The following is a 56,523-nucleotide window of genomic DNA, read 5'->3' as shown; positions in this document are numbered from 1 at the left end:
GGCGCTGGCGCGCGCCTACGAGGCCGGCGGCGCGGCCTGTCTCTCGGTGCTGACCGACGGTCCCTCGTTCCAGGGCGCGCCGGAGTTCCTCACCGCCGCGCGCGCCGCCGTGGCGCTGCCGTGCATCCGCAAGGACTTCCTGTTCGAGCCCTATCAGGTGCTGGAAGCCCGCGCCTGGGGCGCCGACTGCATCCTGATCATCATGGCCTCGCTCACCGACGACGAGGCGAAGGCGCTCGAGGAGGCGGCCTTCGCGCTCGGCATGGACGTGCTCGTCGAGATCCACGACGAGGTGGAGTGCGAGCGGGCGCTGCGTCTCGCCTCGCCGATGATCGGCATCAACAATCGCAATCTGAAGACCTTCGAGGTCACGCTCGCGACCTCCGAGCGGCTCGCCCCGATGATCCCGGCCGACCGTCTCCTGGTCGGCGAGAGTGGGGTCTTCACCTCGGCCGACTGCGCCCGTCTCGAGGCGGTCGGCATTTCGACCTTCCTGGTCGGCGAAAGCCTGATGCGTCAGGCCGACGTCACCGCCGCCACGCGTACCCTTCTGACCCGAGACTGACATGAGCGAAGCGCCCCGCCTCACCCACATCGACGCGACCGGCGCCGCCCACATGGTGGACGTCGGCGACAAGGCCGTGACGACCCGAACCGCGATCGCGGAGGGCTTCGTCACCATGTTGCCGGAGACGCTGGCGCTGATCCTCTCCGGTCAGGCGAAGAAGGGCGACGTGCTCGCCACCGCGCGCATCGCCGGCATCATGGCGGCCAAGAAGACGCACGAGCTGATCCCGCTCTGCCATCCCCTGCTCCTCACCAAGGTCACGGTCGACATCGTCGCCGACGAGGCGCTGCCCGGCCTGCGCGTCACCGCGCTCGCCCGCGTCTCCGGCCAGACCGGCGTCGAGATGGAGGCGTTGACGGCGGCCTCGGTCGCGTGCCTCACCATCTACGACATGGCCAAGGCGGTCGATCGCGGCATGGTGATCGGCGGGGTGCGGCTCCTCGAGAAGTCCGGCGGCAAGTCCGGCACCTGGAAGGCGGAGTGAGATCATGGCCCTGACCCCGGTTGAAACCGCGCTCGCGAGCGTGCTCGACGGGGTCGTTCCCGTCGCGATCGAACGGGTGCCGCTCGCCCGCGCCAACGGCCGGGTGCTCGCCGAGGACATTCGCGCGCGCCGCACCCAGCCGCCCTTCGCCGCCGCCGCCATGGACGGCTGGGCGCTCGCCGCGCGCGACGCCGAGAGCCCCGGCGCGCGCCTGCGCATCGTCGGCGAGGCGGCCGCCGGCCGCGGCTACGGCGCGGCGCTCGGTCCGGGCGAGGCGATCCGCATCTTCACCGGGGCGCCGCTGCCGGAGGGCGCCGACACGGTCGTCATGCAGGAACACGCAGCCCGCGACGGCGACGCGCTCACCCTCGAGGAAGCCGCCGTCGTCGGCCGACACGTGCGCGCCGCCGGCGCCGACTTCAGCGAGGGCGACATCGGCCTGACCGCCGGCACCCGGCTCGGCTACACCAATCTCGGCCTCGTCGCCTCGATGAACCACGCGGAGGTCGCCGTCCGCCGTCGTCCGCGCATCGCCTTCCTCGCCACCGGCGACGAGCTGGTGCCGCCGGGCGCGACGCCGGGGCCCGATCAGATCGTCGCCTCCAACGGCGTCGCCGTCGCCGCCCTGATCGAACAGGCCGGCGGCGAGCCGATCGATCTCGGCATCGCCCCCGACGACCTCGACGCCACCCGCGCGGCGATCCGCGCGGGCTTTGCGAGCGGGATCGACGCGCTGGTGACGCTCGCCGGCGCCTCGGTCGGCGATCACGACTTCGTCCATCGCGCGCTCGAGGCCGAGGGCGTCGCCTTCACCTTCTGGAAGCTCGCGATGCGTCCGGGCAAACCGCTGATGTTCGGCCGGAAAGACGACATCCGCGTACTCGGCCTGCCGGGCAACCCGGCCGCCTCGCTCGTCTGCGGCATCCTCTATGTGGCGCCGCTCGTCCGCGCGCTCTCCGGCCTCGCCGACCCGCGTCCCGTCGCCGCCACCGTCCGCCTCGGCGCGCCGCTGCCGGCCAACGACCTGCGCCAGGACTATCTGCGCGGCACGCTCACCAATGCCGCCGACGGCCACCTCGTGGCAATGCCGGTCGACAGTCAGGATTCCTCGCTGCTGAGCCGCTTTTCCGCCGCGCGCGTGTTGATCGTTCGGCCGCCGCACGCGCCCCCCGCCCGGATCGACGATCCCGTCACGGTGGTGCGCCTCGACTGAGCGCAAGCGCGGGGACGCGTTTCGTTCACGCCGGCTCTTGCGGAACATCCTGGGAACGCGTAGCTTGAGTTCGTGATTTGTACACGGTTCGAGTCGCGCCACGGGCCGAGACGATCGCTTCTCGCGATCTCTCGTCGGTTGCTTGCGCGGCAGTCATGGGATTTCGCCATGGGATCTCGCGTCGGCGACGGCGCGGGTCGGCGACGGGACGATCGAGGCGATGCCCTTCGGCGGCGTCTCGCGGGGTGAGGGTCGGGCGATGTTGACGCGCAAGCAGTTCGAGCTTCTGATGTTCATCCACGAACGTCTGAAGGAAGACGGCGTTCCGCCCTCCTTCGACGAGATGAAGGACGCGCTCGACCTGCGTTCCAAGTCGGGTATCCACCGGCTGATCACGGCGCTCGAGGAGCGCGGGTTCATCCGTCGCCTGCCCAATCGCGCCCGCGCGCTCGAGGTCATCCGCCTGCCCGATTCGGTCACGCCGGGGCTCGCCAGTCCGGCGCGCGCCGTCACGCCCGGCGGCAAGGGCTTCACGCCCTCGGTGATCCAGGGCACGCTCGGCAAGCCGCGTCCGGTCGCGGCCCCCGGCCCCGCCGACGCCGAGGCGATGGCCGAGGTGGTGTCGATCCCGGTGATGGGGCGGATCGCGGCGGGCACGCCGATCTCGGCGATCCAGACCTATACACACGCCATTCCCGTTCCCTTCGACCTTCTCGGCGGCGGCGAGCATTTCGCGCTCGAGGTCAGGGGCGATTCGATGATCGAGGCCGGTATCCTCGACGGCGACACGGTGCTGATCAAACGCGCCGACGGGGCCGAATCCGGCGACATCGTCGTCGCGCTCGTCGACGAGGAGGAGGCGACCTTGAAGCGGCTGAGAAAGCGCGGCGCCTCGATCGCGCTCGAGGCGGCCAATCCGGCCTATGAGACCCGCATCTTCGGCCCCGACCGGGTCAAGGTTCAGGGTCGTCTGGTCGGGCTGATCCGGCGCTACTGAGGTCGCGCCGACGGGGTGGGGCGAGCGGGTCGTGAGTCGCGGGTCGCGAGGCGATCAAGGCTCGAGGTCGGGCGAGGTCGCCGGGTCCGATGCCGATGGAATGCCGTCGTCGGCCGGGTGGTCGTCCTCGGCGGTGAGATCTGCGGCCGCCTCCGGACGGACTTCGGCGGCCATGCGTTCGGCGAGCGGGTCGCGCGGTGTCCACGGACGGGGTGGAGACGGCAGGCTGACAATCGTCTCGAAGCGACGGCGCGGGTGGACCGGGCCGATGTCGGTGACGTTCGAGGGTGCGGCAGCGGAGGCGGTGTCCGGCTCCGGTGGTGCCTCGGTCGTGGGATCCGGGGCGGCGAGAGGTGTCGCGGCCGAACGGGCCGGCGGGTCCGACGGGGGCTCGCGTCCGGAGCGCAGCACCAGGGCGAGAGCGCCGGTTTCCGCCTGACGGGGGCGATCGATCACCAGGGCGGTGGCGGCGCAGCCCGGTGGGGCGGCGAGATGGGAGACGACGACGTCGGCGCGGTCGCAATCCTCGACGAAACCGCGCGGATCGCGCACCACGGCGACCACGAGGCCGTCGTCGGCGCCCGGCGTCGGGGTGCGCTCGAAGGTGCAGCCGACGCCGTCGCAACGCCATCCCTCGCGTAAGGTGGGGTCCTGGAGCGTTCGGGCGTCGTCGTCGGCGGCGAGCCAGATCGAGACGTCGAAGCGGTCGGTCTTCTCCATCAGGACATGCAGGCGCCCGTCGCCGCCGCGCACCGCGATCGGCGAGCCGTGGCGCCCGACGAGAACGTCGGGATGCGAGCCCGCCCAGAGCAACGCCAGTGAGAGAAGGCCCGGAACGATCCCGAAGAGACGGATCCGCGAGCGCCACAGCGACAGCCACAGGACCGCCGCGACGCCGAGCGGCATCGCCCAGGGGTGCGGCGCGCCGATCAGGCCGGAGCCGCCGGGGAGGCTCGACGCCCAGCGCCCGATCGTCACCATGTAGTCGATGCCGAGCCCCATCACCGCGAGCGGCCAGGCCTCGAGGCCGAAGGGCATGGCGAGGGCGGTGAGGACCGCCGCCGGCATGACCAGCATCCCGACCACCGGCAGCACCACCATGTTGGCGAGGATCGAATAGGGCGCGCCACGATAGAAGACGCCGGCGATCACCGGGGCGGTGGCGAGCCCGGCGATGAGCGAGGAAAAGGCGAGGCCCTCGACGTGACGCCATGCCGTGATCAGCCCTTGCGCGATCGGGCCGGCGTCGTCGGCCGGCGGCGGCCGCGCCTCGACGCGCAGCCGCCACAGATCCCACGAGGCGACCAGCGCGATCACCGCCAGGAACGACATCTGGAAACTCGGCTCGAGCGCCGAGGCCGGGTCGACGATCAGGATCGCCATCGCCGCCACGGCGACCGTATGCATGGTGATCGCCGGTCGATCGACGACGACGGCGAGGAGCGCGACGCTCACCATCAGATGCGAGCGCAGCGCCGCGACCTGCATGCCCGACATCATGAGATAGACGCTCGCGGCCACGAAGGCGGCGACGGCGGCCCATTTCTTTGCGGCATGATGGAGCGAGAAGCCGGGCACCGCGACGAACAGGAGGCGCAGCGCCGCCATGACGCCGCCGGCGACGAGGCTCATGTGGAGCCCGGAAATCGAGACGATGTGAGTGAGACCGGAGGCGCGCAAGGGCTCGGCGACGCTCTCGGGGATCGCCCGTTGCTCGCCGACCATCAGCGCCGCGCCGATCGCGCCGGTGCCGCCGGGAAGTCCGGCCCTCACCCGCTCGGCGACGGTGTGGCGCAGCGTGCCGATCGGCGCCAGCACGCGATCGCTCAGAGTCGGGGGGGCGCGTTCGACGGGGCGCGTCCGGCCGAGGACATAGCCGCTCGCGCCACGCCCCTCGAACCAGGCCCGTCGCGCGAAATCGTATCCGCCGGGGAGAACCGGCCCCTCGGGCGGCTTCAGCCGTGCCTTGAAGGCGACGCCGTCGCCGATCGCCGGGACCGGACCGCGCGCGCTCAGCGTCGCGGTGATGGTCGTCGGGACGAAGGCGGGGTCGAGACCGGGTGCCTCCATCCGCTCGACGGCGATGCCGAGCCGAGTGCCGCCCCTGGCGGTGCCGTCGAGGTCGACGACGCGGCCCTCGACCGCCACGGTGCGTTCGCGATCGAGCCGGGGGGCGGCGACGCGCCGGGTCGAGATCGCCGCGGCGAGGGCGCCGGCGGTCGCGACCGCGAGGACGACCGCGCCGAGGGCCCGCGCGCCGCGATGCCGCCGGACGAACGCCAGCGCGGCGAGGCCGAACGCGGCGAGCGCGAGCGCCGGTAGCCAGGGCTCGTGCGGCAGGGCGAAATAGACCGCGATCCCCGCCGCGAAGACCGCCGCCAGCAGGGGCGGACCGCTGCCCGAGGCGAGATCGTCGGAGGCGCCGTCGAGGAGGCGGCGGGCGGCTTCGGCGACGCGCAGGCGCAGGTCGCCCCGGGGAATCACCGGCAAGGCACGACGCAGGTCGGGCGAGGCCGGCGCCACGCTCCGCGTCCGCTCCGCCGTCGGCTCCTTCGCCATCCCCGAGGTTCCCGTTCGCTTTCCCGCGCCGACAATGCTACACGAACGCCCGTGCCCGCCGCCATCGTCGTCGAACGACGGATGGCGCCGGCCCTCCCCTCCTCGCCAGACCGGACCCGACCATGGCCGATACCGTCGTCACCCGTTTCGCTCCCTCCCCCACCGGCTATCTGCACATCGGCGGCGCCCGCACCGCGCTGTTCAATTGGCTGTGGGCCCGCCATACCGGCGGCAAGATGCTGCTGCGCATCGAGGACACCGACCGGGAACGCTCCACCGACGCCGCCATCGACGCCATTCTCGACGGGCTGCGCTGGCTCGGGCTCGAGGGCGAGGGCGAGCCGCTGTTTCAGTTCGCGCGCGCGCAGCGCCATGCCGAGGTCGCCCACGAGATGGTGGCACGCGGCCTCGCCTATCGCTGCTTCGCCACCCAGGCCGAGCTCGAGGCGATGCGCGAGCTCGCCGCCAAGGAGGGCCGCCCGCCCCGTTACGACGGCCGTTGGCGCGATCGCGATCCGTCCGAGGCGCCGGAGGGAGCGCCCTTCGTGGTGCGTCTCCGGATGCCGCAGGAGGGCGAGACGGTGGTCGACGACCTCGTCCAGGGCAAGGTCACCTTCCGCAACGACGTGCTCGACGACTTCATCCTGCTGCGCTCGGACGGCACGCCGACCTACATGCTCGCCGTCGTCGTCGACGACCACGACATGGGCGTGACCCATGTCATTCGCGGCGACGATCACCTCACCAATGCCGCCCGCCAGTCGCAGATCTACCGTGCCATGGGTTGGGACGTGCCGGCGTGGGCGCATATTCCGCTGATCCACGGCGCCGACGGGGCCAAGCTCTCCAAGCGTCACGGGGCGCTCGGCGTCGACGCCTATCGCGCCATGGGCTATCTGCCGGACGCGTTGAAGAACTATCTCGCGCGCCTCGGCTGGAGCCACGGCGACGACGAGATCTTCTCGATGGATCAGGCGATCGGCTGGTTCGAGGTCCGCGACATCAACAAGAGCGCGGCGCGCTTCGATTTCGCCAAGCTCGAGAACATCAACGGCCTCTATATGCGCGCGACGCCCGACGACGCGCTGTTCGATGCGTTCCTCGCCTTCCTGCCGCACACCGACGAGGGCCGCGCGCTTCTCGCCATCCTCGACGAGCCCTTGAAGGCGAAGATCCGCATGGCGCTTCCCGGGCTCAAGGAGCGCGCCAAGACGCTGGTGGAACTGCTCGACGGATGCCGCTTCATCCATGCGGTGCGGCCGCTGGCGATGGAGGAGAAGGCGGCGGCGCTGCTCGACGCGGCCGGCGTCGGCGTGCTCGCGGCGCTGCTCCCCCGGCTCGAGGCGGTCGAGGACTGGTCGGCGGCCTCGACCGAGGCGGTCGTGCGCGCCTATGCCGAGGAGGCCGGCCTCAAGCTCGGCAAGGCGGCTCAGCCGCTGCGCGCGGCGCTGACCGGGCGGACCACTTCGCCGGGCATCTTCGACGTCCTCGCCGTGCTCGGCCGCGAGGAGACGCTCGCGCGTCTCGGCGATCGCGTCACGGGCTGAGGGCTCACGCCCGAATTCCGCCGGAATCGGACGCCGCGCCCGCCGAGGGCCCGGCGCTCGCGGCTTCGTGAGGTCGGTTCGTCAATCTCGCCAACATGTTGGAGTGACTTTTCTTTAGGCGGCGGGAGCGCTGCATCATCCCTAGGAAGTGCTTGTCGCCCCGTCGGGAATGGGTTAGGCCTCTGACCCGGATGCACGAGACCCGAGACAAATCGTCTCGCCTTCGTTTCCGCTTCGATCAAAACGGTTCGATGAGGTCTCGTGCCGATTGGGTCGATCTTCCGCGTTCGGGGGTACCTGCATGAGCGATAAATCCGCCACTCTCAACCTCGGCGAAAAGTCCATTACGTTGCCGGTACGTTCCGGCACGATCGGACCCGACGTCGTCGACATCGGCAAGCTCTACGGCCAGACCGGGGCTTTCACCTACGATCCCGGATTCACCTCGACCGCGTCTTGTGAATCGAAGATCACCTACATCGACGGCGATGCCGGCGTGCTGCTCCATCGCGGCTACCCGATCGACCAGCTCGCCGAGCAGGGCACGTTCCTCGAGACCTGCTATCTGCTGCTCTACGGCGAACTGCCGACGCTGGCGCAGTTCTCCGACTTCCAGAGCCGTGTCTACCGTCACACGATGGTGCACGAGCAGATGCTGAAGTTCTTCACCGGCTACCGTCGTGACGCCCATCCGATGGCCGTCATGGTCGGCACCGTCGGCGCGCTCGCGGCCTTCTATCACGACAGCTTGGACATCGCCGATCCGCACCAGCGCATGGTCGCGTCGATCCGCATGATCTCCAAGATGCCGACCATCGCCGCGATGGCCTACAAGTACTCGATCGGCCAGCCGTTCGTGTATCCGGACAACAGCCTCAACTACACCTCGAACTTCCTGAAGATGTGCTTCTCGATTCCGTGCGAGGAGTACAAGGTCAACCCGGTCCTGTCGAAGGCCCTCGACCACATCTTCATCCTGCACGCCGACCACGAGCAGAACGCCTCGACCTCGACCGTGCGTCTGGCCGGTTCGTCGGGCGCCAATCCCTTCGCCTGCATCGCGGCCGGCATCGCCTGCCTGTGGGGCCCGGCGCACGGCGGCGCCAACGAGGCGGCGCTGCAGATGCTCCAGGAGATCGGCACCGTCGATCGCATCCCGGAATACATCGCCCGCGCCAAGGACAAGAACGATCCGTTCCGTCTGATGGGCTTCGGTCACCGCGTCTACAAGAACTACGATCCGCGCGCCAAGATCATGCAGAAGACCTGCCACGAGGTCCTCGGCACGCTCGGCATCAAGGACGATCCGCTGCTCGACGTCGCCGTCGAACTGGAGCGCATCGCCCTGCACGACGACTACTTCATCGAGAAGAAGCTCTACCCGAACATCGACTTCTATTCGGGCATCACCCTGAAGGCGATGGGCTTCCCGACTTCGATGTTCACCGTGCTGTTCGCGCTCGCCCGCACCGTCGGCTGGATCGCCCAGTGGAAGGAAATGATCGAGGATCCGCATCAGAAGATCGGCCGTCCGCGTCAGCTCTACACCGGCGCCCCGATGCGCGACTACGTGCCGCTCGACAAGCGCGGCTGATCCGGCCCCGACGCCGATCGAGGAATGCGAGGGCGCCCTTCGTGGGCGCCCTTTTTCGTCGGAGGATCCCTCGGCGGCTTCGCAGGCCGGACCCCGCGGAGGGCCTCATCCGGCGATCGGATCGGTCCAGCGGCGATCCCGGCCTTCGATCAGGAGGTCGGCCAGCGTCGCGATCAGCGGCAGGCCGGTGACGCTCTCGATCCAGCCGAACTGACCGCTCGGATTGATCTCGAGGAAGACGTGATCGCCGTCCGGCGTCACCACCATGTCGATCGCCGAATAATGGAGGCCGAGGGCGCGATTGAGCGCGAGGCACGCGGTCTCGATCGGCTTCGGCAGGGTCACCGCGACGTGATCCATGCGCGGCACCTCGCCGCGACGCCAGTCGACGCGCGCGTCGGGATCGGTCTGCGAGCGGATCTCGACCGGGAACAGGCGGTCGCCGATCACGGTGATGCGCAGATCGGCGGCCTTCGCCACCTCCTCCTGAAAGAGGCCGGGGGCGTTGCGCAGGAGGTCGGCGCGGGCGAGGTGATCGGCGCCGACGCGGTTGGTGTAGACCGACTGCTGCAGGCTCTGGCCGAGGACGCCCTGGGTCATGGACTTGTAGACGATGCGCCCGTCGCAGGCCTCCCACAGCGCCGCGAGCGCCTCGGGATCGTTGGTGAAGAGCGTGCGCGGGATGGCGAAGCCGAGGCGACGGGCGAGCGTCAGTTGCAGCGGCTTCGATTCGGCGATGCGGATGCGGTCGGGGTGGTTGACCCAGAAGGCATCGAAGCTGCGCCATAGGCCCTGCATCACCGACGTGCACTCGTGATAGGCGAATTCGCGCTCCTCCGCCGTCAGTCCGGGCGACAGCGAATAGGGCTCGGGGCGGCGATACCAGACGGCCGCGATCCGGTCCCAATCGATGGTGTCGCCGAAGGCGCCGGCGTGGGCGGCGGGCGGATGGTCCGGGCCGAAGCGGAGCGAGACGCGGGCGTCGCGCGGCACGTCCTGGGGATGGAAGCGGCGGAACGGGACGCCGCGCTCGCGCAGCTCGAGGACCATGAGATCGGCGGTCGAATCGTGTTCGCCGGTGACGATGAGGATTTCGGCCGTCATGACGGAAACCTCGCGCGGGGCCGGCGACGCGACGACGCCGGAGATTCGGGGGGCCGAAGATCGAGGGGCCGGGCGGACGGTCGCTCCGCTCCGCCCGGCCGGGGGGGCTCATTCGCCCGGCTTGAAGCCGTCGGGATGGGAATCCTGATCGCTGTCGTAGGCGGCGCAGGTCGGCGCGCCGTTGTTGGGATAGAACATGTTGGTGCAGCGCGTGGTGTCGCTGTAGGTCCACGAGCCCGTCATCTGCTGCGATTGGGCGACCATCGGCCGGCCGGTCGCCTCCTCGACGAACAGCATCTGCTCGCGGTCGTAGTGACCGGCGGGAATGTTCACGACGTGGCCGTCCTCGAGGAACTGGCCGGCGAAGAGCCCCTTCGGATCGGAGGCCGCGGCCGCCCGGCGCGCGCCGGCGACGGCGAAGACCCCGAGGGCGGCGAGCCCGGCCTGACGAAGAAACCGTCTGCGTGTCTTCATGTCTTCGGTCATGGTGCTTCTCCTCGTCTCGGGCGGCGCGACGGCGGCGACGGCTCCCCGGCGCGCGGCGCGTCCCCGATCCTTCAGCCGGTGATCGTCACAGCTTCAGCGTCTTGACGATCTCCTGAGCGTCCTTGCGCTTCGCAGCGATGGTGTCGGCCGCCGTCTGATCGGACCGGCCGAGTTCGGCGAGGCGATTCTCCTGGGTCTTCAGCATGTCGAGATAGCGCCGGCCGAGATCGCTCGACGGGCCGACCGACTGGAGGTTGGCGCGGATGCGCTCCTGGTCGGAGACGATCTTCTCGCGCTCCTGCTCGTTGGCGTCGCGCTGCGCCTGGGCGCGGCCGATTTCGGCGACCACGACGGCGAGGCGATCGATCGCCGCGCGGAAGGCCGGCCCCTCGTTCTCGAGGCCGCGAATGCGCGCGAGCAGGTCCTCCGGCGGCATGGTGCCGAGGCTCACGGTCTGGACGTCGACCCGTTCGAGGGTCAGATCGGTCTCGACCATGGCGCCCTTGGCGACCTCGACGCGCAGGCGGTGATGGGTCGGGGTGGTCTCGATCCCCTCCTTGGCGGTCGGGGTCCAACCGTCGATGCGGCCCTCCTCGAGGATCACGGTGCGATCCTGGTCGGGAGGCGCCGTCACCTCGAAGGCGAAGACCCGGCGCGAGCGCACCGTCGTCGTCAGGATGCCGTCGGCGATCGTGCCGAGGCTGGTGCGGCGGACGCCCCGATCCTCGCGGCGCACGGTCGTGCCGGCGTCGAGGGCGAAGGAGAGGAACTTCGCCTCGCCACGGGTGATGAGCGGGAGGACCGCGTCGCCGACGTGCTCGAGCGCGCCGTCCTTGGAGGTCTCGAAGGTGGTGACGATTCCGCCGGGCAGCGCCGTCTCGCCGTCGTTGACGAGGCGCAGGGCGGCGAGCGGATGGCGGGGATCGGTGCTCGGCCGGTAGACCCACACGCGTTCGGCCTCGATCGTGCGGTCGACGAAGGGCAGCATCAGGGTGTGGCCGGTGGCGAGGGTGACCGGGCTCGGGAAGCGATAGACCAGTTGGGTCGCCGCGTCGCGGGCCTCGGCGGCGGCGGCGACCGGGGCCATCGGCGGCGGCGCCACGGCGAGACGCATCGCCGGCGCGGGAGCGCGGACGATGCCGCCCTTGGCCCAGGGTTCGGCTTCGGCCTCCTCGAGGCGGGCGGCGGCGTCACGGCCGGCGCGGGCGCGCATGTCGGCGGCGGTGCGGCCGGAATCGGAGGGCGGCGCGATGCGCGCGCCCGTCGAGACGGGCACGGTGGTGCGTTCGCCGTAGATGGAGGTGTAGAGCGGCTGGGTGAGCGCGACCGGGTTGCCGGAGGTCAGCGTCAGGTCGACGCCCTTCCAATCGCCGCCGGTCAGGTTCTCGAGCACCGCCCAGCCCTGGAGCCGGGCCTTGCCCTTCTCCTGCGGGATGACGAGGCGCCAGCTGGTCTTCCAGATCGGGGCGGCCACCACATAGGCGACGGCGACGGCGCGCGAGCCGGTGCCCAGGACGCCGATCGAGAGGCTGCGCCGTTCCTTGGCGCGGTTCTCGGCGAGGCCGGCGAGGGCGCGGTCGATCTGGCCGCGCGCCTGCGGATCGGTGAAGGCGAGCGCGGTGATCTCCTCGAAGATCGCCTGGACCAGCCCCTTGTCGGTGAGGAGCGACAGGCGATGACGGGTGGTGACATCATGGCCGTCGGGGGTCGCGACCCGCTCCGTCTCGACGCGGAAGATGCGGCCGCGGGCGGCGACCGGACCGGCGATCTCGACCTCGCTGCCGACCAGCGCGTTGACGAGATCGGTCGGGCTCGCCAGTGCCTCGCGGTCGAAGGGCAGATCGCGGAAGAGTTCGTCGAGCGGCTCGCGCCCCGGCAGGCTGATCGGCCCGACGGCGCCGGCGGCGTCGAAGACGGTGAGGCTCTTCAACACGTCGTCGACCTGATCGAGCCGGACCGGCAGGTCGATGGTGGTGCCGGCGGCGGCCGAGCCCTGATGGGTGAACTGGGCGAGGCCGGCGCTCGACAGGACGACGCGCGTCAGCGGCAGCTCGGCCGCGCCGGCGAGCGTCACCGGCAGGGCGGCGGCCATCGCGAGCACCGAGACGCGCAGCGCGGAGCGGCTCGCGAGCCGGCGCGGGCGGAGGGAATGGCGCGGAGATGCGGGCATGTTCGGGTCGTCCTTTCACGGGCGTCGAGGGAAGTCTCCGGGCAGTCCGGCGGTGAACCCTCCTCAGCGCGAACGACAGGTCCGTTCGCAGTCCTCGAGGGTTCGGAACGGCGGCGGCTCGCCGCAGCCGCCCCACAGGAACGGCTTGCAGGCGCCGCCGGCGGCATCGAACCAATAGGCCTCGAAAGCGGCCTTGCAAGGGCCGCGCTCCGGCTTCGCCGTGCAGGCGGCGGGCGGAGCGAGCGCGGAGAGGCCGGGGATCGACGGTCCCTGCGGCGCCTCCGGTTCGAGCGCCTTCGCCTCCCCCACCAGGGGCGCGTGGACGTCGGTCTCGAAGCGATAGGGGCCGACGCGGCGGATCGCCTGGAGATGGATCGCCTCCTCGCCGAAGAAGACGCGCCAATCCGGGACGATCGGATCGAGATCCCCCTCCTCCGGCACCAGACGGGCGGAGGTGCTCGCCTTGGCGTCGAGGCCGAGGCATGTCGCCTGCGAACCCGGCGCGGCGGAGCGATCGACGTCCTCGCCCTTGAACACCGCGACCATGTCGTTCGACCCCGGCCGGCACAGGGTGAGCGGGGCGACGACGAAGAGTTCGACCGCCCCCTCCCCGCCGAAACTGTTCGAGGTCACCAGCGGGTAATAGAGGTCCGGGCTCTCGAAGCGGAAGGCGATCGGCTCGACGAAGCGCGGGCGATCGGCGAGATCGACCCGGTCGAGCACGAAATAGGTGTGGCCGCGCCGGACGTAGTCGGCGACGACCGCCTCCTCGCGGTCGAGGGCGGCGGCGCGCGGCAGGCCGTGGGCCTCGAGATGGGCGTCGATCCAGGCGCGGAAGCCGGCGACGTCGCGGATGTGGACCGTGGTCAGGTCATGCGCGCCGATCCGTTCGGCGGAGAGGACCTCGATCGGCTCGCTCTTTTCCGAGGCGCCGGCCTTGGTCATCCAGCGGGTGGCGAAGCGCAGCCGGTATTTGGCGACGATCGCGCCGAGGCGGTCGAAGGTGTCGGCCGGGGCCGGCGCAGCCTTCGGCTCCGTCGGGAACGGGATGAAGCGCAGGATCGACGTGGCGGCGCTCGATCCGATCTCGGTGCCGAGGATCAGGATCTCCTCGCGGCGATTGTGGAGGATGAGGGCCTTCTGGGCGCTCTCACTCACGCGGACGTCGGAACCGCCGACGATCACCCGGCCCATGTCGGCGTGGGCCGTGGCGAGGGAGGACAGGAGGGCGACGGCGACGATCGACGAGCGCAGCATCGGCATGACATCACCCTCTGCATCCGTGCGAGCGGATGGAGGGCCGCGACCGTCGCCGATCCGTCCCGCGCTCCACCCGACACGTTCCCTGCTCCGGCTTCTTCCGTCCGGAGACCTTCGCGCGAGGCCCCGCGACGGGCGCCTCTTCACGTCGCGTGACAGTACGACGGTCTTCATGAAACGCCATATGGAGCAATTCGCATGAGACAGAATGACCTCGTCATTTCTCGCGGGGGTCGCCGGAGGCATGGCGAATTCTCGGGCCGGGCGCGGCGATCTCGGGCGTGCGGATTGCCATTCGCGCCCGCGCCCCCTAAAGACCCGGCGGGTCCTCGCGCGGGCGCCCGCCCAGGCGACGACCCTCCCCACCGACACGGGCCACCGGCATCATGATTCGTCTCGAGAACATCTCCAAGCAGAACAGCCACCAGATCCTCTTCATCGAGGCCTCGGCGGCGCTCCTCCGGGGCGAGAAGGTCGGGCTGGTCGGCCCCAACGGCGCGGGCAAGTCGACGCTCTTTCGCATGATCACCGGCCGCGACGAGCCGGACGAGGGTCAGGTCTCGATCGATCGCGGCATCACCATCGGCTATTTCGATCAGAACGTCGGCGAAATGTCCGGCCACAGCGCCGTCGCCGAGGTGATGAACGGGGCCGGGCCGGTCAGCGAGGTGGCGGCCGAACTCCATGCGCTCGAGACCGCCATGGCCGATCCCGACTGCCCCGACATGGAGGCGGTGATCGAGCGCTACGGCGAGGTGCAGCACCGTTTCGAGGAACTCGACGGCTATGCGCTCGAGGGGCGGGCGCGCGAGGTGCTCGACGGCCTCTCCTTTTCTCAGGAGATGATGGACGGCGACGTCGGCAAGCTCTCGGGCGGGTGGAAGATGCGCGTGGCGCTCGCCCGGATTCTGCTCATGAACCCCGACGCGATGCTGCTCGACGAACCGTCGAACCATCTCGATCTCGAGAGCCTGATCTGGCTCGAGGGCTTCCTGAAGGGTTACGAGGGGGCGTTGCTCATGACCTCGCACGATCGCGAGTTCATGAACCGGATCGTCGGCAAGATCATCGAGATCGATTGCGGCCAGCTCACCAGCTATTCCGGCGACTACGAATTCTACGTCGCCCAGCGCGCCCAGGCCGACAAGCAGCAGCAGGCGCAGTTCGAGCGTCAGCAGGCGATGCTCGCCAAGGAGATCAAGTTCATCGAGCGCTTCAAGGCGCGCGCCAGCCACGCCTCGCAGGTGCAGAGCCGGGTCAAGAAGCTCGAGAAGATCGACCGGGTCGAGCCGCCGCGCCGGCGCCAGACCATCGCCTTCGACTTCCCCCCGGCACCGCGCTCCGGCGAGGACGTGGCGACGCTGAAGGGCGTCTCCAAGCGCTACGGCGCCCGCACGATCTACGACGGGTTCGACTTCCAGATCCGGCGGCGCGAGCGTTGGGCGGTGATGGGGGTCAACGGCGCCGGCAAGTCGACGCTCCTGAAGCTCGTCACCGGCTCGACCGAGCCGGACGCGGGCACGGTCTCGATCGGCGCCAGCGTCAAGATGGGCTATTTCGCTCAGCACGCGATGGAGATGCTCGACGGCGACCGCAGCGTCTTCCAGAACCTCGAGGACACGTTCCCGCAGGCGGGACAGGGGCAGTTGCGCGCGCTCGCCGGCTGTTTCGGCTTCTCCGGCGACGACCAGGAGAAGAAGGGCCGGGTTCTCTCCGGCGGCGAGAAGGCGCGGCTGGTGATGGCCAAGATGCTGTTCGATCCGCCGAACTTCCTGGTGCTCGACGAACCGACCAACCATCTCGATCTCGCCACCAAGGAGATGTTGATCGGGGCGCTCTCGGCCTATGAGGGCACCATGATCTTCGTCTCGCACGATCGCCACTTCCTGGCCGAGCTCTCCAACCGGGTGTTGGAGCTGACGCCGGAGGGCGTCCACCAGTACGGCGGCGGCTACACCGAATATGTCGCCCGCAGCGGCCACGAGGCGCCCGGCCTCCACGCGTGATGTCAATCACGGGAAATTCCGGTTCGTCGGAATTTCCCGTGGTTACGGCCTGACCGGCCGACGCCCGTTCGGGCTCGGTATGAGGCGAGAGGGCTCGCGCGGTCCGCGGGCGGGGTGGCGCGGAGGCGGGCGCGGCGGTTCACCCCGCAGGCGCCTCGGACGACCGTCTCGGCGGAGGCCGGGGCGACGACGAGAAGCGCCGGCACGAGCGCGAGGGCGTGGAGGGCGCGGATCGACGGCATGGGGATCTCTCCTCGGGGTGACGCCTCGGGAGGCGGCCGGACGTTTCGTCATCATGCATTCGAGGCGCGAGGCGTCGAACGCGCCCTTCCCTTCTCTCCTGGCGGGAGACGGTGCCCGAAGGGCGGATGAGGGGGTGCGCGGCGTCGCGGCTCGGTTCCGGACCTCACGGTCGCACGACGGCGACCGGAGGCGCTTCGCGGCCTCCTTTCAGGTGGCGGCGACGGCGCGGGCGAGCCAGGCGCCCAGGCGCGCCAGGAGCGGATCGCCGGCGCGATCCTCGGCGACGACGAACCAATAATCGCCGAGATGGACCTCCTCCGCCGGCAGTTCGACGAGACGCCCGGCCTCGAGGTCGTCGGCGGCCTGGAGCCGGGTGGCGAGCGCCACGCCCTGCCCCGCCACCGCCGCGTCGACCGCCGAGGAGGCGTACCAGAGGCGCGGCCCGTCGAGGCCCGGGCGGGCGACGCCGACGGCGGCGAACCAGCGCCGCCACTGCTCGCGGCTCTCCTCGTGCAGGAGGCCGAGGCGGGGGATGTCGGCGAGGTCGACCGGCGGCCCGAGTTTCGCCAGGAGCGAGGGCGCGGCGACGGGGAAGAGCCGGGTGGGCTCGAGCCGCTCCGCCCTGCCCTTCGCCGGACGTGTCTCGCCGAAGACGATCACCGCGTCGGCGTCGTTGCGGGCGAAATCGGCCGGCTCGGTGGTGGCGCGCAGGACGATCTCGACGTCGGGCAGCGCCGCCTGCAGGTCGGCGAGACGGGGCGTCAGCCAGCGCGAGGCGAGACCGGGGACGCACCACAGCCTGAGCAGGCGCCGGCCCCGGGTCGGGCCGAGATCGGCGACGGTGGCGGCGATGCGGTCGAAGGCGTCGGTCAGCGTCGCGGCGAGGCGGGCGCCGTCCTCGGTCGGGGAGACGCCGCGCGGGCCGGTCTCGAGCAGGCGCTGGCCGAACCACTCCTCGAGCCGGCGGACCTGGCGCGACAAGACGGCGTGGCCGACCCGGAGCTCGAGCGCGGCCCGACGCATCGAGCCGGCCCTGACGACCGCCTCGAAGGCCCTGAGCGCCGCGAGCGGCGGCAGGGCGTCGCGACCGCCGCGCTCGTCGGCCTCGCCCGCCTCCCGTTTCGATGCGCCCTTCGCCTTCGTCGGTCTCGCCACGGCGGTCTTTCTCCTCGCCTCTCGTGGTGACTGGATATCACCACTGCGGTGAAAAGAAAGCCACTCGTGCGGCGTGAAAAAGCGGTGCAGCATCAGGCTTCTTCGTCATCGTCTTCGAGACAGGGCACCGTTCCATGACCAGCAATGCCGATCTCCTCGCCCGCCGTTCAGCCGCCGTGCCGCGCGGCGTCGCCACCGCGACCCCGGTCTTCGCCGACCGCGCCGAGAACGCCGAGATCTGGGACGTCGAGGGCAAGCGCTACGTCGACTTCGCCGGCGGCATCGCGGTGCTCAACACCGGCCATCGTCACCCCAAGGTGATGGCGGCGGTCGAGGCGCAGCTGAAGCGGTTCACCCACACCGCCTTCCAGGTCAACGCCTACGAGAGCTACGTGGAGCTCGCCGAGAAGATCAACGCGCGCGCGCCCTTCTCCGGCCCGGCCAAGACGATCTTCTTCACGACCGGCGGCGAGGCGCTCGAGAACGCGGTGAAGATCGCCCGCGCGCATACCGGACGCACCGGCGTCATCACCTTCACCGGCGCCTTCCACGGCCGCACCATGCTGACCATGGCGATGACCGGCAAGGTGGCGCCCTACAAGAAGAAGTTCGGTCCGATGCCGGCCGAGGTGTGGCACCTGCCCTTCCCCAACCCGCTGCACGGCGTCAGCGTCGAGCAGTCGCTGCAGGCGCTCCAGTTCCTCTTCCGCGCCGACGTCGAGCCGGAGCGGGTGGCGGCGATCGTGGTCGAGCCGGTCCAGGGCGAAGGCGGCTTCTACGAGACGCCGAAGGAGCTGTTCCAGGCGCTGCGCGCGATCTGCGACGAACACGGCATCGTGCTGGTCGCCGACGAGGTGCAGACCGGGTTCGGACGCACCGGCAAGCTCTTCGCGATGGAACACACCGGCGTCGAGCCGGATCTCGTGACCATGGCGAAGTCGCTCGGCGGCGGTTTCCCGATCTCGGGCGTGCTCGGCCGCGCCCACATCATGGACGCGCCGGAGGCCGGCGGCCTCGGCGGCACCTACGGCGGCAGCCCGATCGCCTGCGCGGCCGCGCTCGCCGTCCTCGACGTGATCGAGGAGGAGAAGCTCCTCGCGCGCGCCGACACGATCGGCGCCGCGATCAAGGGGCGGCTCGAGAGCTTCACGACCCGCAACGACATGGTTCCGATCACGGCGATCCGTGGCAACGGGGCGATGATCGGCTTCGACATCGTCAAGTCGCACGGCGCCTACGAGCCCGACGCGGAGGCCACCAAGCGGGTGACGACGGCGGCGCTCGAGGCCGGGCTGGTGCTGCTCTCCTGCGGCGTCTACGGCAACGTGATCCGCATTCTCGTGCCGCTGACCGTATCGGACGCGGTTCTCGAAGACGGCCTGAAGGCGCTGGAGGCCGCGCTCGTCGCGGCGCGGGGGTGAACGATGACCATCATGACGATCGAAAAGACGCTCGCCGCGAGCCTTCGTGACCCGAGCCTGCTCGAGGGCCGCAACTACATCGACGGCGCCTTCCTCGGCGAGGGTGTCGACGCGGTCGAGGATCCCGCCACCGGCGCGCTCCTCGCCAAGGTGCCGCGTTTCGGCGCGGCGGAGGCGACGCGGGCGGTCGAGGCCGCCGCCGCCGCCTTCCCGGCGTGGTCGACGATGCTCGCCAAGGCGCGCTCGAAGATCCTGCGCAAGTGGTTCGACCTCATCACCGAGAACCGCGACGATCTCGCGCGGATCCTCACCGCCGAACAGGGCAAGCCGCTCGGCGAGGCCCTCGGCGAGGTCGACTACGGCGCCTCCTACGTCGAGTTCTACGCCGAGGAGGCCAAGCGCGTCCGTGGCGAGACGCTGCCGAGCCATCGGCTCGACGCCCGTGTCCTGGTGCTGCGCCAGCCGATCGGCGTGGTGGCGGCGATCACGCCGTGGAACTTCCCCTCGGCGATGATCACCCGCAAGGTCGCCCCGGCGCTCGCCGCCGGCTGCACCGTGGTGATCAAGCCGGCGCCGGAGACGCCGTTGTCGGCGACGGCGCTTGCGGTGCTCGCCGAACGGGCCGGGATCCCCAAGGGCGTCTTCAACGTGATCACCGGCGATGCTCCGGCGATCGGCGGCGTTCTCACCTCGCATCCGGCGGTGCGCGTCGTCGGCTTCACCGGGTCGACCGAGGTCGGCAAGCTCCTGATGCGCCAGTCGGCCGGGACGGTGAAGAAGGTCGCGCTCGAACTCGGCGGCAACGCGCCCTTCCTCGTCTTCGACGACGCCGACGTCGACGCGGCGGTGGACGGGGCGATGATCGCCAAGTTCCGCAACGCCGGGCAGACCTGCGTCTGCGCCAACCGGATCTACGCCCAGGCCGGCGTCTACGACGCCTTCGTCGCCAAGCTGTCGCAGGCGGTCGCCGCGCTCCGGGTCGGCGTCGGCACCGAGCCGGGCGTCGTCCAGGGGCCGCTCATCAACGAGGAGGCGGTCGCCAAGGTCGAACGCCATCTCGCCGACGCCACGGCCAAGGGCGCCTCGGTGACCACCGGCGGCAAGCGCCACGCGCTCGGGCGGACGTTCTTCGAGCCGACGGTCGTCTCCGGTGTCACCGCCGACATGGCGGTGGCGCGCGAGGAGACTTTCGGCCCGCTCGCGCCGGTCTTCCGCTTCGAGACCGAAGATCAGGCGATCGCCGCCGCCAACGCCACCGAGTTCGGTCTGGCGGCCTACGTCTACACGCGCGACGTCGGCCGGGTGTTCCGGGTCGGCGAAGCGCTCGAATACGGCATGGTCGGCATCAACTCCGGCATTCTCTCCTCGGAACTGGCGCCCTTCGGCGGCATCAAGGAGAGCGGCAACACGCGCGAGGGTTCGCACCACGGCATCGAGGAGTTCCTCGAGAAGAAATACATGCTGGTGGCCGGTCTCGCGAGCTGACGCGATTCGGCCCCTTCCCCGTCGCCTCTCGACCTCTCTCCGGCCGCCTTCGGGCGGCCGGATTCGTGTCTCCCCTGCTCTGGGGCATGTCGATCGGGCGAATACGACGAACGTCCTCTTACCTTCGTCTCGGGCCGACGGGAATCCGCGGGGGCGGTCTGGAAAATTCGAACGAATTCGTGAAGACTGCGACCCGTCACGACCTCTCGCGCGCCGATGCGAGAGGGGCCCCGCGACCTCGCGGGAAGTGTCGTCGGCGGGAAGTGTCTAGGGGGAGGCCGTTATGGTCCGTCGGTCCTTTGGAATTGGTTCCGTGTTCTTCGCGGCCGCCGTGCTTCTCGGCGTCGCCTCCGCCAACGCTCAGGCCGACGTGATGAAGGCGTGCGGCGCCGAGTGGCAGCAGCTCAAGACCGACAAGAAGGTCAAGCCGGGGCAGGACTGGAAGAGCTTCCTCGCCGAGTGCCGCAAGGCCAAGAAGGCCGAGGCCGACGACGAGGCGACCCCGCCGGAGCCGGCGAAGCCGGCCGCGACGACCGCCGCCAAGCCGGCGACGCCCGCGACCCCCGCCGCCACCGCCGGCGAGAAGCCGCTGACCCCGGGCCAGCAGGCCGCGCGCGAGCGCATCAAGAAGTGCGGCGCCGAATGGACCGCCGCCAAGGAAGCCGGCAAGATCAAGGCCGGGCAGAAGTGGCCGCAGTATTGGAGCGACTGCAACAAGCGCCTCAAGGCCGCCGGCCAATGAGCGACGGGTGACGCCGCCGCGCGTCGCGTTCGATCGCAACGGCGGCTCTTCGTCCTCACCGAAAGCGCGGCGGCCTCCCGGCGACGGGAGGCCGTCTTTCCTCGCGGAGAGTCGATCGGCCGCATGGCGGTTCCGCCCCCCGGCACGGTAACCTCTTGCCGCGCGCGCGAGTCGCCGGCTCGACGAGGGCGGTTTCTCGCGCGTGTGGCGAACGAACGAGAAAGACCGATCGGATGGCTACGGACTACTATATCGAGGTGGCGGGCAAACGGACGCTCGCCAAGGCTCCCGAATACATGCCCCGCGTCGGCGAGAGCATCCTGCTGACCAACTACGGACGGGTGCGCGCGTCGCGCTACGTCGTGGCGCGGATCGAATGGGCGATCGCGCAGGAGGAGAGCCCCGCCTACTTCAATCGCCCCAAACACGCGGTGCTCTATCTCGAGCCCCAAGAGGGACCGGCGACGGAGGAGTGAGCCACCGCCGCGCGATCTCGCGCCGCCGGCGTGGGGCCGGTCAGCGCGCGCGAGACCAGGTGTCGCTCTTGCAGATCAATCCGCCGAGCACGCAGCCCTGGAGCTTCAACTGGTCGGGCGCGGTGAGCGTGATGTAGCCGGTGTAGGTCTTGCCGTCCTCGGCGTTGTAGACTTCGCCCTTCCACTTGTCCTCACCCGACGGCTTCATGCCGAGCAGAATGCGACGGCCGGTGATCGGCTCGTCGCGCTTGGCGGCGTCGGGATTGTAGATGTCCTTGCGCGGCGACTTCTCCCAGACGACCGTGCCGCACAGGGCCGCGCCGCACTTGTCGATGCGAATCTTCGAGGTGCCGCTCGAGCGCATCCAGACGCCGGTCGCCTCACCGGCGGACGCGCTGCCCGCCGCCAGAAGAAGCACACCCATCGCCGCGGCCCAAACCTTGTACGTCATCGTTTCGTCCCTCCCTGGGGTTGTCGTTGACGTAATCGTATGGGCTTTTCCCTAAAAGTAAATATCCTCACTCGTCTCGAATGGGCGCGGGACGCGGTCGGCCGGGGCGCGGAGACGAAGAAGGCGCCGGTCGCCCGACGCCTTCCGGACCTCGCCATATGCGTGGAGGTCACATCTTGTAGGCGGTGCGGAAGCCGCCCCAGTGGCGGCCGGAGATCATCAGGGGGATGTCGACCTCCTTCATGGCGACGATGTTGCCGGCGCCGAGGTCGCGCATGTAGCTCTGGACCAGGAAGGGACGCGTGTTGCGCGCCGCCAGAAGGCCGGTTCGATCGTCGTAGATGCGGCGATTGCGGCTGTTGGCGGTGTTCCAGGCGAGTTCGCCCCGGCGCTGCGGCTGCGAATAGATCTTGTTGTGGACCGGCAGCCAGCCGTTGATGTCGACGACGGCGCAGAAGGACATGCGGGTGTCCTCGATCAGGATCTCCTCCTGGACCGGCGGCAGGATGCGTTCGAGGGCGGTGAGCGCGCGGGTCTCGAACTGGATCGGGGCGCTGCCCTCGATCGGGCGGTAGTCGGTGTCGAAGAGCGCGCTCGTCGAGAGTTCGCCGGAGGTGACGGCCTTTTCGATCACGCCGACGATGCGTTCGGCGGCGCGCTGGGCGCGTTGGATCATCGGCCGGTAGTCGGCGTCGAGCTCGGCGATCTTGGCGCGGATCTTGGCTTCCGCCGCCTGATCGCCCTCGGCGAAGCGGACGTGGAGACCATGGGCGCTGTGGCCGACCACGGTCGCGGCGACGCGGCAGAGACCGACGATGTCCAGCTCGATGCGGGCGCCGTCGGGGATGCCGGCCTCGCGATCGGGCGCCACCAGGGCGCCGCCGAGCGAGAGATCGATGGTGTGGACGGGAATCTGAGTGGAGCCGATCCGCAGGTCGCCGCGCAGGCCCACCGGCCAGCGGTCGTGGCGGCGGCGGTCGGCTTCCGGGGTCTGGCGCAGAACGGTGACCAACTGGCGGGTCATGTCGGCGACGGAGCCGTTCATGGTCCGCGTCGCGGCTTCGACCTCGCGGCCGAGGTCGGCGGCGCGGTCCATGCCACGGCTCATGGCGTTGGCCCGCTCGGCCACCTCTTCGGCGAAGCGGGCGGTGTCGCCGGCGGTCCTGCCGATCTCGGCGGTCGTTCCAATCTGCATCTGGACCGATTGGGTCACCTCGCCGAAGACGGGACCGATCTCGCCGACCAGCCCGACGATGCGGTCGACGGCGGCGATGTTGGCTTCGGCCGTGGAGCGCAGGCGGCCGATGGTGGCGCCGATCTCGGTGGTCGCCTTCTGCGTCTCCACCGAGAGCGCCTTGACCTCGTTGGCGACGACGGCGAAGCCGCGCCCGGCGGCGCCGGCGCGGGCGGCCTCGATGGTGGCGTTGAGCGCGAGGAGATTGGTCTGGCCGGCGACGTCGGCGATCAGGGAGACGACCGCCTGGATCTGTTCGATGGCCATCTTCAGCTCGGCGACCGAATCGGAGGCGACCTTGGCGACGCCGACGGCGTCGTCGACCAGACGCTGAGAGGTCTCGGCGCGGCGGCCGATCTCCTCGGCGGTCTGGTGCAACTCGTGGAAGCCCTCGGCGAGGGCCTCGATGTTGCGCTTGGCGGTGCCGGTCTGTTCGGCGAGATGTTCGGTGTCGCGGCGCAGATCGTCGATGATGGCGACCGCCTCGGCGGCGCGGTCGCGGGTCTGGCTGCCGGTCACGGCCATCCGCTTCTCGGCGCGCTTCAGATCGGCCTCGAGGAGTTCGACGACTTCGCGGGTGGAAACATGCGGGGTCTCCGCCGCCTTCTCTTCCACGATCGGCTCACCCACGACCTCGGGTTCGGTCTCGGGTTGACGTCGGGCCGACCGGCGGGCGGATCTGGATCCGAAATGGAACATGCGACTCCCCACGACGTGCTTGGTTTTTCATTGATTTCAGTGTTGTCTCAATCTCCGTTACCGGGCGATTAATGGCAGGTATTCCTCTTCGAACTTCGTCGCGAATTACAGGGTGGGATTCGACGGAAGTCCCATTCGGTCTTCGCCCGTCGTCGTGTCCGCGCCGACGTTGTGCGGTGGACCGGGCGGAGACACGCGATATTTCATGGACGTTGTTCGCCGACTCGATCCGCCCTGAGAGGTTTCGCATGTCCACTGCTCCCGTTCTCGTCTGGCTGCGCGACGACCTCAGGCTCGCCGACAATCCCGCCCTCGACGCGGCGGCGCGGTCGGGGCGCCCGATCGTCCTCCTCCATGTCCTCGACGAGGTCTCGCCGGGCCTGCGCCCGCTCGGAGCGGCGGCGCGCTGGTGGCTGCACCACTCCCTCGCCGCGCTCGCCGAGAACATCGCGGCGCGCGGGGGCCGGCTGGTGCTGCGGCGCGGACCGGCGGAGATCGTCGTGCCGGCGGTCATGGCGGAGAGCGGCGCCGACACGATCTTCTGGAACCGGCGCGTCGGCGGGCCGGAACGGGCGATCGACGCGGCGCTCAAGACCGAGATCCGGGCGCGGGGCGAGACGGTGACGAGCTTTCACGCGAACCTGCTCCACGAACCGCATCGTCTCCTCACCAAGAGCGGCGGCCCGTTCCGCGTCTTCACGCCGTTCTGGCGGGCGTTTCTCGCCGGGCCGGCGCCGCGCGCGCCCCTCCCCGCCCCCGCGCGTCTGCCGGCGCCGACGGTGGTGATCGACGGCGACGATCTCGCCGACTGGCGGCTCAGGCCGACGGCGCCCGACTGGTCGGGCGGGCTCGCGCGGAGCTGGACGCCGGGCGAGATCGGCGCCGGAGAGCGCCTCGCGGCGTTTCTGGGACGAGGAATATATTCCTATGATCGGGATCGCGATCGTCCCGACCTCGAGGTCACCTCGCGTCTCTCGGCGCATCTGCGCTTCGGCGAGATCTCGCCCTTTCAGGTCTGGGCGGCGGTCGCGGAAGCCGGCGCGCGCGAGGGCGGGCCGGAGACGGCGGCGCTCGACAAGTTTCGCGCGGAACTCGGATGGCGCGAGTTCTCACATCACCTGCTTTTTCATCTCCCCGAGCTTCATCGGCGCAACGTTCAGCCCCGGTTCGATGCCTTTCCCTGGCGGGCGGATCCCGCCTTCGTCGCGGCGTGGCGGGCGGGACGGACCGGCTATCCGCTGGTCGACGCCGGCATGCGCGAACTCTGGGAGACCGGCACCATGCACAATCGCGTGCGGATGGTCGCCGCCTCCTTCCTGGTCAAGCATGGGCTGATCGATTGGCGCGAGGGCGAGGCGTGGTTCTGGGACACGCTGGTCGACGCCTGTCCCGCCAACAATCCGGCCTCCTGGCAGTGGGTGGCGGGGTCGGGGGCCGATGCCGCGCCCTATTTCCGGATCTTCAATCCGGTGACCCAGGCCGAGACCTTCGATCCCGAGGGGAGCTACGTGCGGCGCTTCGTGCCGGAGCTCGCCCGCCTCTCGGGTCCGGCGATCCATCGGCCGTGGGCGGCCCCGCCGGCGGTCCTCGCCGCGGCCGGGGTGCGGCTCGGCGAGACCTGGCCGCGGCCGATCGTCGACCACGCGGCCGCGCGGGAACGCGCCCTCGCCGCCTTCGCCGCGACCGCCTCGGGGTGAGCCGGGCGGCGGGCCTCGTGCGTTCGCGAGCGCCGAGAAGGGCGCGGATCGATTGACATCGGCGGTCCCCATGGGGCAAGTCTGACGGCAGTAAGAACCGTCCGGCGCAATGACGTGCCCGAGCCGCGGCTCGGGGGCGTCGTCCCCGCGCGTCGGCGATCGGAAAGCGAGCGAGAGCCCCCCTGACCATGTCCGAAACCCCTGCGCGCACGACGGCCGAAGCCGGTCCGTCGGAACTTGGACCGAGTCGTCTCCTCGCCTTCGCCCTTCCCGCCCTCCCGGTCGCCGCGTTTCAGCTGCCCTTCGTCATTCTGGTTCCGAAGTTCTACGCCGAGAACATCGGCCTCTCCTTCATCGCGGTCGGCGCGATCATCACGGTCGTCCGTCTGATCGACGCCTTCCTCGATCCGTTCATCGGCTATTACGCCGACCACACCAGCCCGCGCTGGGGCCGCCGCCGGACCTGGTTCGCCCTCGCCGCGATCCCCACCACGGTCGGCGCGCTCTTCGTCTTCAACCCGTTCCCGGCGGTCTCGACCGACGCGACGTGGTTCTGGGCGGGGTGGTTCTTCGTCTGGTCGATGATGCTGTCGGTCGGCTACACCGCGCTGTCGCTGTCGCATCTCTCTTGGGGCGCCGAGGTCTCGACCAGCTATTTCGGCCGCAACCGCATCTTCGCGGCGCGCGAGGTGCTGGCGGTGATCGGCACGCTGGTGGCGACCGGCCTGCCCTTCGTGCTGTCGATGCTCGGCTATCACGGCGACACGCCGGTGCTGATCGCGCTGTCGGTCCTGGTGGCGGTCAGTCTGCCGATCTTCGTCGTGCTGACCGTGGTCATGGTGCCGGAGCCCAAGCACGTCGCGCGGACCCATCTCAACTTCCTCCAGGGCCTCAAGGGGCTTTTGAAGAACGAGCATTTCGTCCGCCTGCTCGGCGCCTACGCCCTCGCCAACATGGGCAACGGCGTTCCGGCCACGCTGCTCCTCTATTTCGTGCGCGACTACGTCCACGGCAACGAGGAGACGCAGCGGCTCTTCCTGCTGCTCTATTTCCTCTTCGGGGTGATCTCGACACCGCTGTGGCTGTGGCTCTCGAAGCGCACGTCCAAGCATCGGGCCTGGAGCTGGGCGATGCTGGTCGCCTGCACCGGCTTCATGTGGTCGCCCTTCGTCGGCCACGAATGGCTCGGCGACTATTCGGTCTATGCCTTCGGCGTGATCATGATGCTCGCCGGCATGTCGGTCGGCGCCGATCTCATGCTGCCGGTGTCGATGCAGGCCGACGTGATCGACGTCGACACCGCCCGCACCGGCGAGCAGCACACCGGCTTCTATTTCGCCTCCTGGGCGCTCGCCAACAAGATCGCGCTGTCGATCGCGCTCGGCATCGGCTTCGTGCTGCTCGGCGCCGTCGGCTACGACAAGGGCGGACACGGGGTCGACGGCCTGTCGAAGGCCGAGATCCACGTGGTGACCCACGCGCCCGCCGAGGGCGCGACCGTGACGCCTCCGGGCATCGATCGGCCGCACGCGACCGCCGGCAAGCGCAAGGGGCACGGGCCGAACCCGGACAAGCCGGTCCCTCAGACCCCGCGCGCCACTTGGACGCTGGTGTTCCTCTATTGCGTGGTGCCGATCCTCCTGAAGCTCGCCGCCGTGCGGCTGGTCTGGAACTTCCCGATCGGACCGAGCGAACAGGCGCGGCTGCGCGCCGAGATCGAGGCACGCCAGCGCGAGGCGGAGACCGACGCCGCGCGGGCGAAGGGCGCCTGAGGCGCCCCCGGTGGAACGGCTTTCTCGCCGAAGCGAATATTAGAAAATCGGTTGCCTTCGCGCCGTCGCGGCGAACCGTCATGATCCCTGCCTCGAGGGGCGCGGCGGCGCGCCCGAGCGATCACGCGAGGGAGTACGAGACGGGATGACGGCTGCGACCTGGAACCGATCCGGAGTGGTCCGCGACGTGATCGGAGCGATCGGCGACACGCCGTTGATCCGGCTGAACCGCGCGTCGGCGGCGACCGGCTGCGAGATCCTCGGCAAGGCCGAGTTCATGAACCCCGGACAGTCGGTCAAGGACCGGGCGGCGCTGTGGATCGTCCGCGACGCGGTGGCGCGCGGCGCGCTCCGACCGGGTGGCACGATCGTCGAGGGCACCGCCGGCAACACCGGCATCGGGCTGGCGCTCGTCGCCTCGGCGCTCGGCTACCGGACGGTCATCGTCATTCCCGAGACCCAGTCGCAGGAGAAGAAGGACGCGCTGCGGCTCGCAGGCGCCCATCTCGTCGAGGTGCCGGCCGCGCCCTACAAGAATCCGAACAACTACGTCCGTCTCTCCGGCCGCCTCGCCGAGGAGCTGGCGAGGACCGAGCCGAACGGCGCGGTCTGGGCCAATCAGTTCGACAATGTCGCCAATCGGCAGGCCCATATCGACGGCACCGCCAGGGAGATCTGGGCGCAGACCGGCGGCCGCGTCGACGGGTTCGTCGCCGCGGTCGGCTCGGGCGGCACGCTCGCCGGGGTCGGGATCGGCCTCAAGGCGGAGAACCCGGCCGTCACCATCGCCCTCGCCGACCCGCACGGGGCCGCGCTCTACGACTACTACACCAGCGGGGTTCTGAAGGCGGAGGGCTCGTCGATCACCGAGGGCATCGGCCAGGGCCGTATCACCGCGAACCTCGAGGGGGCGCCGATCGATCGCGCCTATCGGATCTCCGACGCGGAGGCGCTCGGGCAGCTCTTCGACCTCGCCGAGCACGAGGGGCTGGTGCTGGGGGGATCCTCGGGCGTCAACGTCGCCGGGGCGATCCGTCTGGCGCGGGATCTCGGGCCCGGACACACGATCGTGACGGTGCTCTGCGACCATGGGGCGCGCTATCAATCGAAGCTGTGGAACCCGGTCTTTCTCGCCGAGAAGGGCCTGCCGGTGCCGGCATGGCTCACCCGCGCGACCGAAATCGCGGTTCCCTTCGCCCCCGTGTCGTGATCGGATGGACGCTTCGAAACCGACAATCGAGGCGTCATGTTTCCCGCGACCGAACTCGTCTTCCGCGACGACCCCTACGCCCGCACCCTGACCGCGACGGTGGTCGGGCACGGCGAGAAGGGCGGCATCGTGCTCGACCGCACGCTCTTCTATCCGACCGGCGGCGGGCAGCCGGGCGATCGCGGCACGATGATCTGGGCCGACGGCACCGAGACCGGCATCGCCACGACCGTCTGGGAGGACGGCGGCAAGACGGTGATCGCCCATGTGGCGAGCGAGGAGATGCCGATCCCCGAGCCCGGTACGACCGTGACGCTCCATCTCGACTGGGATCGCCGCCACAAGCTGATGCGGATGCACACGGCGCTCCATCTCCTTTCGGTGGTGCTGCCCTTCGCCGTCACCGGCGGCTCGGTCGGCGAGGACGAGGGCCGGCTCGACTTCGACATTCCCGAGGCCGATCTCGACCGCGACGCGCTCAACGCGCGCCTCGCCGAGCTGGTCGCGGCCGACGCGCCGGTCTCCTTCGAGTGGATCACCGACGCCGAACTCGACGCGCAGCCGGAGCTCGTGAAGACCATGTCGGTGGCGCCGCCGCGCGGCTCGGGCCGGGTGCGGCTGGTGCGGATCGGCGGGGCCGGCGCCTCGATCGATCTCCAGCCCTGCGGCGGCACCCATGTGCGCTCGACCGGGGAGATCGGCCGCTTCGAGATCGCCAAGGTCGAGAAGAAGGGCAAGATCAACCGCCGCGTCCGTGTCCGATTCGTCGAGGAGGCTCAGGCCTGATGTCCGACCGTTCGAAATTCTTCGTCTCCACCGAAGCCCTCGCCGCGCGTCTCGGCGAGCCCGACCTCAAGATCGTCGACGCCTCGTGGTTCCTGCCGACGATGGGACGCGACGCGGCCGCGGAATATGCCGAACGGCGGATCCCCGGGGCGGTGCGCTTCGACGTCGACGCGGTCGCCGACACGGCCTCGCCGCTGCCGCACATGCTGCCGACGGCCGAGGTCTTCGCGGCGACGATCGGCGCCATGGGCATCCGCGAGAGCGACGCCATCGTCGTCTACGACGGCGCCGGCCTCCTCTCGGCGCCGCGCGTCTGGTGGACCTTCCGCCTCTTCGGCGCGGGCGACGTGAAGATCCTCGACGGCGGCATGCCCAAGTGGCTCGCCGAGGGGCGTCCGGTCGAGACCGGGGCGCCGGTCGCGCCGGTGCCGGCGCGGTTCCACGCCAAGCTCGATGCGGCGCGCGTCGTGGGCCTGCACGACGTGGTCGGGGTGCTCGCGGAGGGGACGGCGACGGTGGTCGATGCCCGCCCGGCCGACCGCTTCCTCGGCGTCGGCCCGGAGCCGCGCCCCGGCGTTCCCTCCGGCCACATGCCGGGCGCCAAGAACGTGCCGGCCGTGAACATCATCGAGAACGGCACGCTGACCGACGACGACGGGCTGATGGAGGCCTTCGAGGACGTCGATCTCGACCGGCCGATCGTCACCTCCTGCGGCTCGGGCGTCACCGCCGCGATCCTGTGGCTGGGGCTCGAGGTTCTCGGCACCCCGCGCGAGCGCCTCGCTCTCTACGACGGATCGTGGAGCGAATGGGCGACGACGCCGGGGGCGGCGATCGAAACGGTGGCGTGAAGGGTCGTTGGGGGCCGAGGGCGTCCCGGGCGTTCGAAAGGCTTCACCCTGAGGTGCCCGGCGCAGCCGGGCCTCGAAGGGCGAAGCCACGACGGGCGGTGCCAGGCGGTCCGACGGGTGGTCTCCCGTCCTTCGCCCTTCGAAGCTCGCTCGCGCTCGCACCGCAGGGTGAAGGACCTCCACGAGAGTCGCGGAGGAACGGCGACGGTGGGAGACTTCGGTAGGGCGGAAGGCCTCGTCACGCCCGGTCGAGCAGGTCCAGCACGATCCGCGTCGCGGTGGCGCCGGGGGTCTCGTCGAGGCCCTGGCGCATGATCGTCTCGATCCGGGCGAAGGCGTCGATCTGGCGGGCGCGGGCGGGGCTCTCGACCAGGAGGGCGGCGAGCGTCTCGGCGATCGTCGCGGGCACGCAGGTCTCGTCGATGAATTCCGGCACCACCATCTCGCCGAGCACCAGATTGGGCAGCAGCGCCGAGCGGACCTTGGTGATCGGCCGGACCGGCTCCGGCACCTCGAGGAAATGCTTGACGATGCGGCCGATCCAATCGAGCCGATAGGTCGAGACCAGCGGCACGCCGGCGAGCGCCAGCTCGAGCGTCACCGTGCCGGAGGCGGCGAGCGCCGCGTCGGCCTCGCGGAAGGCACGGTATTTCGCCGCCGTTCCCGAGAGCAGGGTCGGCTTCACCGGCCAGTCGGCGCTCCGCGCCTCGATCTCGGCGCGGACGTGATCGACCGCCGGCAAGAGGATCTCGAACGGGCCGATCTCGTCGCGGAGCAGGGTCAGGACCTCGCCGAAGAGGCCCATCAACCGCGTCACCTCGGAGCGGCGGCTGCCGGGGAGCACCAGGAGGCGCAGCGACCGCTCGCCCGGCGCCGGCAGGCGGCGGCCTCCGGGCATCCGCACCTCGTCGACCTTCTCGATGAAGGGGTGGCCGACATAGGCGGTCGGCGGGCCGCCGAGGACGCGGTGGGCGGCGGGCTCGAACGGCAGCAGCGCCAACAGGCGATCGGTGAAGCGGGCGATCTTCCGCGCCCGGCCCGGCCGCCAGATCCACACGGTCGGCGAGACGTAGAGGACGATCTTCTGGCCGGGGCGGGCCTTGCGCACGCGCGCGGCGACGCGGTGGCAGAAGTCGGGGCTGTCGATCAGCACCAGCACGTCCGGCCGGGCGGCGATCGCGGCTTCGGCGGTCTCGCGGATGCGGCGCAAGATCAGCGGCAGACGGCGCAGCACCGGGCCGATGCCCATCACCGCGATGTCGGTGATGGGAAAGAGGCTCGCGAGCCCTTCCGCCGCCATCGCCGTGCCGCCGACGCCGGCGAAGCGGACCCGCGCGCCGAGGGCGCCGCGCAGGCCCTCCATCAGATGCGCGCCGAGGATGTCGCCGGAGGGTTCGCCGGCGACCAGGAAGACGTCGACGGGCGCGTCGGTGGTGGGCGCGGGTGGGGTCATGCCCCCTCCCCGCGCGCGATCGGCGCGGCTTCGTCGGTGAAGCCCCAGACGAAGAGGCCGGCGGCATCGGCGAGGCGGATCAGCGCCTCACGATCGGCGACCAACGTCGCGCCGGCCTCCACCGCCACGCCCTCGAGTCCGGCCTCGGCCGCGGCCCGGACGGTCTCGGCGCCGATCACCGGCTGATCGAGGCGCGGATCCTGGATCGGCTTCGGGCACTTCACCAGGATGCCCCGCTTCTCGCGGGCGCAGGGCATCTTCGAAAAGGCGTCGATCATCGCGTCGGTGCCGGCGAACCCTTCCTTCAGCACGACGGTGCGTCCGGTGACGATGACCCCCTGGCCGACGTCGCCGAGGCCGTGGCCACGCGCGGCGCCGGCGCCGAAGGCGATGGTCTGGAGGTGGGCCTCGCTCGGCCGCGCGACCCCGAGCGGCCCGGCCGGCATCAAGAGATCCGGCACGACCTCGCCGGCGCCGACGACGCGCAGGCCGCGCGCCTCGAACAGGCGCGCGAGGCGGCGCAGGATGCCGTCCTCGCCATGGGTGAGGAGGCGCCAGTTGCGGATCAGCTCGAAGAGATCGGCGAGATCGAATTCGGAGAGACGGGGCATCCGCCGCTCCTTCATGCCCCCGATGATCACCAGATCGCGGGCGCCGCGCGCGCGGGCGAGACGGATGAGGCGGGAGAGATGGCCGCGCCCGATCCAGACGTGGTCATGGGCCTCGATCGCCGGATCGGCCTCGCCGAGAATGCCGGCGATGGTGACCCGGCGTCCGCGCGCCGCCGCGCCCTCGGCGACCAGGAGCGGCAGGCGTCCGCCGCCGGCCAGGATGACCAGCGGTCCTTCCGCGTCGCTCCTCGAGCCGGTGGCGGCGGGCATGGTCACCTCACGCCTCGCGGCCGCCGCGCGGCATGCAGATGCGGCGGTCGCCACCCTCGCGGATGAAGCCGACCACCTCGGCCACCAGAGGTTCGTCGGCGAACATCGCGGCGACGTCCTCGACGCGCTCGAGCAGCGTCCCCTCCTCGGAGAAGAGCATGCGATAGGCTGCGCGCAGCTTGTGGATCCGGTCGCGCTCGAAGCCGCGCCGCTTCAGGCCGACGATGTTGAGGCCGCCGAGGCGGGCGCGATCGCCGATCGCCGAGCCGTAGGGGATGAGGTCGTTCTCGAGGCCGGAGAGGCCGCCGAGGAAGGCGTGCGGGCCGATGCGCACGAACTGATGCACCGCCGACAGGCCGCCGAGGATGGCGTGATCGCCGATCACCACATGGCCGGCGACGGTGGCGTTGTTGACCAGGATGACGTGATTGCCGATGCGGCAGTCGTGGGCGACGTGGGCGCCGACCATCAGCAGGCAATGGTCGCCGACGGTGGTCAGCATGCCGCCGCCCTCGGTGCCGGGATTGATCGTCACCTGCTCGCGGATGGTGGTGTGCGCGCCGATCACCAGCCGGCTCAGTTCGCCGTGGTACTTCAGATCCTGTGGCGGATGACCGACCGAGGCGAAGGGATAGATCTTGCAGCCTTCGCCGAGCTCGGTCTTGCCGGCGACGGTGACGTGGCTCACCAGCTCGACTCCGTCGCCGAGCACCACCTCGGGGCCGACCACGCAGAAGGGGCCGACGACCACGTCGGCGCCGAGCACCGCGCCGTCCTCGACGATCGCGGAAGGGTGAATCTTCGCCATGGGAACCGATTCCTCACAATTCGATTTTGCGCCAGAGGTCTAGCCGACCCCGGCCTCGAAACCGAAATCAATTTCCATGTCGGAATGTGACGGAGCCGAGCGCGGCTCAGCTCACCAACATGGCGCTGACTTCGCCCTCGGCGACGATCTTGCCGGCGACCTTGGCCTCGCCGCGGAACCACCACATGTTGGCGCGCTGCTTGAGCTTGGCGACGTGGAACTCGACGGTGTCGCCGGGGACGACGGGCTTGCGGAACTTCACCTTGTCGACGGTCATGAAATAGACCACCGAGGGCTTGCCGGCGCCGCCCGCCTTCTTGGTCTTCAACACGCACATCGCGCCGGCGGTCTGGGCCATCGCCTCGATCAGGAGCACGCCGGGGAAGACCGGCTTGTCGGGGAAATGCCCCTGGAACTGCGGCTCGTTGAACGTGACGTTCTTGATGCCGATGCCGCTGTCGTCACCGTCGATCTCGACGATCTTGTCGATCATCAGGAACGGATAGCGATGCGGCAGGAGTTCCAGCAGCCCCTGAATGTCGACGGAGTCGAGCGTGGTGGTCGGTTGATCGGTCATCGCGCCCTCGGTCCTTCCTGCGATCTCGACGCGGGCGACGGACCTCGTCGCCCTTCCTTTCCGGCCCTGGAGCCGGACACTCTCATTCCTCGGGGACGCCGCCCGGTCGCGCGGCGAGCCGCGCCAGCGCCGCGACCTCGCGCGCCGCCTCGCGGAACGGCTTGGCCGGAGCTCCGACCCAGCGCGCGCCGGCCGGCACGTCGTTCATGACGCCGGCGCGCGCGCCGATCTGTGCGCCGGAGCCGATCGTCAGATGGCCGGCGACGCCGACCTGACCGGCGAGCACGACGAAGTCGCCGAGCTTGGTCGAGCCGCTGATGCCGACATAGGAGACGATCACGCAGTGGCGTCCGATTTCCACGTTGTGTCCGATCTGGACCAGATTGTCGATCTTGGTGCCTTCCCCGATCACGGTGTCGCGGTTGGCGCCGCGATCGATCGTGGTGTTGGCGCCGATCTCGACGTCGTCCTGGATCACGACACGGCCGATCTGCGGCACCTTCTTGTGGCCGCTCGGGCCCATCGCGAAACCGAAGCCGTCCTGGCCGACGCGGACGCCGGAATGGATGACGACGCGGTTGCCGATCAGGCAGTGGATCAGCGTCGCCGACGGGCCGACGTAGCCGTTGCGGCCGATGCGGACGTCGTGACCGATCACGGCGTTGGCGCCGATCACCGTGCCCGACCCGATCTCGGCGCGAGCGCCGATCACGGCGCCGGGCTCGACGGTGACGCCGGGCTCGAGGCGGGCGGTCGGGTGGACATGGGCGCCGGGGGCGATGCCGGCCTCGCCGCCGTGGCTGCCCTCGAGGCGCAGCGCCGCCGGATAGAAGCGGCCGACCACCGTGGCGAAGGCGGCATAGGGGTCGCGGGTGATCAGGGCGACGACGCCCTCCGGCAGATCCTTGGCGAAACGCTCGGCGATCAGGCAGGCGCTGGCGTGGGTGGTCGCCAGCTGCGGCACGTATTTCTTGTTGTCGAGGAAGGTCACCTCGCCGCGCCCGGCGGTATCGAGGGGGCCGACGCCGCGAACGACGGTGGCGAGCGCGCTCTCGTCCGCGCAGGTCGCGCCGGTCCAGCCGCAGATCTCGGCGATGGTCGCGGGCTTGGGTGCGGGGAAGAAGGTGGGATCGCTCATCGGGGACGGCCTTCGTGGGTCGACGGGTTGCCCCATCAAAGAAAAAGGCCGCCGCAGGTGAAGCGGCGGCCCCGGAATCGCGGTCTCGAGACCTCAGAAGGTGGTGCCGCCGGAGAAGCGGAACACCTGGGTCTGGTCGTACTTCGACTTCGAGGTCGGCACCGCGAAGTCGGCGCGCAGCGGGCCGAAGGGCGAGCGCCACATGATGCCGACACCGACCGACGAGCGCAGCTTGTTGTCGTCGACCAGGTTGAAGGTGGTGCCGTCGGAGACCGGCAGCGCGCGCTTGTCGACGCTCCAGAGCTGGCCGGCGTCGGCGAAGGCCGACACGTAGAGGCCGAACTCGTCGGGCGTGCCCGGCATCGGCATCGAGGCCTCGAGGCTCGCCGCCCAGTAGTTGCGACCGCCGAGCGACTCGTTGCTGATCGTGTCGCGCGGGCCGTAGCCCTGCGAGGCGAAGCCACGGATGGTCTCGCCGCCCTGGTAGAAGTTGTCGAAGATCTCCAGCTTCTTGCCCCAGCCGGCGATGTTGCCGGCGCGGACGCGGGCCATGGCAATCACGCCCCAATCGGCCCAGACCTCGCGATAATAGCGCGCGTCGAAGGTCGAGCGCACGAACTTGGCGTCGCCGCCGGCACCCGCGAACTCTTCCGTCCACTTGGCGTAGATGCCGTCGCGGGGGAACTGCACGTTGTCGAGCGTGTTGTAGACGAGGCTGAAGCCCGGGATCGAGGCGATGCGGGTACGCGAGAGCACGCCGACGGCGTTGCAGCTGCCGGGAGCCGTGGCGGTCGCGCCGCAGATGAAGGTCTTGTAGGCGAGCGAGGCCTCGCCGTCGGTCAGGATGCCGTTGGCCTGCGTGCCGATCAGACGGATCTCCTGCTGGTTCAGCGTGTAGTTCACGCCGAAGGTCAGGTTCTCGGTGATCGGAAGGCCGAAGCGGATCGTGCCGCCGGTGTTGTTCTCTTCGTAGTTCCGGTAGGACGACGTCTTGTTCTCCTTGCGGTAGACGTCGAAGCCGGCGGAAATGCGATAGCCGAGGAAGTAGGGCTCGGTGAACGAGAACTGACCCCCGCGGGTGTTCTGGCCGTACTGGAGCGAAGCCTTGATGTACTGGCCGCGACCGAGGAAGTTCTTCTCGGAGAACGACACGTCGCCGATCACGCCGTCGGCGGTCGAATAACCGGCGCCGAAGCCGATCTCGCCGGTGGCCTGCTCTTCGACATCGACGTTCACGATGACCTTGTCGGGCGCCGAACCCGGATCGGCGTTGACCTTGACGGTCTTGAACAGGCCGAGACGGTTGAGGCGGCGTTCGGCCTTGGAGACCAGCGCCTTGTTGTAGGCGTCGCCCTCGGCCATGTCGAACTCGCGACGCACCACGTAGTCGCGGGTGCGATCGTTGCCACGGATGTTGAGGCGCTCGACGTAGACCCGTTGGCCTTCCTCGACATAGTAGGTGATCGAGATCGTGTGCTTGGCGTAGTCGCGCGTGGCGCGGGGACGGACCTGGGCGAAGGGATAGCCGGCGCGGGTCGCGGCCATCGTCAGCTCTTCCATGGTCTTCTCGACCGCCTCGGACGAGTAGACGTCGCCCGAACGGGTGCCGACCGAGGAGAACAGCGCCTTGGAATCGATGCCGGAGAGCGAGCTCTGCACGTCGACGTCGCCGAAGCTGTACTGATCGCCTTCGTCGACCGTGAAGGCGACGAAGAAGACGTTGCGCTCGCGATCGAGATCGGCGGTGGCGGAGACCACGCGGAAGTCGGCGTAGCCGTTCTTCATGTAGAACTTGCGCAGGCCTTCCTGGTCGGTCTGCAGACGATCCGGATCATAGGTGTCGGTCGTGCGCAGCCAGCCGAGCAGGCCGGTCTCGCGGGTCTTGATCACGTCGCGCAGACGGCCCGACGAATAGGCATGGTTGCCGGAGAAGCTGATGCGGGTGACCGCGGTCTTGTCGCCCTCGTCGATCTCGTAGATGAGATTGACGCGATTGTCCGGCAGGGAGATGACCTTGGCCTCGACCTGCGCGCGATAGCGGCCGTTGCGGCGGTAGGTCTCGAGCAGACGCTGCACGTCGGACTGCACGTCGTTCTTCGACATGAAGGCGCGCGGCTTGATCTGAATGACCGACTTCAGCTGCTCGTCGCTGAGGCGCTTGTTGCCTTCGAAGGCGATCTTGTTGACCTGCGGGCTCTCGGTCACGACGACGACGGTGTTGCCACCCTCGCGGGACACCTGCACGTCGGAGAACAGATCGGTCGCGTAGAGCGCCTTCAGAACGGCGTCGGTGTCGCCACCCTTGGCGTTCTGCAGGACGTAGGAGCGAATGGTCTCGGTCTCGATGCGCTTGTTGCCGCGCACGATCACGTCCGCCTTGGCGACGGAGAGACCGAACACGTCGGCCCCACCACCCACGACCGGCGCCACCGTCAGGAGGACTGCGGCCAGTGCCGTCTTCTTCATCGTGGTCGTGAAGGAACTCATCGTATTTCGGCCCCGTCTCGTTTCCGTCGTCACCATGGGTCGATCTGGCCCTTCGCAGGCGCGCATACCCGTCCTGGCGAGGACCTGAATCTCTTCGTCCGTCCCGTGCTTTGTACAGGCTTTTGGCGTCGGTGCAAGCCGAGCCCCACCCCCGGACATCGGGTTTGTGGACGACCGTTGCCCGATCGCCACGTGTTCGACGTTTCGCGTCTCGACCATACTCGTCACCTCGAAGGGGAAGAAAAACGCACTCCCCTCGCCTCGCGTTCCGCCTATCCGCCGCGCCGCAGCGACGCCAGATGGGCGATGTCGTTCCAGGATGAGACCAGCATCAGCATCAGGATCAGCGCCATGCCGATCCGGAAGCCGATGTCCTGCGCGCGATCCGAGAGCGGCCGTCCCCGCACGGCCTCGGCCGCGTAGAAGACGAGGTGGCCGCCGTCGAGCATCGGCACCGGAAAGAGATTGAGAAGACCGATCGACACCGACAGGACCGCCGCCAGATTGATCAGCGCCGCGATGCCCATGCCCGCGACCTCACCGGAGATCTGCGCGACCCGGAGCGGTCCGCCGAGCTGATCGATCGATTCGCGTCCGGTGAAGATGCCGCCGAGATAGGAGGCGGTGCGCGCCACCACGAACCACGTCTCCTTGGCGCCCTCGACGACCGCCTCGGGCGGAGAGAAGCGGCGCAGGCGGCGATCGGCCGGGTCGTTGGAGGCGCGGATGCCGACGAGGCCGCGGCGCTGCACGCCGAAACGGCTCTTCTCCTCGACCAGACGCGGGGTCAGCGAGGTCTCGATGCGGGCGCCGTCGCGCTCGACGACGAAGTCGGTCTTCTCGCCGGCGCGCTCGGAGACGAGGCGCATCACGTCCATGAAGGTCTCGATCGGGTGACCGTCGATGGCGACGATCAGATCGCCCGCGCGGATGCCGGCCTCGGCGGCGACACCGTCGGCGGTCACGTCGCCGACCTTGGCGACGAGATCGACCCGACCCGACACCATGAAGAGGCCGGAGAAGATCACCACGGCGAGAATGAAGTTGGCGATGGGGCCGGCGGCGACGATCGCGGCGCGGCGGCCGACCGACTTGGTCTGGAAGGCGCGGTCGCGGTCCGCCGGGGAGAGAGCGGCCAATCCGTCGCGGTCGGGGGTGCTGGCGGCACCCTCGTCGCCGACGAACTTGACGTAGCCGCCGAGCGGGATCAGCGAGACGCGCCATCGGGTGCCGTGGCGATCGTTCCAGCCGAAGAGTTCGGGGCCGAAGCCGATCGAGAAGGTGACGACGCCGACGCCGCAGGCGCGACCGACCAGAAAATGGCCCAGTTCGTGGAAGAACACCACGATGGTCAGCACGAACAGGAACGGCGGCACGTACCCGACGAGCGAGACCGCCTCATTCAGAATTTCCATCACCACCCTCGGCTCCCGAGACGTCCTCTCGGCTCGTTTTCTACTTTGCCATGCGATTGGTTACCGAACCATCTCACGGCTTCGTGGCGCTTTTCGGCCGGTGGCCGCCTCACCAGTCGAGAAGGCCGGCGCCCGGCGCGGCGAGCCCGCCGTTCAGCGCCGCCACCAGCGCGGCGGCGAGCGCGGCGGCGACGAGGCCGTCGACCCGATCGAGAAGGCCGCCGTGTCCGGGAATGATCCAGCCGGAGTCCTTGACGCCGAAGTGGCGCTTGAGGCTCGATTCGAAGAGATCGCCGGCCTGCGAGGCGATCGACAGCACGGCGCCGACCAGGAACACCGGCCAGAGGCGCCCGGACCCGGCGAAATGGGCGACGATCACGCCGGCGAGCGCGGCGGCGAAGAGGCCGCCGAGGGCGCCCGACCACGTCTTCTTGGGCGAGACCGCCGGCCACAGCTTCGGGCCGCCGAGAGCGCGCCCGGTGAAGAAGGCGGCGATGTCGGTCGACCAGACGACGGCGAAGAGGAAGATCACCAGGGCGAGGCCGTTCGGCGCGCCGCGGATCGCGTCGAGCGCCATGCTCGGCAGGGCCGCGTACACCGGCCCCCATGGGGCCCAGCGCAGCGGCGCCGGCTCGGCGCGGCCGCGCGCCTCGACACCGGCGGCGACGACGGCCGCGACGACGAGGCCGAAGGCGGCGATCGCCGAGAGGCTCCAGGCGAAGGTGGCGACGGCGAGCCCGACCAGCGCCAATTGCGCGAGCCGCAGCGGCGTCCAGGCGCGGCCGAGGACGATGGTCGCCCACTCGCTCGCCATGACCATGCCGCAGAGGACGACGAGGGCGGCGAAGGGGGTGCCGCCGAACCAGGTGATCGCCAGGACGATCGGCGCGCCGATCAGGGCGGAGACGATGCGCAGCTTCAGTTCACGCGACTTGTCGACGCCCTGCGTTCCGCTCATTTCGCCCCCTGGACCGCGTCGACACCGCCGAAGCGGCGCTCCCGACCGTTGTATTCGTCGATCGCGGCGTCGAAGGCGGCCTCGTCGAAGTCCGGCCAGAGCACGCTCGAGAACACCAGTTCCGAATAGGCCGCCTGCCACATCAGGAAGTTCGACAGGCGCTGCTCGCCGGAGGTGCGGATGACGAGATCCGGATCGGGAATGCCGCCGGTGAAGAGGGCGGCGGAGACCATGTCGCGGTCGATCGCCTCGGGGGCGAGTTCGCCGCGCGCGACCCGTTCGGCGAGGATCCGCGCCGCCCGCACGATCTCGTCGCGCGAACCGTAGTTGAAGGCGATGACGAGGTGGAGCCCGGTGTTGTCGCGGGTCAGCGCCTCGGCTTCCGCCAGCAGCGCGGCGATGTCCGGGGTGAGATCGGCGCGCTCGCCGATCACGGTGATGTGGACGTTCTCGGTGTGGAGTTCGGCGAGGTCGCGGCGGATGAAGTATTTGAGGAGCCCCATCAGGAACCCCACCTCCTCCGCCGGCCGGCGCCAGTTCTCCGAGGAGAACGAATAGAGCGTCAGATGGCCGATGCCGCGGCGCGAGGCGTGGCGGATGATCCGCCGCACCGTCTCCATGCCGCGCCGGTGACCCTCGGTGCGCGGCAGGCCGCGCGCCTTGGCCCAGCGGCCGTTGCCGTCCATGATCACGGCGACGTGGGCGGGCACGCCGGCGGTCTCGCCGCCGGCGTCGCGATCGTCCCGTCCGTCCGAGGCCGTCGTCATGGCCGTTCGCCTTCGTTCCGCCCGTCCGTTCGGATCAGACCTTGGTGATGTCCTGTTCCTTGGCGGCGAGAAGCTTGTCGATCTCGGAGATGGTCTCGTCGGTCAGCTTCTGGACGCGATCGGCGAGACGGGTCTCCTCGTCCTCGCTCATGCCGTCCTTGACCGCCTTCTTCAGCGTGTCGATGCCGTCGCGACGGACGTGGCGCACCGCGATGCGGGCGGCCTCGGCGTATTTGTGGGCGACCTTGACCAGCTCCTTGCGGCGCTCGGCGTTGAGCTCGGGGATCGGCACGCGCAGGGTGGCGCCCTCGCCGATCGGGTTGAGGCCGAGATTGGCCTCGCGGATGGCCTTCTCCACCGCGCCGGCCATGCCGCGATCCCACACCGAGACCAGCAGCATGCGCGGCTCCGGCACCGACACGGTCGCCACCTGGTTCAGCGCCATGCGGGCGCCGTAGACCTCGACCGTCACCGGCTCCAGGAGATGGATGGAGGCGCGCCCGGTCCGCAGACCCGCGAGTTCCTCCTTGTAGACGGAGACCGCCTGGGTCATGCGCCGCTTGATGTCGTCGATGTCGAATTTGCTGGCCATGAGACTACCTCGGAATACTTCCTCTGGTGGGATCGAGACGGCGAGCCGGTGCTTCGCCCCGTCGATCCCGGACGCCCGAGGTCGACCCTCGGCATCGATGATTGACGTCCACGCGGCGCGTGGATCGTGCCCGACCTCACGGCCGGGTCGTCGCCCCCGATCAGTCGGCGCGACCCGCGACCACCGTGGCGCGGCCGGCCCCCTTCAGCACGTCGATCAACGCGCCGGGCTCACCGAGAGAGAACACGATTATCGGAATCGCGTTGTCGCGGGCAAGTGCGAAAGCCGCGGTATCGAGCACCTTGAGGTCGCGACCGATCGCTTCGTCGAAGGTGAGACGGTCGAAACGGGTGGCGGTGGGATCCGTCTTGGGATCGGCGGTATAGATGCCGTCGACGTTGGTCGCCTTGAGGATGGCGTCGCAGCGCATCTCGGAGGCGCGCATCGCCGCCGTCGTGTCGGTCGTCAGGAAGGGCGAGCCGAGACCGCCGGCGAAGAAGGCGACGCCGGTCTCGCGCAGCGCCCGGGACGCGTCGCGCTGGGTGAAGGTGTCGCAGACCGTCGGCATCGGGAGGCCGGAGAAGACCGGCGCCTCGATGCCGCGTGCGCGCAGCGCCTCGCGCATGGCGAGCGCGTTCATCACGGTCGCCATCATGCCCATGTGGTCGCCGGTGACGCGGTCGGTGCCCTGCTTCTGGAGCCAGGCGCCGCGAAAGAGGTTGCCGCCGCCGATGACGATGCCGATCTCGGCGCCGAGCGCGCGGGCGGCGACGATGTCGTCGGCGATGCGGCCGACAACGGCGCTGTCGATGCCGAGCGGCGCGCCGCCGGCCAGCGCCTCGCCCGAGAGCTTCAGGAGAACCCGTTTCCAGGTGAGCGTCTCGGCCATCGTCGTCTCCTCGTCGGCGAGTTCGTCGGGCGGCGGACTCGGGATCGGGCCGTCGCGATTGGCGAGATACACGAAGGTCGCCCTCGCGTCACCCTCCGCGAGGCTCGCCGTCGCGCGGGTCGCGGGCCGGATCGAGCGACTTGGCGAAGAAGACGCGGTCGAAGCCGTTCTGGTGGGCGCGGTGGGTCTCGACGAAACCGAGACGGGGGTAGATCGCCCGGTTCTCGGTCATCTTCTCGTGGGTGAAGAGCGAGAGGGTGCGGCAGCCGGCGCCGCGGCTCGCCTCCTCGGTATGGGCGACGAGGACGCGGCCGAGGCCCCGGCCGCGCAGACGCTCGGCGATGGCGATGGTCTCGAGCACGGACGGGTCGTGATCGGTCTCGAGGACGACCACGCCGCCGATCCCCTCGGCGTCGACGAAGACGTCGACCTCGCCGGCCTCGATACGGGCGCGATAGTCGTCGTCCATCGGCGCCGGGCGACGGCCCATGCGTGGCACGTAGGGCGCGAAGGCGGCGGCGACGAGGCGTTCGATCTCGGCGAGATCGTCGAGGGTCGCCTTGCGGATCTCGGACATGCGTGCCCTCCGTCGATCGGGCCGGAAACGACGATCGCCGCACACCGGGGACGGCATGCGGCGATCATGAAACGTGTGGCGAAGGCGCGAACCCTCGCCGGAGCTTCGGCTCAGAGACCGGCCTGCGCGGCGACTTCCGCGGCGAAGTCGGAGACTTCCTTCTCGATGCCCTCGCCGATGACCATGCGCACGAAGGCCTTGACCGCGACCGGCGCGCCGAGGTCCTTCGACGCCTGGGCGACCAGCGCCTCGACGGTCAGCTCGGGGTTCATCACGAAGTTCTGCTTCAGGAGGGTGACCTCCTCGTAGAACTTGCGGATGCGGCCCTCGACCATCTTCTCGACGACGGCGGCGGGCTTGCCCGACTCGAGCGCCTGCTCGGAGAAGAACTTGCGCTCGTGCTCGACCAGAGCCGGGTCGATCTCCTCGGTGCGCACGGCGGCCGGGGTGGGATCGTGGGCGGCGACGTGCATGGCGATCTGCTTGCCGAGCTTGGCGAGCTCGGCCACGTCGGCGGTCGACTCGAGCGCGACCAGCACGCCGATCTTGCCGAGGCCGTCGGCGACCTGATTGTGGACGTAGGAGGCGACCACGCCGTTCTCGACCGAGAGGCAGGCGGTGCGGCGCAGCTGCATGTTCTCGCCGATGGTGGCGACGGCGTCGGTCAGGCTGTCGGCGACGGACTTGCCGGTCGACGGCAGGGTCGCGGCGGCGAGCGCGGCGACGTCGCCGGCCGTGGTCAGGGCGACGGTGGCGATGCCCTTGACGATGCCCTGGAAGCCCTCGTTGCGCGCGACGAAGTCGGTCTCGGAGTTGACCTCGACCACGGCGCCCTTGGTGCCCTCGGTGGCGACGCCGACGAGGCCCTCGGCGGCGGTGCGGCCGGACTTCTTGGCGGCCTTGGAGAGGCCCTTCTTACGGAGCCAGTCGATCGCCTGCTCCATGTCGCCGGCGGTCTCCTTGAGCGCCGCCTTGCAGTCCATCATGCCCGCGCCGGTCTTGTCGCGGAGTTCCTTCACCTGGGAAGCCGAAATGGTCATGTTCGCCTCTGAATGGTCTTCAGAACAGATTGTCGGGAGCGGATCGGGATCGACCCGTCCGTGGGTCGCGCGAGCGGTTCGGACGCAGGGACGCCGGCGATTCGATCGGCCGGGGTCTCGCGTCATCGAACCGGCGTTCGGCGACAGGCCCGTGACGACCGGCCCGGGCGCGAGGCCCGGGCCGGTGAAACATCACTGAGCGACGGACTCTTCGACGAGGCCGGGTTCCTCGGCGAGGACTTCGGCCTCGCCCATGTCGACGCCCATGTCGCCCTGAGCGCGCGACAGGCCGTCGATGGCGGCGCGAGCGATCAGGTCGGTGTAGAGGGCGATGGCGCGGCCGGCGTCGTCGTTGCCCGGGATCGGATAGGTGATGCCGTCCGGATCGCAGTTGCTGTCGAGGATCGCGGCGACCGGGATGCCCAGACGCTTGGCTTCCTGGATCGCCAGGGCCTCACGGTTGGTGTCGATGATGAAGACCAGATCCGGCAGGCCGCCCATGTCCTTGATGCCGCCGAGGGAGCGATCGAGCTTGACGCGATCGCGGTCCATGTTCAGCCGCTCCTTCTTGGTGAGGCCCTGGGCCTCGCCGGCGAGCATGGTCTCGATCTTGCGCAGACGCTGGATCGAGTTGGAGATGGTCTTCCAGTTGGTGAGCATGCCGCCGAGCCAACGGGCGTTGACGAAATACTGGGCCGAACGACGCGCCGCGTCGGCGACCGGCTCCTGAGCCTGACGCTTGGTGCCGACCACGAGCACGCGGCCGCCCTTGGCGACGGTGTCGGATACGGCCTTCAGCGCCTGGTGCAGCAGCGGCACGGTCTGGGCGAGGTCGATGATGTGGATGTTGTTGCGGGCGCCGAAGATGTAGGGAGCCATCTTCGGGTTCCAGCGATGCTTCTGGTGGCCGAAGTGGACGCCGGCCTCGAGCAGCTGACGCATGGTGAAATCGGGCAGAGCCATGGATTCGTATCCTTTTCCGGTTGAACCTCCGCGCGGGCGTCATGTGACCGAAGGATTTCGGAAACACCGGATGGACGCTTGGCGATCCCGAGACATCCTCTCGGAACCGAGCGCCCTGCCCACGCGTGTGGAATGGCGCGGGGATTAGGGGAGATGCGGGCGATTGTCAAGGTCGGAGCGGGATGAGTGCTGAACGACGATCGCCCGCCACCATGGCGAAGGCACGTCACTTCGTCCATCGTCACGCCGGCGGCGCGGCGGGGACGAGATCACGGAATGGTGCGCACCAGTCGCGCTGTCGTCCGATGGCACATTGAACTAGAAGACGGGGATGATCACCGACCCGCTCTCCCTCGTCGTCGCCGAAGCCGGCGACCTTCCGGCTTTCAAACGCGCATTGCAGGACGCCTTCGCGGTCGCCGTCGTCGAGACCTTCGGCTCTCTTCCGGATGGGCCGATCCCCTCCGACGACGACATCGACGCGACGATCGCGGCGTCCGGCGCCGTCGCTCTGCGTATCGTGACGGAAGGCCGCGACGTCGGTGGCGCCGTCGTCTCGATCGACGAGACCACGCATCACAATTCGCTGGATTTCTTCTTCATAGTCGTAGGCGCGCATGGTCGCGGCCTTGGCCGGCGGGCTTGGCTGGCCATCGAGCAGGCCTATCCGACGACGCGGGTCTGGCAGACCCACACTCCTTATTTCGAGAAGCGGAACATCCACTTCTACGTCAACACATGCGGGTTCAAGATCGTCGAGTTCTTCAACGCGCACCATCCCGACCCGCACCAGCCGGCGGGACACGATGATTTTCCGGGCGTCGACGAAGGCTTCCGCTTCGAGAAGATCATGTGAGACCGTGGGCGGAGGGGGCGGAATCCGCTCTCACCGCCCATAGACCGCGTCCGCCCGCTTCTCGAAGGCTTCCGCGAACTTGCGGAACGCCTTGTCGAACATCGTGCCCATCAGGGCGCCGAGGATGCGGTTGCGGAAGGCGTAGTCGATCGAGAAATGGACGTCGCAGGCCTTCTCGCCGACGTCGACGAAGCGCCAGACGTTGTCGAGGTGCTCGAAGGGGCCGTCGAGATAGGAGACGCGGATCGTCATCGCCGGGCGATCGAGCAGAACGCGGCTCGTGAAGGTCTCGCGCACCGCCTTGTAGCCGACCGTCATGTCGGCGACGAGGATCGCCCTCCCCTCACCCGTCTCCTGGCGCCCGCGGATGCGCAGCGCCTCGCAGAGCGGCAGGAACTTCGGATAGTTCTCCGCGTCGGCGACCAGATCGAACATGTTCGTCGCGGTGTGGGCGACACGACGCGTGGTCGAGAAGGACGGCATCAGACCCGGCCGATTTTGGCGGCGCGGGCCGCCCTCAGTCGGGCGAAGTCCTCGCCGGCATGGTGCGAGGAGCGCGTCAGCGGGCTCGACGAGACCATCAGGAAGCCCTTGGTATAGGCGATCGTCTCGAAGGACTTGAACTCTTCCGGCGTGACGAAATGCGTCACCTCGTGATGCTTCTTGGTCGGCTGGAGATATTGGCCGATGGTGATGAAGTCGACGTCGGCCGAGCGCAGGTCGTCCATCAGCTGGAGCACTTCGTTGCGCTCCTCGCCGAGGCCGACCATGATGCCGGACTTGGTGAAGATCTCCGGATCGAGTTCCTTCACCCGCTGGAGCAGGCGCAGCGAATGGAAATAGCGCGCGCCGGGGCGGACGGTCAGATAGTTGCCGGGCACGGTCTCGAGATTGTGGTTGAAGACGTCCGGCTTGGCGGCGACGACGATCTCGAGCGCGCCCTCCTTCTTCAGGAAGTCCGGCGTCAGCACCTCGATGGTGGTGGCGGGCGACTTGGCGCGGATCGCGCGGATGGTCGCGGCGATGTGGGCGGCGCCACCGTCGTCGAGATCGTCGCGGTCGACCGAGGTCACGACCACATGGAGCAGGCCGAGCTTTTCGACCGCGATCGCCACGTTCTCCGGCTCGTCGGGGTCGAGGGGCGCGGGCTTGCCGGTCGCCACGTTGCAGAAGGCGCAGGCGCGGGTGCAGGTGTCGCCCATGATCATGAAGGTCGAGTGCTTCTTCGACCAGCATTCGCCGATGTTGGGGCAGCCGGCCTCCTCGCACACCGTCACGAGCTTGTTGTCGCGGACGATCTTCTGGGTTTCCGCATAGACCGGCGAGCCCGGCGCCTTGACGCGGATCCAGGCGGGCTTGCGGGCGACCGGCTTGTCGGGGCGATGGGCCTTCTCGGGATGGCGCAGCTTCTCGGCCGCGGGCTTCTCCGAGGGGGCGGGGCGCTTGCCGTCGAGGGTGTCGACCACGGTGACCATGGGCGGAAAACTCCAGAAGGCCGCCGGCACGGATTGTCCGATGCGCCTCTGGCGCGGGCGGCGGCGGGTGTCGAATTCTGATATAGGCGCGCGCCGCGTCGGGCAAGCGCGCGGGGGGCCGCGCGGGGCAGATCCGCAGGACTCTAGGGGGTCGTGACCCGTTTGCCGGCGCGCACGTGCAACACCGTCTTGGGGCGTCCCTTGGGGTCGAGCGGCACGTCGAGGACGACGTCGGATTCTCCGACCAGCGGGTGATCGAGCTCGAGCTTGCCGACGAAGCCGGACTGGGTCCAGCCGACGGGGAGCGACCCGCCCTCGGTCTCGTAGACCAGGGTCGAATAGCCCTTGGGCGGGACGATCCGTAGTTGATGGACGATGCGGCCGTCGCCACAGTCGGAGCGCGCGACCTCCCAACGGGTGCCGTCGGCGTCGCCGGACCTGGTCACCACGGTCGGGCACAGATCGCGGGAGATCCAGGCGCGAACCAGCCAGGGGCCGGCCACGGCGACGAGGGCGAACAGTCCGAGGATCACCAGGAGACGGCGACCGCGTCGACGTCTGATCTCGTCCGCAGGTGTGGTTTCGCCCGCCATGTTCCCTCCTCGCCGGTGCCGGCCGATCCTAACCGATGCGCGGATCGATGCCAGCGAGATCGTCGCGGGGGCGGATCAGCGGGACCCGCGACCGGGGCCGGGGGCGCCCCGTCCCGCCTCGACGATCACGCCGTACCAGCCGAGGCCGGCATAGGTCTCGTAGCCGGGCGTCGCGTGGAAGGCGACGAGCGTGCCGTCGGGAAGCGTCTCGTAGCCGCTGTCGCGACCCTTCGGGTCGTAGGCGAGGCGTTCGGTGAGGATGCCGCGACCGTCGGAGGCTGCGATGACGCGGCGCGATCGATCGATCAGCAGCACGCGCGCGTCGCCCTCGTGATCGCCGAGGCGCACGCTCTCGACGATCGTGCGGGCCTGCGGTTCCCAATCGAAATGGACCGCGAGGATACCGAGCGCGCGGCCGTGGGGGCTGCCGCCCTCGCGCACCGTGGTGGCGAAGGTCGCGACCTGGGCTCCGCCGAGCAGCGGTTCGACCGCGACGTCCTCGGCATGGAAGTCGTCGCCGCTGCGCAAGGACAGCGCGGTGCGGAACCAGGGGCGTTCGGCGACCGACTGGCCGGCGACGGGGAAGCGATCGCCACGACCGCTCGAGATCACCCGTCCGGTCGGATCGATCAGCCACAGGTCGAGATAGACCGTGTAGGCGCGCAGGATGATGGCGAGCCGGCCGCCGGCGTGATCGCAGGTCGCAGCGTCGGGCGTGGCGGCGGCCGCGACGACGGCGGCGTCGGTCGCCCACCAGCGCACGTCGCAGGAGCGCTCATAGAGATTGCGGTCGATCAGCTCCACGGCGTTGAGCGCGAGGTCGACCATGCGGGCGCCGTGGGCGGTCTCGGCCATGACGCGCGCGAGATGGGCGAGGCGCTCGATCTCGCCGCCGAGCTCGGCATCGAGGCCGCGCGCCAGGGCGTCGACCTCGTCGGAGATGCCGCGCACCTCTTGCGAGACGACGGCGAAGCCGCGCCCGGCATCGCCCGCCCGCGCCGCCTCGATCAACGCATTGAGCGCCAGGATCTTCATGCGCTTGGTGATCGCCCGGATCTCGCCGACCTTCTGTTCGGTCAGATCCTTGGCCGCGTTCGACCGCTCGAGAATTCCATCCAGAGACGCAACCGCCTCATTCCCCGTCGTCGACATTCTCGAGACCCGCATCGTTCGGACGTTCTCATTGCTGACGTTACGGCAATTTCGAAGGATTCTCTTAATCCACTGTTAATCCGCCGATCGATACGGGGCATTTCGAAGTGTTGCTCAAATTTTCCGCAAGCGCGGTCGAGAGGAGTCGCGTCATGTGAGTACATTTACTGACCCATACCTACGCGCGCTCGTAGACCTTCCCCGAGGACCACCCGAAACGCGAGAGCGATCCGTGCGGGGCGCGCACGAATCGCTCTCTCGGGGTCGACGGACGTCGGTGGGGCGAGCCTTAGGCTCAGACGTGGATGGCGCGGCCTTCGCTGTCCAGCACCGCCTCGTGCATCATCTCCGACAGCGTCGGATGCGGGAACACGGTGTGGATCAGCTCTTCCTCGGTGGTCTCGAGGTTCATCGCCACGGTATAGCCCTGGATCAGCTCGGTGACGTCGGCGCCGATCATGTGGGCGCCGAGGAGGCGGCCGGTCTTCTTGTCGAAGACGACCTTGATCAGGCCCTCGGACTCGCCCATGGCGATGGCCTTGCCGTTGCCGACGAAGGGGAAGCGGCCGACCTTGACCTCGAACCCGGCCTCCTTGGCCTTGGCCTCGGTGTAGCCGACCGAGGAGACCTGCGGCTGGGAATAGGTGCAGGCGGGGATCTTCGTCTTGTCCATCGGATGCGGGTGCTTGCCCGCGATGGCCTCGATGCAGATGATGCCCTCGTGCTCGCCCTTGTGCGCGAGCATCGGCGGGCCCGCGACGTCGCCGATGGCGTAGAGGCCGGGGACGTTGGAACGGCCGAATTCGTCGATGACGATGCAGCCGCGTTCGGTCTTCACGCCGAGTTTCTCGAGGCCGAGATTCTCGACGTTGCCGACCACGCCGACGGCCGAGATGACGCGATCGACGATGATCTCGCGCTTGACGCCGGCCTTGTCCTCGAGCGTCGCGGTGACGCTGTCGGCATGGCGCACCAGGCCGAGCACCTTGGTGCCGCAGTGGATCTTCAGTCCGAGCTTCTCGAAGCTCTTCTTGGCGAAGGCGGAGATCTCGGCATCCTCGACCGGAAGCACCCGGTCCATCACCTCGACCACCGTCACGTCGACGCCGAGCGCGTTGTAGAAGCTCGCGAATTCGATGCCGATCGCGCCGGAGCCGACCACCAGCATGGTCTTCGGCAGCGACTTCGGCATCAGCGCGTCGAAATAGGTCCAGACCAGCTTGCCGTCGGGCTCGAGGCCGGGCACGACGCGCGGGCGGGCGCCGGTCGCCATGATGATGTGCTTGGCCGCGTATTCACCGCCGCCGAAGGCGCCCTTGGGCGCGCCGTCGGTGCCGGTGACGACGATCCTGCCGGGCGCGGTCAGAATGGCGCGGCCCCAGATCACGTCGACCTTGTTCTTCTTCAGGAGGAAGCCGACGCCCGAATTGAGCTGGCCGGAGACGCCGCGCGACCGCTTGACGATCGCCTCGAGATCGAAGGAGGCGTTGTCGACCTTGAGGCCGAAGGCGGCGGCATGCTTCATGAACTGATAGATCTCGGCCGAGCGCAACAGCGCCTTGGTCGGGATGCAGCCCCAGTTGAGGCAGATGCCGCCGAGGTGCTTGGCCTCGACGATCGCCGTCTTGAAGCCGAGCTGAGCGGCGCGGATCGCGGTCACATAGCCGCCGGGGCCGGAGCCGATGACGATGACGTCGTATTGAGACATGGAGTGCTCCCCGTCGTCGGGTCGGTGACGGCGTCACCGCCGCTCGACGCTCGCTGAGATCGATCGTTTTCGAGAAGCGGAACGCCGGCCACGCGGGGCGGGCGTTCCGCGAAGGCGCTTGGTCCTCAGACCAGCATTCCCATCGGGCTCTCGATCAGCGACTTGAAGGCCGCCAGGAACTCGGCGCCGAGGGCGCCGTCGACGGCGCGATGGTCGGTCGAGAGCGTCACCGTCATGGCGGTCACCACGGCCGGCGCGCCGTCCTTGACCACGACCCGCTTCTCGCCCGCGCCGACCGCCAGGATCGTCGCATGCGGCGGGTTGATGATCGCGGCGAAGTCCTTGATGCCGAACATGCCGAGGTTCGAGACGGCGGTGGAGCCGCCCTGATACTCTTCCGGCTTCAGCTTGCGGGCCTTGGCGCGGGCGGCGAAGTCCTTCATCTCGATCGAGATCGCCGACAGTGTCTTGATCTCGGCGCGACGCACGACGGGCGTGATCAGGCCGCCGGGGATCGACACGGCGACGCCGACGTCGGACTGCTTGTGCTTCAGCATCGCCTCGCCGGTCCAGGTGACGTTGGCGTCCGGCACGCGCTGGAGCGCCAGCGCCAGCCCCTTGATGATGAAGTCGTTGACCGAGACCTTGAAGGCGGGCTTGCCGTCCTTCACCGGGGCGGCGGCGTTGATCTGCTCGCGCAGCGCCAAGAGCGCGTCGAGCTCGCAATCGACCGTCAGATAGAAGTGCGGCACGGTGAGCTTCGATTCCATCAGCCGCTTGGCGATGGTCTTGCGCATGCCGTCGTGCGGGACGACCTCGTAGCTGCCCGGCTCGAACATCTTGAGGATGGTCTCGTCGGAGGGGCCGGTCGGCAGGGCCGCCGGGGCCTTGGGGGCGCTCGCGGCCGGCGCGGGCGCGGCGGCGGGCGCGGGCGCCGGAGCGCCGGCCTTGGCGGTGCCGGCGGTGGCGGCGCTCTCGACGTCCTTCAGGACGATGCGGCCGCGCGGGCCGGAGCCGGCGATCTTGGAGAGGTCGAGGCCCTTCTCCTTGGCGACGCGGCGGGCGAGCGGCGAGGCGAAGAGGCGCTCGCCGGAAGCGGCCACGGACGCCGGAGCGGCGGCGACGGGCGCGGCGGCCGCGGGGGCCGGAGCAGCCGCGACGGGCGTGGGCGCGGCGGCCGGAGCGGCGGCGGGCGCCGGAGCGGCCTTCGGAGCGGGCGCGGCGGCGGCTGAGGCGTCCTCGCCCTCGGCGGCGATGACCGCGATCGGCGTGTTGACCGCGACGTCCTGGGTGCCGGCGGGCACGAGGATGGCGGCGAGGATGCCCTCGTCGACCGCCTCGACCTCCATGGTCGCCTTGTCGGTCTCGATCTCGGCGAGGACGTCGCCGGACTTCACGGTGTCGCCGACGGCCTTCAGCCACTTGGCGAGATTGCCCTTCTCCATGGTCGGTGACAGGGCGGGCATGAGGATGTTGGTGGGCATGGGTCCCCCCGAAGATGGCGTCTCGATCTGAGGTCCGGCGCGGCCGGACGGGCGAGCGAGATCACGGAACGCGGCGCGCGCCGTGATCTCGGGGGATCAGCGGTAGGTCACCGCGCGCACGGCCTCGATCACCTCGGCCACGTTGGGCAGAGCGAGCTTCTCGAGGTTGGCGGCATAGGGCATCGGCACGTCCTTGCCGGTGACCTTGAGGACGGGGGCGTCGAGATAGTCGAAGGCCTCGGTGACCAGTCGCGAGGCGACCTCCGAGCCGATCGAGCACTGCGGCCAGCCCTCTTCCACGGTGACGCAGCGGCCGGTCTTCTGGACCGAGGCCACCACCGTCGCCATGTCGAGCGGACGCAGGGTGCGCAGGTCGACCACCTCGACCGAGATGCCCATGGCTTCCAGTTCGGCGGCGGCCTTCATCGTGTAGGTCATGCCGATGCCGAAGGAGACGATGGTCACGTCCTTGCCGGACTTGACCACCTTGGCCTTGCCGATCGGGGTAACGAAATCGCCGACCGGGACGTCGAAGGACTGGCCGTAGAGGATCTCGTTCTCGAGGAAGACGACCGGGTTCGGCGAGCGGATCGCCGCCTTGAGGAGGCCCTTGGCGTCGGCGGCGCACCACGGCTGGATCACCGTCAGACCGGGGACGTGGCTGTACCAGGAGGAATAGTCCTGGGAATGCTGGGCGCCGACGCGGGCGGCGGCGCCGTTCGGGCCGCGGAAGACGATCGGACAGCCCATCTGACCGCCGGACATGTAGAGCGTCTTGGCGGCGGAATTGATGATGTGGTCGATCGCCTGCATGGCGAAGTTGAAGGTCATGAACTCGACGATCGGCTTCAAGCCGGCGAGCGCCGCACCGACGCCGAGGCCGGCGAAGCCGTGCTCGGTGATCGGCGTGTCGATGACGCGCTCGGCGCCGAACTCCTGCAGGAGGCCCTGCGTGATCTTGTAGGCGCCCTGGTATTCGGCGACCTCCTCGCCCATGACGAAGACGTCGGCGTCGGCGCGCATCTCCTCGGCCATGGCGTCGCGCAGCGCCTCGCGCACGGTCTGGTGCACGAAGGTGGTGCCGGCGGGATAGTCCTCCTCCGCCGGGGCGGTGGCGACCGGCGCTGCGGCGGCGACGACCGCGGGAGCGGCGGGAGCCGGAGCCGGAGCGGCGGCGGCCGGCGCGGGCGCCGGGGCGGCGCCGGTGGCGGTGTCGGAGGCGTCGGCGCCGATCACGGCGATCGGCGTGTTGACCTTGACCGCGTCGGTGCCGGCGGGAACCAGGATCGCGGAGAGGACGCCCTCGTCGACGGCCTCCACTTCCATGGTCGCCTTGTCGGTCTCGATCTCGGCGATCACGTCGCCGGACTTCACGGTGTCGCCGACGGCCTTGAGCCATTTGGCGAGCTTGCCCTCTTCCATCGTCGGGGAGAGCGCGGGCATGAGAATTTCGATGGCCATTGTCGCGGGTCCCCTCAGCGTACGATGTCGGTCCAGAGCTCGGCGGCATCCGGCTCGGGATCGTTCTGAGCGAATTCGGCCGCCTCCTGGACGACGGCGCGGACCTCGGCGTCGATCGCCTTCAGTTCGTCCTCGGTCGCCATGCCGGAGGCGAGGAGACGGGCGCGCACCTGCTCGATCGGATCGTGCTCGTTGCGCATCTTCTGGACCTCCTCCTTCGACCGATACTTGGCCGGATCGGACATGGAGTGGCCGCGATAGCGATAGGTCTGCATCTCCAGGATGTAGGGGCCGTTGCCGGCGCGGGCGAACTCGAGCGCGCGCATCGAGGCGTCGCGCACCGCGCGGACGTCCATGCCGTCGACCTGCTCGCCGGGGATGTTGAAGGAGACGCCGCGCCTCGAGAAATCCTGCTGCGAGGACGAGCGCGACACCGCCGTGCCCATGGCGTAACGGTTGTTCTCGATCACGTAGACCACGGGGAGCTTCCACAGCTCCGCCATGTTGAAGCTCTCGTAGACCTGGCCCTGGTTGGCCGCGCCGTCGCCGAAGAAGGCGAGGCTGACGTTGCCGTTCTTGCGGTACTTGTTGGCGAAGCCGAGGCCGGTGCCGAGCGACACCTGGGCGCCGACGATGCCGTGGCCGCCGTAGAAGTGCTTCTCGACGCTGAACATGTGCATCGAGCCGCCCTTGCCCTTGGAATAACCGCCGCGCCGGCCGGTCAGCTCGGCCATGACGCCGTTGGCGCTCATGCCGCAGGCCAGCATGTGGCCGTGGTCGCGATAGCCGGTGATGAACTGATCACCCTGGGTCATCGCCATCTGCATGCCCACCACGACGGCCTCCTGGCCGATGTAGAGGTGGCAGAAGCCGCCGATCAGGCCCATGCCGTACATCTGGCCCGCCTTCTCTTCGAAGCGGCGGATCAGCAGCATCGTTCGGTAGGCGGAGAGCTCTTCATCTCTGGTGAAGGGCGCCGGGCCGGTCTCGACCGGCGCCTTGGACTTCGCAGACTTGGGGGCAGCCATCGCATCCTCCCGAAAGGCGTTTCGCCATTGAACCGGGGTCGGAGGATAGAGCGATGCGGGAGGGATGCAAGAGCGCGGAAACGCGGGTTGCCGGCTCAATAAAATATTGCTTTGCAACAAGAAAAGATCAATGAACCGGATTTCGGTTCATTCGGGCAAATCAACCTATCATCGGTTGATCGTGGCATGTTGCGGTGCACTCGCGACGACGGCGATCTCGTTGGCGTTGGCGAAGCCGAGAATCTCTCTCGCGCGCTCGTCGAGCATGTCGCTCTCGAGGCTCGAGGAGCGCAGCAGGCCGACGCGATGCTCGAGCACGTTGCGCTCCTTGCGGATCCGGGTCAGCTCGTCGTCGAGGTGGATCGCCTCCACCGCCAGTTGCCGCCGCGCCTCGATGCCGAGGGACCCGTGCCAGGCGTGCCAGGCGAAGTAACCGGAGAAGGCGAGCGCGATCATCGGCACGATGAGCGGGCGGACGTAGGACTTGCGACGCTGGCGAGTGGACATGGGAAAGGCTACGCCCCCGAGATGTGGTCCGGATTGGGCCCGGTCGTTGCCGGGTTCGTTCATTGCATCAGGGCGTGGTTAACATCGCCTTGCGAGGCCGCCTCGGGCACGAAAAATCGGGGATCGACGCCAACGCTCCGTTCATGGTTGCATGTCACCATCACCCTTCGGGTGCCCCATCGGACGAGGCGACCATGTTCCGCTGCCTTCCGACTCTCGGCCTGCTTCTCCTCGGCCTCACGGCCTGCGGCCGCGCGCCGGCGGACGTCGACGTCGAGATCGAGACGGGGGCCGTCACCCGCGTCGACGTCGATCGCGCCCTCGACCAGATCCGCAACGTCTGCCGGCCGCTGTTCTCCACCCATGCGCCGGACGTGGACCGGATCCGCGCGGTCGTCTCCGACGAGGGGTCGACGCAAGCGCGGCGGTTCGGATGGGGCGTCCACATCGCCCTCACGGTCGATCTCAAATCGGCGGTCTCGACCCTCACCGGGGAGATCGAACCCGAGGCGCGCTATCTCGCCGGTGGCGGCGCGCGTCCGGGCCTCCTCGCCTTCTCGCCGACCGCCGCCGCCCTCTGCGATCAACCGCTCGCCCCGGGTCGCCGCAGCGCCTTTCTGCCGGCGCCGATGTTGGCGGAGGATCTGCCGCAACGGGTGGTCAATCCCAGCCGCGAGCAGGTCGCCGCCTATCGCGCCGAAGAGGCGAAGGCGATGACCGGCGACTATCAGAGCCAGCGCAACATCGCCTGGTGCTACGTCGACGGCTGCACCGGGGTCGAGCCGATCGACGACGTCAAGGCGTGCGCGTGGCGGATGGTGATCTTCGCCGCCAAGAGCCCGCGCTCCGATGCCAGCGACGCCGACAACATCCGCATCGACTGCGATCAGGCGCTGACGCCGGAGGACCGGGAGACCGCCCGAGGGCTCGCCGCGCGGCTCTTCCCCAAGATCTACGGCCGGCCGTTGCCGGCGTCGTGAGGCCCGGCGCGACCGCCGGCCCCGGAATGCGAAAACGGCGGCCCGAGGGCCGCCGTTCGCAGGTTCGTCGTCGCGGATCGCGCCGCGCGATCAGCCCTTGAGGATCGAGGTGCCGGCGTAGCGGGCGGTCTCGCCGAGGCTCTCCTCGATGCGCAGCAGCTGGTTGTACTTGGCGAGCCGGTCGGACCGGGCCAGCGACCCGGTCTTGATCTGACCGCAGTTGGTCGCCACCGCCAGATCGGCGATCGTCGCGTCCTCGGTCTCGCCCGAACGATGCGACATCACCGCCGTGTAGCCGGCGCGATGGGCCATGTCGACCGCCTCGAGCGTCTCCGTCAGCGAGCCGATCTGGTTCACCTTGACCAGGATCGAGTTGGCCGTGCCCTGCTCGATGCCGGTCTTCAGGCGCTTGGTGTTGGTGACGAAGAGATCGTCGCCGACCAGCTGCACCTTCTTGCCGATCAGATCGGTCACGGCCTTCCAGCCGGCCCAGTCGTCCTCGGACATGCCGTCCTCGATCGAGA

Annotated in this window: 49 protein-coding genes and 1 pseudogene (1 of these 50 only partly in view); 18 read left to right on the top strand and 32 right to left on the bottom strand. The window is 69.4% G+C overall.

The genetic code is table 11. The annotated features are described in order from the left end of the window. From trpC to lexA, 4 genes are all read left to right on the top strand, one after another. On the top strand, window positions 1–565 hold the 3' portion of the coding sequence (trpC, locus tag J3S89_RS09740; RefSeq protein ID WP_217927310.1) for an indole-3-glycerol phosphate synthase TrpC. It extends 230 nt beyond the left edge of the window; the window shows 565 of its 795 coding nt (coding positions 231–795); its start codon lies off the left edge, out of view; its stop codon occupies window positions 563–565. 1 nt (window position 566) lies between these two features. Further along, window positions 567–1,052 (top strand): cyclic pyranopterin monophosphate synthase MoaC, encoded by a 486-nt coding sequence (gene moaC / locus J3S89_RS09735; protein WP_217927309.1) that lies wholly within the window; start codon window positions 567–569, stop codon window positions 1,050–1,052. A 4-nt stretch (window positions 1,053–1,056) separates the two neighbouring features. Then, entirely contained in the window at window positions 1,057–2,265 is a 1,209-nt protein-coding gene (locus J3S89_RS09730; RefSeq protein ID WP_217927308.1) for a molybdopterin molybdotransferase MoeA, read from the top strand. A gap of 259 nt (window positions 2,266–2,524) precedes the next feature. After that, the gene (lexA, locus tag J3S89_RS09725; RefSeq protein ID WP_217927307.1) at window positions 2,525–3,262 is read left to right on the top strand and encodes a transcriptional repressor LexA; all 738 of its coding nucleotides are present in this window, start codon (window positions 2,525–2,527) and stop codon (window positions 3,260–3,262) included. A 54-nt stretch (window positions 3,263–3,316) separates the two neighbouring features. Here lexA and J3S89_RS09720 read toward each other — a convergent pair whose 3' ends face one another. Further along, on the bottom strand, window positions 3,317–5,821 hold the full coding sequence (locus J3S89_RS09720; protein ID WP_217927306.1) for a ComEC/Rec2 family competence protein: 2,505 nt from the start codon (window positions 5,819–5,821) through the stop codon (window positions 3,317–3,319). Window positions 5,822–5,943: 122 nt separating this feature from the next. On the opposite strand from J3S89_RS09720, the gene gltX reads away from it, so the two are divergent. Next, complete coding sequence (gltX, locus tag J3S89_RS09715) at window positions 5,944–7,368, top strand: glutamate--tRNA ligase (protein ID WP_217927305.1); 1,425 nt, start codon at window positions 5,944–5,946, stop codon at window positions 7,366–7,368. A gap of 301 nt (window positions 7,369–7,669) precedes the next feature. Continuing rightward, entirely contained in the window at window positions 7,670–8,962 is a 1,293-nt protein-coding gene (gene gltA, locus J3S89_RS09710; RefSeq protein ID WP_217927304.1) for a citrate synthase, read from the top strand. Between the two features lie 105 nt (window positions 8,963–9,067). Here gltA and J3S89_RS09705 read toward each other — a convergent pair whose 3' ends face one another. The 4 genes from J3S89_RS09705 to J3S89_RS09690 form a co-directional block, all read right to left on the bottom strand. Further along, window positions 9,068–10,066 (bottom strand): MvdC/MvdD family ATP grasp protein, encoded by a 999-nt coding sequence (locus tag J3S89_RS09705; protein WP_217927303.1) that lies wholly within the window; start codon window positions 10,064–10,066, stop codon window positions 9,068–9,070. 108 nt (window positions 10,067–10,174) lie between these two features. After that, window positions 10,175–10,552, bottom strand: a complete 378-nt coding sequence (locus J3S89_RS09700) for a hypothetical protein (RefSeq protein ID WP_217927302.1) — start codon at window positions 10,550–10,552, stop codon at window positions 10,175–10,177. A gap of 85 nt (window positions 10,553–10,637) precedes the next feature. Then, on the bottom strand, window positions 10,638–12,722 hold the full coding sequence (locus J3S89_RS09695) for a DUF4139 domain-containing protein (RefSeq protein ID WP_230488966.1): 2,085 nt from the start codon (window positions 12,720–12,722) through the stop codon (window positions 10,638–10,640). Between the two features lie 63 nt (window positions 12,723–12,785). Beyond that, complete coding sequence (locus J3S89_RS09690) at window positions 12,786–13,985, bottom strand: DUF2330 domain-containing protein (protein WP_217927301.1); 1,200 nt, start codon at window positions 13,983–13,985, stop codon at window positions 12,786–12,788. A gap of 383 nt (window positions 13,986–14,368) precedes the next feature. Here J3S89_RS09690 and J3S89_RS09685 point away from each other — a divergent pair, with 383 nt between their 5' ends. Continuing rightward, window positions 14,369–15,988 carry an ABC-F family ATP-binding cassette domain-containing protein gene (locus tag J3S89_RS09685; RefSeq protein ID WP_217927300.1) on the top strand — a complete coding sequence of 540 codons (1,620 nt, stop codon included), beginning with the start codon at window positions 14,369–14,371 and terminating at the stop codon, window positions 15,986–15,988. Between the two features lie 450 nt (window positions 15,989–16,438). On the opposite strand, the gene J3S89_RS09680 is transcribed toward J3S89_RS09685, so the two are convergent. Then, window positions 16,439–17,386 carry a LysR substrate-binding domain-containing protein gene (locus tag J3S89_RS09680; protein ID WP_230488967.1) on the bottom strand — a complete coding sequence of 316 codons (948 nt, stop codon included), beginning with the start codon at window positions 17,384–17,386 and terminating at the stop codon, window positions 16,439–16,441. 134 nt (window positions 17,387–17,520) lie between these two features. Between J3S89_RS09680 and gabT the strand changes: the two genes are divergently transcribed. The 4 genes from gabT to J3S89_RS09660 all read left to right on the top strand — a co-directional run bounded on the left by gabT (window position 17,521) and on the right by J3S89_RS09660 (window position 21,510). Beyond that, window positions 17,521–18,807: a 4-aminobutyrate--2-oxoglutarate transaminase gene (gabT, locus tag J3S89_RS09675; RefSeq protein ID WP_217927298.1), complete on the top strand. Its 1,287-nt coding sequence runs from the start codon at window positions 17,521–17,523 to the stop codon at window positions 18,805–18,807. Window positions 18,808–18,819: 12 nt separating this feature from the next. Beyond that, window positions 18,820–20,292: an NAD-dependent succinate-semialdehyde dehydrogenase gene (locus tag J3S89_RS09670; protein ID WP_420801301.1), complete on the top strand. Its 1,473-nt coding sequence runs from the start codon at window positions 18,820–18,822 to the stop codon at window positions 20,290–20,292. 313 nt (window positions 20,293–20,605) lie between these two features. Further along, window positions 20,606–21,034, top strand: coding sequence for a hypothetical protein (locus J3S89_RS09665; RefSeq protein WP_230488968.1), 429 nt, complete (start codon window positions 20,606–20,608; stop codon window positions 21,032–21,034). Between the two features lie 233 nt (window positions 21,035–21,267). Next, the gene (locus J3S89_RS09660; protein WP_217927295.1) at window positions 21,268–21,510 is read left to right on the top strand and encodes a hypothetical protein; all 243 of its coding nucleotides are present in this window, start codon (window positions 21,268–21,270) and stop codon (window positions 21,508–21,510) included. Window positions 21,511–21,550: 40 nt separating this feature from the next. Here the strand turns inward: J3S89_RS09660 and J3S89_RS09655 are convergent, their stop codons facing one another. Both J3S89_RS09655 and J3S89_RS09650 read right to left on the bottom strand, forming a co-directional pair. Further along, a complete protein-coding gene (locus tag J3S89_RS09655; protein WP_217927294.1) occupies window positions 21,551–21,961 on the bottom strand; it encodes a DUF2147 domain-containing protein in 411 nt (136 codons plus the stop codon). 169 nt (window positions 21,962–22,130) lie between these two features. Next, window positions 22,131–23,825 (bottom strand): methyl-accepting chemotaxis protein, encoded by a 1,695-nt coding sequence (locus tag J3S89_RS09650; protein ID WP_217927293.1) that lies wholly within the window; start codon window positions 23,823–23,825, stop codon window positions 22,131–22,133. A gap of 317 nt (window positions 23,826–24,142) precedes the next feature. Here J3S89_RS09650 and J3S89_RS09645 point away from each other — a divergent pair, with 317 nt between their 5' ends. From J3S89_RS09645 to sseA, 5 genes are all read left to right on the top strand, one after another. Then, a complete protein-coding gene (locus tag J3S89_RS09645) occupies window positions 24,143–25,591 on the top strand; it encodes a cryptochrome/photolyase family protein (RefSeq protein WP_217927292.1) in 1,449 nt (482 codons plus the stop codon). Window positions 25,592–25,779: 188 nt separating this feature from the next. Then, a complete protein-coding gene (locus tag J3S89_RS09640) occupies window positions 25,780–27,363 on the top strand; it encodes an MFS transporter (protein ID WP_217927291.1) in 1,584 nt (527 codons plus the stop codon). Between the two features lie 145 nt (window positions 27,364–27,508). Further along, window positions 27,509–28,573: a cysteine synthase A gene (locus J3S89_RS09635; RefSeq protein ID WP_217927290.1), complete on the top strand. Its 1,065-nt coding sequence runs from the start codon at window positions 27,509–27,511 to the stop codon at window positions 28,571–28,573. 36 nt (window positions 28,574–28,609) lie between these two features. Further along, window positions 28,610–29,359 (top strand): alanyl-tRNA editing protein, encoded by a 750-nt coding sequence (locus J3S89_RS09630; protein ID WP_217927289.1) that lies wholly within the window; start codon window positions 28,610–28,612, stop codon window positions 29,357–29,359. Then, entirely contained in the window at window positions 29,359–30,210 is an 852-nt protein-coding gene (sseA, locus tag J3S89_RS09625) for a 3-mercaptopyruvate sulfurtransferase (protein WP_217927288.1), read from the top strand. The genes J3S89_RS09630 and sseA overlap by 1 nt, the downstream gene beginning before the upstream one ends. Before the next feature lie 238 nt (window positions 30,211–30,448). On the opposite strand, the gene lpxB is transcribed toward sseA, so the two are convergent. The 14 genes from lpxB to rpsB all read right to left on the bottom strand — a co-directional run bounded on the left by lpxB (window position 30,449) and on the right by rpsB (window position 44,755). Beyond that, window positions 30,449–31,663 (bottom strand): lipid-A-disaccharide synthase, encoded by a 1,215-nt coding sequence (lpxB, locus tag J3S89_RS09620; protein WP_217927287.1) that lies wholly within the window; start codon window positions 31,661–31,663, stop codon window positions 30,449–30,451. Next, window positions 31,660–32,544 carry an LpxI family protein gene (locus J3S89_RS09615; RefSeq protein ID WP_230488982.1) on the bottom strand — a complete coding sequence of 295 codons (885 nt, stop codon included), beginning with the start codon at window positions 32,542–32,544 and terminating at the stop codon, window positions 31,660–31,662. The genes lpxB and J3S89_RS09615 overlap by 4 nt, the downstream gene beginning before the upstream one ends. 7 nt (window positions 32,545–32,551) lie before the next feature. Beyond that, entirely contained in the window at window positions 32,552–33,352 is an 801-nt protein-coding gene (gene lpxA / locus J3S89_RS09610) for an acyl-ACP--UDP-N-acetylglucosamine O-acyltransferase (protein ID WP_217927285.1), read from the bottom strand. A gap of 106 nt (window positions 33,353–33,458) precedes the next feature. Continuing rightward, window positions 33,459–33,929: a 3-hydroxyacyl-ACP dehydratase FabZ gene (gene fabZ, locus J3S89_RS09605; protein ID WP_217927284.1), complete on the bottom strand. Its 471-nt coding sequence runs from the start codon at window positions 33,927–33,929 to the stop codon at window positions 33,459–33,461. Between the two features lie 82 nt (window positions 33,930–34,011). Next, the gene (lpxD, locus tag J3S89_RS09600) at window positions 34,012–35,067 is read right to left on the bottom strand and encodes a UDP-3-O-(3-hydroxymyristoyl)glucosamine N-acyltransferase (RefSeq protein ID WP_217927283.1); all 1,056 of its coding nucleotides are present in this window, start codon (window positions 35,065–35,067) and stop codon (window positions 34,012–34,014) included. 93 nt (window positions 35,068–35,160) lie between these two features. Beyond that, on the bottom strand, window positions 35,161–37,554 hold the full coding sequence (gene bamA, locus J3S89_RS09595; RefSeq protein ID WP_217927282.1) for an outer membrane protein assembly factor BamA: 2,394 nt from the start codon (window positions 37,552–37,554) through the stop codon (window positions 35,161–35,163). 272 nt (window positions 37,555–37,826) lie between these two features. Further along, the gene (gene rseP, locus J3S89_RS09590; RefSeq protein WP_217927281.1) at window positions 37,827–38,969 is read right to left on the bottom strand and encodes an RIP metalloprotease RseP; all 1,143 of its coding nucleotides are present in this window, start codon (window positions 38,967–38,969) and stop codon (window positions 37,827–37,829) included. 109 nt (window positions 38,970–39,078) lie between these two features. After that, window positions 39,079–39,927 (bottom strand): phosphatidate cytidylyltransferase, encoded by an 849-nt coding sequence (locus J3S89_RS09585; protein WP_217927280.1) that lies wholly within the window; start codon window positions 39,925–39,927, stop codon window positions 39,079–39,081. Next, window positions 39,924–40,694: an isoprenyl transferase gene (locus tag J3S89_RS09580; RefSeq protein ID WP_217927279.1), complete on the bottom strand. Its 771-nt coding sequence runs from the start codon at window positions 40,692–40,694 to the stop codon at window positions 39,924–39,926. Before J3S89_RS09580 ends, J3S89_RS09585 begins: the two co-directional genes overlap by 4 nt. Window positions 40,695–40,728: 34 nt before the next feature. Next, the gene (gene frr / locus J3S89_RS09575) at window positions 40,729–41,286 is read right to left on the bottom strand and encodes a ribosome recycling factor (protein WP_217927278.1); all 558 of its coding nucleotides are present in this window, start codon (window positions 41,284–41,286) and stop codon (window positions 40,729–40,731) included. Between the two features lie 160 nt (window positions 41,287–41,446). Next, window positions 41,447–42,247 carry a UMP kinase gene (pyrH, locus tag J3S89_RS09570; protein ID WP_338019780.1) on the bottom strand — a complete coding sequence of 267 codons (801 nt, stop codon included), beginning with the start codon at window positions 42,245–42,247 and terminating at the stop codon, window positions 41,447–41,449. Window positions 42,248–42,263: 16 nt separating this feature from the next. Continuing rightward, window positions 42,264–42,752 carry a GNAT family N-acetyltransferase gene (locus J3S89_RS09565; RefSeq protein WP_217927277.1) on the bottom strand — a complete coding sequence of 163 codons (489 nt, stop codon included), beginning with the start codon at window positions 42,750–42,752 and terminating at the stop codon, window positions 42,264–42,266. Between the two features lie 110 nt (window positions 42,753–42,862). After that, window positions 42,863–43,792 (bottom strand): translation elongation factor Ts, encoded by a 930-nt coding sequence (tsf, locus tag J3S89_RS09560; RefSeq protein ID WP_217927276.1) that lies wholly within the window; start codon window positions 43,790–43,792, stop codon window positions 42,863–42,865. A 192-nt stretch (window positions 43,793–43,984) separates the two neighbouring features. Further along, entirely contained in the window at window positions 43,985–44,755 is a 771-nt protein-coding gene (rpsB, locus tag J3S89_RS09555; RefSeq protein ID WP_217927275.1) for a 30S ribosomal protein S2, read from the bottom strand. 331 nt (window positions 44,756–45,086) lie between these two features. On the opposite strand from rpsB, the gene J3S89_RS09550 reads away from it, so the two are divergent. Continuing rightward, the gene (locus J3S89_RS09550) at window positions 45,087–45,611 is read left to right on the top strand and encodes a GNAT family N-acetyltransferase (RefSeq protein WP_217927274.1); all 525 of its coding nucleotides are present in this window, start codon (window positions 45,087–45,089) and stop codon (window positions 45,609–45,611) included. Window positions 45,612–45,641: 30 nt separating this feature from the next. On the opposite strand, the gene J3S89_RS09545 is transcribed toward J3S89_RS09550, so the two are convergent. The 9 genes from J3S89_RS09545 to J3S89_RS09505 all read right to left on the bottom strand — a co-directional run bounded on the left by J3S89_RS09545 (window position 45,642) and on the right by J3S89_RS09505 (window position 55,019). Next, window positions 45,642–46,094 carry a type II toxin-antitoxin system RatA family toxin gene (locus tag J3S89_RS09545; RefSeq protein ID WP_217927273.1) on the bottom strand — a complete coding sequence of 151 codons (453 nt, stop codon included), beginning with the start codon at window positions 46,092–46,094 and terminating at the stop codon, window positions 45,642–45,644. Then, on the bottom strand, window positions 46,094–47,086 hold the full coding sequence (lipA, locus tag J3S89_RS09540; RefSeq protein WP_217927272.1) for a lipoyl synthase: 993 nt from the start codon (window positions 47,084–47,086) through the stop codon (window positions 46,094–46,096). Before lipA ends, J3S89_RS09545 begins: the two co-directional genes overlap by 1 nt. Before the next feature lie 143 nt (window positions 47,087–47,229). Next, the gene (locus J3S89_RS09535) at window positions 47,230–47,679 is read right to left on the bottom strand and encodes a hypothetical protein (RefSeq protein ID WP_217927271.1); all 450 of its coding nucleotides are present in this window, start codon (window positions 47,677–47,679) and stop codon (window positions 47,230–47,232) included. A 75-nt stretch (window positions 47,680–47,754) separates the two neighbouring features. Then, on the bottom strand, window positions 47,755–48,831 hold the full coding sequence (locus J3S89_RS09530) for a methyl-accepting chemotaxis protein (RefSeq protein WP_230488969.1): 1,077 nt from the start codon (window positions 48,829–48,831) through the stop codon (window positions 47,755–47,757). A gap of 295 nt (window positions 48,832–49,126) precedes the next feature. Beyond that, window positions 49,127–50,539: a dihydrolipoyl dehydrogenase gene (gene lpdA / locus J3S89_RS09525; RefSeq protein ID WP_217927269.1), complete on the bottom strand. Its 1,413-nt coding sequence runs from the start codon at window positions 50,537–50,539 to the stop codon at window positions 49,127–49,129. 125 nt (window positions 50,540–50,664) lie between these two features. Further along, window positions 50,665–52,023: a pyruvate dehydrogenase complex dihydrolipoamide acetyltransferase gene (locus J3S89_RS09520; protein WP_217927268.1), complete on the bottom strand. Its 1,359-nt coding sequence runs from the start codon at window positions 52,021–52,023 to the stop codon at window positions 50,665–50,667. Between the two features lie 96 nt (window positions 52,024–52,119). Then, the gene (locus J3S89_RS09515) at window positions 52,120–53,484 is read right to left on the bottom strand and encodes a pyruvate dehydrogenase complex E1 component subunit beta (protein ID WP_217927267.1); all 1,365 of its coding nucleotides are present in this window, start codon (window positions 53,482–53,484) and stop codon (window positions 52,120–52,122) included. Window positions 53,485–53,498: 14 nt separating this feature from the next. Beyond that, window positions 53,499–54,512 (bottom strand): pyruvate dehydrogenase (acetyl-transferring) E1 component subunit alpha, encoded by a 1,014-nt coding sequence (pdhA, locus tag J3S89_RS09510; RefSeq protein ID WP_217927266.1) that lies wholly within the window; start codon window positions 54,510–54,512, stop codon window positions 53,499–53,501. 168 nt (window positions 54,513–54,680) lie between these two features. Further along, complete coding sequence (locus tag J3S89_RS09505) at window positions 54,681–55,019, bottom strand: FtsB family cell division protein (protein ID WP_217927265.1); 339 nt, start codon at window positions 55,017–55,019, stop codon at window positions 54,681–54,683. 194 nt (window positions 55,020–55,213) lie between these two features. On the opposite strand from J3S89_RS09505, the gene J3S89_RS09500 reads away from it, so the two are divergent. Then, a complete protein-coding gene (locus tag J3S89_RS09500; RefSeq protein WP_217927264.1) occupies window positions 55,214–55,999 on the top strand; it encodes a hypothetical protein in 786 nt (261 codons plus the stop codon). 90 nt (window positions 56,000–56,089) lie between these two features. On the opposite strand, the pseudogene eno reads toward J3S89_RS09500, so the two are convergent. Then, a pseudogene (gene eno, locus J3S89_RS09495) lies at window positions 56,090–56,523 on the bottom strand (phosphopyruvate hydratase); the annotation flags it as partial.

It is taken from the genome of Pinisolibacter aquiterrae (genome assembly GCF_019160155.1).
GTDB classification, from domain to species: Bacteria; Pseudomonadota; Alphaproteobacteria; order Rhizobiales; family Ancalomicrobiaceae; genus Pinisolibacter; species Pinisolibacter aquiterrae.
This window is presented reverse-complemented; position numbering and strand designations above follow the sequence as displayed.

What these genes read in the sequence shown, in the direction of transcription:
- moaC (WP_217927309.1), top strand. Translation starts at nt 567, where the DNA reads ATGAGCGAAGCGCCCCGCCTCACCCACATCGACGCGACCGGCGCCGCC.
- J3S89_RS09730 (WP_217927308.1), top strand. Translation starts at nt 1,057, where the DNA reads ATGGCCCTGACCCCGGTTGAAACCGCGCTCGCGAGCGTGCTCGACGGG.
- lexA (WP_217927307.1), top strand. Translation starts at nt 2,525, where the DNA reads ATGTTGACGCGCAAGCAGTTCGAGCTTCTGATGTTCATCCACGAACGT.
- J3S89_RS09720 (WP_217927306.1), bottom strand. Translation starts at nt 5,821, where the DNA reads ATGGCGAAGGAGCCGACGGCGGAGCGGACGCGGAGCGTGGCGCCGGCC.
- gltX (WP_217927305.1), top strand. Translation starts at nt 5,944, where the DNA reads ATGGCCGATACCGTCGTCACCCGTTTCGCTCCCTCCCCCACCGGCTAT.
- gltA (WP_217927304.1), top strand. Translation starts at nt 7,670, where the DNA reads ATGAGCGATAAATCCGCCACTCTCAACCTCGGCGAAAAGTCCATTACG.
- J3S89_RS09705 (WP_217927303.1), bottom strand. Translation starts at nt 10,066, where the DNA reads ATGACGGCCGAAATCCTCATCGTCACCGGCGAACACGATTCGACCGCC.
- J3S89_RS09700 (WP_217927302.1), bottom strand. Translation starts at nt 10,552, where the DNA reads ATGACCGAAGACATGAAGACACGCAGACGGTTTCTTCGTCAGGCCGGG.
- J3S89_RS09695 (WP_230488966.1), bottom strand. Translation starts at nt 12,722, where the DNA reads ATGCCCGCATCTCCGCGCCATTCCCTCCGCCCGCGCCGGCTCGCGAGC.
- J3S89_RS09690 (WP_217927301.1), bottom strand. Translation starts at nt 13,985, where the DNA reads ATGCCGATGCTGCGCTCGTCGATCGTCGCCGTCGCCCTCCTGTCCTCC.
- J3S89_RS09685 (WP_217927300.1), top strand. Translation starts at nt 14,369, where the DNA reads ATGATTCGTCTCGAGAACATCTCCAAGCAGAACAGCCACCAGATCCTC.
- gabT (WP_217927298.1), top strand. Translation starts at nt 17,521, where the DNA reads ATGACCAGCAATGCCGATCTCCTCGCCCGCCGTTCAGCCGCCGTGCCG.
- J3S89_RS09670 (WP_420801301.1), top strand. Translation starts at nt 18,820, where the DNA reads ATGACGATCGAAAAGACGCTCGCCGCGAGCCTTCGTGACCCGAGCCTG.
- J3S89_RS09660 (WP_217927295.1), top strand. Translation starts at nt 21,268, where the DNA reads ATGGCTACGGACTACTATATCGAGGTGGCGGGCAAACGGACGCTCGCC.
- J3S89_RS09655 (WP_217927294.1), bottom strand. Translation starts at nt 21,961, where the DNA reads ATGACGTACAAGGTTTGGGCCGCGGCGATGGGTGTGCTTCTTCTGGCG.
- J3S89_RS09645 (WP_217927292.1), top strand. Translation starts at nt 24,143, where the DNA reads ATGTCCACTGCTCCCGTTCTCGTCTGGCTGCGCGACGACCTCAGGCTC.
- J3S89_RS09640 (WP_217927291.1), top strand. Translation starts at nt 25,780, where the DNA reads ATGTCCGAAACCCCTGCGCGCACGACGGCCGAAGCCGGTCCGTCGGAA.
- J3S89_RS09635 (WP_217927290.1), top strand. Translation starts at nt 27,509, where the DNA reads ATGACGGCTGCGACCTGGAACCGATCCGGAGTGGTCCGCGACGTGATC.
- J3S89_RS09630 (WP_217927289.1), top strand. Translation starts at nt 28,610, where the DNA reads ATGTTTCCCGCGACCGAACTCGTCTTCCGCGACGACCCCTACGCCCGC.
- sseA (WP_217927288.1), top strand. Translation starts at nt 29,359, where the DNA reads ATGTCCGACCGTTCGAAATTCTTCGTCTCCACCGAAGCCCTCGCCGCG.
- lpxB (WP_217927287.1), bottom strand. Translation starts at nt 31,663, where the DNA reads ATGACCCCACCCGCGCCCACCACCGACGCGCCCGTCGACGTCTTCCTG.
- J3S89_RS09615 (WP_230488982.1), bottom strand. Translation starts at nt 32,544, where the DNA reads ATGCCCGCCGCCACCGGCTCGAGGAGCGACGCGGAAGGACCGCTGGTC.
- lpxA (WP_217927285.1), bottom strand. Translation starts at nt 33,352, where the DNA reads ATGGCGAAGATTCACCCTTCCGCGATCGTCGAGGACGGCGCGGTGCTC.
- fabZ (WP_217927284.1), bottom strand. Translation starts at nt 33,929, where the DNA reads ATGACCGATCAACCGACCACCACGCTCGACTCCGTCGACATTCAGGGG.
- lpxD (WP_217927283.1), bottom strand. Translation starts at nt 35,067, where the DNA reads ATGAGCGATCCCACCTTCTTCCCCGCACCCAAGCCCGCGACCATCGCC.
- bamA (WP_217927282.1), bottom strand. Translation starts at nt 37,554, where the DNA reads ATGAGTTCCTTCACGACCACGATGAAGAAGACGGCACTGGCCGCAGTC.
- rseP (WP_217927281.1), bottom strand. Translation starts at nt 38,969, where the DNA reads ATGGAAATTCTGAATGAGGCGGTCTCGCTCGTCGGGTACGTGCCGCCG.
- J3S89_RS09585 (WP_217927280.1), bottom strand. Translation starts at nt 39,927, where the DNA reads ATGAGCGGAACGCAGGGCGTCGACAAGTCGCGTGAACTGAAGCTGCGC.
- J3S89_RS09580 (WP_217927279.1), bottom strand. Translation starts at nt 40,694, where the DNA reads ATGACGACGGCCTCGGACGGACGGGACGATCGCGACGCCGGCGGCGAG.
- frr (WP_217927278.1), bottom strand. Translation starts at nt 41,286, where the DNA reads ATGGCCAGCAAATTCGACATCGACGACATCAAGCGGCGCATGACCCAG.
- J3S89_RS09565 (WP_217927277.1), bottom strand. Translation starts at nt 42,752, where the DNA reads ATGTCCGAGATCCGCAAGGCGACCCTCGACGATCTCGCCGAGATCGAA.
- tsf (WP_217927276.1), bottom strand. Translation starts at nt 43,792, where the DNA reads ATGACCATTTCGGCTTCCCAGGTGAAGGAACTCCGCGACAAGACCGGC.
- rpsB (WP_217927275.1), bottom strand. Translation starts at nt 44,755, where the DNA reads ATGGCTCTGCCCGATTTCACCATGCGTCAGCTGCTCGAGGCCGGCGTC.
- J3S89_RS09550 (WP_217927274.1), top strand. Translation starts at nt 45,087, where the DNA reads ATGATCACCGACCCGCTCTCCCTCGTCGTCGCCGAAGCCGGCGACCTT.
- J3S89_RS09545 (WP_217927273.1), bottom strand. Translation starts at nt 46,094, where the DNA reads ATGCCGTCCTTCTCGACCACGCGTCGTGTCGCCCACACCGCGACGAAC.
- lipA (WP_217927272.1), bottom strand. Translation starts at nt 47,086, where the DNA reads ATGGTCACCGTGGTCGACACCCTCGACGGCAAGCGCCCCGCCCCCTCG.
- J3S89_RS09535 (WP_217927271.1), bottom strand. Translation starts at nt 47,679, where the DNA reads ATGGCGGGCGAAACCACACCTGCGGACGAGATCAGACGTCGACGCGGT.
- J3S89_RS09530 (WP_230488969.1), bottom strand. Translation starts at nt 48,831, where the DNA reads ATGTCGACGACGGGGAATGAGGCGGTTGCGTCTCTGGATGGAATTCTC.
- lpdA (WP_217927269.1), bottom strand. Translation starts at nt 50,539, where the DNA reads ATGTCTCAATACGACGTCATCGTCATCGGCTCCGGCCCCGGCGGCTAT.
- J3S89_RS09520 (WP_217927268.1), bottom strand. Translation starts at nt 52,023, where the DNA reads ATGCCCACCAACATCCTCATGCCCGCCCTGTCACCGACCATGGAGAAG.
- J3S89_RS09515 (WP_217927267.1), bottom strand. Translation starts at nt 53,484, where the DNA reads ATGGCCATCGAAATTCTCATGCCCGCGCTCTCCCCGACGATGGAAGAG.
- pdhA (WP_217927266.1), bottom strand. Translation starts at nt 54,512, where the DNA reads ATGGCTGCCCCCAAGTCTGCGAAGTCCAAGGCGCCGGTCGAGACCGGC.
- J3S89_RS09505 (WP_217927265.1), bottom strand. Translation starts at nt 55,019, where the DNA reads ATGTCCACTCGCCAGCGTCGCAAGTCCTACGTCCGCCCGCTCATCGTG.
- J3S89_RS09500 (WP_217927264.1), top strand. Translation starts at nt 55,214, where the DNA reads ATGTTCCGCTGCCTTCCGACTCTCGGCCTGCTTCTCCTCGGCCTCACG.